Source organism: Pseudarthrobacter sp. MDT1-40-2 (assembly GCF_059383595.1).
In genome coordinates this window covers 115,344-172,052 of sequence record NZ_JBWZCL010000005.1, presented here as the reverse complement: position 1 = coordinate 172,052, position 56,709 = coordinate 115,344, and the positions used below count along the sequence as shown (strand labels likewise).

Sequence of the window (56,709 nt, the reverse complement as noted above, 5' to 3'; positions counted from 1 at the left end):
TTCGATGGCGTGGTCCATCGTCCAGATCGTGCTGTTGCCTGTGCTGCTGGGGCTGGTGTTCCGGTTCTTCCTGCCACGCCTGGTCACCCGGGCGCTGCCTGCCCTTCCCTGGATTTCGGTCATCGCCATCACCGTAGTGGTGGTCGCTGTGGTTGCCGGAAGTGCAGCCGCCATCTTCTCTGCCGGGCTGCTGGTCCTCCTGGCTGTCATTCTGCACAACGGCCTGGGCTATGCCCTCGGGTACGCCGCGGCCCGCCTGTTCCGGCTGCCGATCCCGTCCCGGCGTACTACAGCAATTGAGGTCGGCATGCAGAACTCAGGGCTTGCGGCAGGCCTGGCCCGCCAGTACCTGACGCCCGAAGCGGCCCTGCCCGGCGCCATCTTCTCGGTCTGGCACAACGTTTCCGGTGCGGTCCTGGCCGCATACTGGCGTCGCCGCAGCACTCCTGACGTGCGCAGCGGTGACGCGGTGCCAGCGGCCGTTACCGAGTAAAGCGGCACGTCGCGCCAGGGGGTCCTCCACTGTCCGTCAGGGATGATGGGGGAATGTTTGAGGATTTCATCGTTGAGGAAGTTGAAGTCGGAGACGCGGTGTTGCACGTCCGGCATGGAGGCAATGGGCCCGCGGTTTTGTTGCTGCACGGACACCCGCGCACTGGAGCGACGTGGCATCAGGTAGCCCCGCAGCTGGTCAAGGCTGGTTTCACTGTGGTGTGCCCGGACCTGCGCGGATACGGTCTGTCAACGGGACCGGCGCCCACGCCGGACCACAGCGCTCATTCGAAGCGAGCCATGGCCGGGGACATGGCCCAACTGATGACCGCGCTCGGGCACGAACGCTTCCACCTCGTCGGGCACGATCGAGGGAGCTACGTCGCGCTGCGCCTTGCGCTCGATCACGAGCACCGCATCGACCACCTCGCCTTGCTGGACTGCATCCCGATCAGCGAACACCTGGGCCGCGCAGATGCCCGTTTCGCGACAATGTGGTGGCACTGGTTCTTCTACGCACAACCCGAGATCCCCGAGCGAGTCATCAACGCAGACCCCGACAGCTGGTACCAGGGCGACCCCCAATCGATGGGTGCCGTGAACTACGCCGAGTGGCGCAACGCCATTCGCAAACCGCAGGTTGTGCGCGCCATGCTGGAGGACTATCGTGCCGGACTCACCATCGACCGAGACCATGAGGAAGCCGATAGAGCTGCAGGGCGGCGGCTTACCGTGCCCCTGCTGGTCCTGTGGTCTCTGCGGGACGACCTCGAACAGCTTTACGGCAATCCACTGACCATCTGGCGGGCATGGGCCCATGACGTCCGAGGACACGGCATTGATTCCGGACACCACGTCGCCGAGGAAGCACCCGATGCACTAAGCCGGGCTCTGGCTGATTTCCTACCTGACTAGACGAACACGTCCGGCTTTTCGACAAGCTCAACCACCGGGCAGGACTACGTTCACCGGTTCCTTGCCTTCCAGCATCAGCCCGATCTGTTTCTTGACCAACCGGACCATCCGCGGGAACATCGCCGAACTCGCGCCGCCAACGTGCGGAGTGATGAGCACCCCGGGCACCGTCCACAGCGGGTGGTCGGCCGGCAGCGGTTCGGGGTCAGTCACGTCCAAGGCGGCGCGGAGCCTTCCTGATGACGTCTCCTTCAGCAGCGCCTCAGTATCGGCCACCTGCCCGCGCCCAACATTCACCAGCAACGCATCGTCCGGCATCGCGGCCAGGAACCTGGCGTCCACCAGCTGGCGGGTCTGCTCACCCAGGGGTACGCTGACCACCACAATCTCGTGCTGGGGCAAATGCTCAAACAAGGAGTCGATCCCGTAAATCCGGCCCCGTTCATCCTCGCGGGCGCGGCTGGCCAACCGGGTGACCTGCGTTTCGAACGGCAGCAGCCTTGCCTCAATCGCCTTGCCCACTCCGCCATACCCCACCAGCAGGACGCGCCGGTCCGCCAGGCTGGGCCGCTGCCGGTTGTCCCAGGTCCCGTCCAGCTGGTTGCGGGCAAAATCGGCCAACCCCCGCTGGCTGGCGATCATCATGCCCACCGCGAGTTCCGCCGTCGACGTTTCATGGACCCCGGCTGCGTTGGCGAAAACGAAGCCGCTGGGCAGAACATCCGCGACGCCGTCGTACCCGATTGATTGCCCCTGCACCAGTCCCACGTCCACGCCGTCCAGCGCCGACAGCACATCGGGTTTGCCCATGTAGGGCGGCACCAGCAGATCGAACTGTTCTGCGGGCGGCGCGCCGGTCAGGTCCCAGAGGAAATATTCGACGCCGGCATCCGGCTCCATCGCGTCCAGCAGTTCCTGGCTGGGCAGGCTTACCCTCAGCCGGGTTTGCGCATTATTGATCGTCACCGCACGAGTTTGCCACGGGTCACATCGGGGCGGCAACGGCGTCTCATCCGCAGTTCCAGCCCGCCCGCCGGCCTGAACGTTACACCCGGACTTCCGCACTCAGGTGGGTGCCGGCGTCGTACTCCTCATTCCCCCGCTTATCCGGTAGATTTAACCGAGGAATTATAGGCAATGAGCGCCCGGTTCCATACCCCTCCTCCTTGAATGGAACTTCCCCATGTCCTCCGCGAAGTCCGCGATTTCCGCGCCGACGGTCCAGCGATTCCCGCTGGCCGCCATGATGGTCCTGGCCACCATCGCCTTCACTGCCATCACCACCGAACTGCTGCCCTCCGGCCTCCTCCCCCAGATGAGTGAGGGCCTCAACGTGTCCGAGCCGGTAGCCGGCTATCTCGCCGCAGCGTATGCCGCCGTCATTGTGGTCACCGTGGTGCCGGCAGCGCGGCTGCTTGCCAACGTACCGAAGCGGCCCCTGCTCGTGGCGTTGGTCCTGACTTTCGCGGTCAGCAACGCCATGGTGGGCCTGGCGCCGGACTTCACCGCCGCCATGATTGCCCGACTGGTGGGCGGGCTGGCGCACGGCCTGCTCTGGACCACCATGGCACCGTACGTCAGCCGCGTGGTCCCGGCTGACAAGGTGGGCAAGGCCCTGGCCATCGTCTTCAGCGGAAACAGCCTGGGCCTGGCCATCGGCGCTCCGGTGGGCACCGCGCTGGGCGGCCTGATGGGTTGGCGTGCGGCGTTTATGCTGCTCGCGGGCTTCGGGCTGCTGCTCGCCGTCCTTGGCTTCTTCCTCCTCCCGTCCGTCCGGCGCGCCGCCGGCGAGAGCCGGCCCTCGCTGCGCGCGGCCATTGTCCAGCCGGGCGTGAAGTCCATCGCCATCGCCTGGCCGCTGCTGATCCTGGCCCACTTCGCACTGTTCACCTACATCGCCCCGTATATCCACGGCGCCGGCCTGCCGGACTACGCCATCAGTCTCTCCCTCACCGTGCTCGGCGTGGCCGGCCTCCTTGGCATCTGGATCGCGGGACTCACCGTCGATTCCCACCCCCGGCGTTCATTGTTGATCACGACGGCGGCAATCGCCGTCTCGATGCTCCTGTTGCCTTTCGTGAACGGCAGCCTCGTGTTCGCCCTGGCGCTGATGACCGTGTGGGGGGCGGGCCTCGGAGCGGTGGGCATTTACAACCAGTCAGCGATCCTCCGCGCCGGCCGGGAAAACAAGGACGCCGCGAACGGAATCACGGTCCTCACCATCCAGGTGGGCATTACCATCGGTGCCCTCTACGGCTCGGCTGCCCTGGTGCTTGCCGGCCCGGTGCTGGTGCCCGCAGCCGCCGCCCTTCCGGTGGTCGCGGCACTCGTTATTGCCTTCGCCGGTCGGAAGGCGGCGTATCCGCCGGGTCCTGGCGAGGTGCGACGGGAAACGTCCGCGCCTCCGCTGCAGGCGCAGCCCCCGGCCTGACCCAGTCGCTTTCCTCAACTGCTTTTGTAGACTGCTGGAGTACGTGTCACTCCACCTATTGAGGAGAAGTCCATGAACTACAGCGGAAGTGCTTCCGAGAAGCCAGTAGCAGCCGGCGATCTTGACCGGAGCCATATCGGCCAGACGGTGAGCTTCCAGTCGAACGACTTCACGGTCGTCTTCGGAACGCTCGCCGGCATCGCCCGCACGGACGCTCAGGTGTACCTGTCCCTCCAAGGCGTAGGTGGCGGCACTCATCTGAAAGACGAATACGACCTCCCCGTCACCCAGGACGTCTACTTGCAACTGGATCCCCTGAGCACGGCCGGGAAGACCCTCTCCGAGGCAGAACGGGTCATCAAGGAGAAGTTCGACGAGATCAAGAAGAACCTCATAGACCGTGAACAGAAATCCGGTGCTGAGTAGCCCTCCGCCTGGTAGCCAAGGACCCCGCAACGCTCAGCGCTGCGGGGTTCTTGGCTTGATACGAATCGTCTTGTCATAGTGTTCGGGCACATCTATGGCGCAGCCCTGGATTCACCCGGGAATGGTGGAACGCCTCACCCGGGGTATGCAAGTATTTGCTTATGAATGCAGATAAGCGGACATGCGCATTGACACCGGACAGTGAATATGTCGAGTTGGCCGTTGAAGTCTTTGCCATGCTGGCCGATGCGACCAGGGTCCGGCTGATTCTTGCCCTGCGGGACGGGGAGTTACCAGTGAATGCGCTGGCGGAGAAAGCAGGAAAGTCTGCTGCCGCAGTGTCCCAGCATCTGGCGAAGATGCGCCTGGCTCGGATGGTCACCACCAGGCAGGAAGGGACAAAGGTCTACTACCGTCTGCAGGATGGGCACGCCTGGGAACTCGTCGCCGATGCGATCCATCAGGCTGAGCACGCCTTGGGCACCGCACCCCACCACAGACTTCACCCGCACCACGGCTCAGAGACAGCAGGGCAATGAACGGCCGGGCTGGTTCCGGCCACGGTGCTAACCCGCACCAGGATGAACACCACGGCCACGGGAGACACTCCCATCCCCACGACGATCACGGGCACTCCCATGGAACGGGGTTCGTCGGTTGGATCAGGCAACAGGTCGTGCCGCATTCCCACGACTCTGCTGATTCCATGGATTCTGCACTGGAAAGCAGCGCCCAGGGGATCCGGGCGGTAAAAATCTCATTGGCCGTACTTGGGGTGACGGCGGCGTTCCAACTGGTCATCGTCCTGATTAGCGGCTCGGTGGCGCTGCTGGCCGACACCGTCCATAATTTTTCCGACGCCCTGACAGCTGTGCCGCTCTGGGTCGCTTTCCTTCTCGGCCGCCGGGCTGCGACCAGGACCTATACCTACGGCTTTGGCCGAGCCGAAGACCTGGCCGGGCTCTTCATCGTCGCGATGATCGCCCTGTCGGCTGTGGTGGCAGCAGTCGAATCCATCCGCCGCTTCTTCGAACCCCAACCCGTGGAGAACCTGGGCTGGGTCCTTGCCGCCGGCATCGTTGGCTTCGCCGGTAATGAGCTCGTCGCGGTCTACCGGATCCCCGTCGGACGGAAAATCGGTTCAGCAGCCCTCGTCGCAGACGGAATTCACGCCCGCACCGACGGCTTCACGTCTTTGGCCGTCGTCGCCGGCGTGATTGGCATCTGGCTCGGATTCCCCCTCGCCGATCCAATCATCGGGATGCTGATCTCTGCAGCGATTGCGGTGCTGCTCTGGGGAACCGTCCGGGACATCGGCCGCCGGCTCATGGACGGTGTCGACCCCGCTCTCACCGACAAACTCGCAGCAGCAGTGCAAAGCCACTGCCCACAAGGGACAGCCTCACGCTTGCGCTGGTCAGGACACCGCCTCCTGGCAGAAGTGACGATTCCTGTGGTTGAGACAACCGTCAGCATGACAGGGCTGGCCCGGCAATCCGCTCGCATCGACCGTGCCGTCCGCACTGCTTTGCCCAACATCGGCTCGGTCACCATTGTTCCCCGGTACATCAACAGCAGCGAGCATGAAAGTCTGCCGAACCCGGAAGGATGAGACCGGCCGGGACTTCGAGCACCCGGAACCTATCCGGGGTATGCTCCAGCGTGGGCAGCTGAAGGCAGGCCCGGGCGTGAACTGCCCGGAAAACGGGGTACGTATCCACATGGGGGCGGCAAGCCATCCATGGTGGAACTTAAATGGTGACGAAATACCGGGAGGTAGCGGTGACGGCAGGTAACGGGCCCAAGGCCCGGCTTTACGCGGCCTGGGCAACCGGTCCCCTAGCTGTTGCCCTCGGCGCCGCTGCGCACGCCGTAAGCGGCGAAGCTGTTCCGGTTCCATCGATCCTGCTGGCGCTGGCTGCTCTGTTGAGTATGGCCGCGTCCATGCTGGCGGGCCGACGAATCCGGACGTGGATGCTGCTCATCGGGTCAGGAGTAGTTCAGCAGCTTCTGCACCTTGCGTTCGCGGCCTTTCCGGTCAGCGGCGGGGGCACATCGCGCGGGCATCCACACGATGCACCTATTGATCTGCCCGAACCGCAGGCTGTACCGGCGGCAGGCGGCCACCACGCCATCGAACTGATGCTTGACACACACGTAGCCGCAGCGCTGTTGACTGTTGTGATCCTGACCCAGTCACCCCGTCTGGTCGCCAAGTTCGCCCAGCCGGCAGCCATGGCTGCCAAGGCGTTGTCCCGGCGCTCCTGAACCCCTAGAGTGTGCCCAGGGAGAGCCGGCGTGCGTCATCGGCCGGGCAACGGCGGGGAAGGATTCCCATGGTGGACAAGTCGGTCCTGCTGGAACGAATGCTGTTCTTCAGCGACGCAGTTTTCGCCATCGCGCTGACGCTGTTGGCCCTGGACCTCAAGCTGCCTGTCGGGATTCCGCCGGAACGCTTCAATGCTGAACTTGTCGGCGGCATTCCAGAGCTGGTTGCCTTCGCCTTGTCCTTCCTGATCATTGCCCGCGTGTGGATGTCCCATCACAATGACTTCTTCCGGATCCGCGAATTCAATGCCCCGCTGGCTTGGCTGAACATGTTGCTGTTGTTTTTCATTGTGATGCTGCCCGCCAGCACCGCTGTGCTCAGTGACTATGGAGGGTACAACACTCCATGGCCGAGCGTCCTTTACGCCGCCACCATTTCCGGCGTTTACATCACCCTCAGCGGCATGTGGACGTATGCCTGGCGCAAGGGGCTCACCGACCACACGGTGGACGCCGCCGAGCACTGGCGGGTGTTCTGGGGCCGGTTGGCGGCGCCGGCGGTGTTCCTCCTGAGCATTCCCGCAGCGTTTTTCCTGCTGAGCAACACGCCCTACCTGTGGTTCCTGATCGTGCCCGCAGCGCTTCTGTCCCGCAAGCTGTCCCGTAAGCGGGCACCAGTAACTGAGCCTCCCGACGGCGGCAGCATCACGCCGTCCCTGCGACCCCCGGAATCTTGACTTCCTGGCGGCGGGTCTTCCCTTAGGTGGCCTCCGGCGCCAGGCCCAACACGAACGCGGCCTGGCCCACGTGTTGCAGGCAGTCAGCAAGGGTGCTGACGAGCCGGACGCCCACGGTGACCGGCGGGTCCCAGTTGGTATCGACGATGCGGTCCAGGTCCGCGTCAGTCAGGCCCTGCAGGAACTCCATTGTCTGCCGGTGAACGGCGTCGTAGTACTCCAGCAACAGCTCCGGCCGGGCCTGGACCACATCCACCTCCCGGGAGGAATGGCCGTAGCCGGTGTCCTCGGCGGGCAGTGGCAGCGCGAAGCGGCCCGCGAACTCGTGCAGCGTCCACGCCTGTTCCAGGCCGGCGATCTCGGCCACCTGCACATCCTCGACCCGGCTGAGGTGCCAGATCAGCCAGGCGATGGAGTTGCCATTGCCTGATGGCCGGCGGGCCAGTGACCTGCTGTCCACTGCATCAAGGGTCTCTTCCACCGTTTCGCGGATCCTGCCAAAAGCGTCCAGCAGTAGTTCGTTGGATTTCATCGAGTCGCCTTTCTCTAATCCTTCAGGTTCCTACTATGCCTTCCCGGGGGCCGCCGTCGAGCCCCGAATGACCAGTTCGGTGCCCAGCTCAATGCGCTGCGGCAGTTCCTCGTCCCCCTCGAGGTGGCGGAGCAGCGTGCGGGTGCCGGTCTCCGCCATCTGCACCACGGGTTGACGGAAAGTTCCCACGCTCAATCCGGACGCACACGCCTCAGATCCTGCGGGTTTTCCGTTCCCCAAGCCTAGTAGCAGCACCACGCACTACGAAAGTTTCGTTGGATGGCGGAAAGGGAAGACTTTACACCGGAGATGGCGGCAGCACCGACGTCGTAAGGTACTGGCCTGCCGCCGCTACCGGACCGTCTGGACCTGGTTGACGGTGATTCGGTCCAGCCACTCGCCAAGCATGGAAGTGACCAGTCCGGGCTGATCCAGGTGCGCGTTGTGGCCTGCACCGTCCAAAACGGAGATCGTGGCCCGCGGATAGTCTTCGAGGAGCTTGAAGGCATCCGGTAGCCGACCACGTGATCCTGGCGCCCCGTGATTATGACCGTCGGACCGTTAAACTCCCCGGTTTCCGGACGCCGGGCCAGTGAATAACGACCCGCAATTCGAGCCACAGCACGGGGGTCGAAAGCCCTGAGTCCGGGAAGGGCGTGGTCCCGGAACAGCTCCCAGTTCTGCTGTGATTCAATGACCGCCATGTCCGTGTATCCGGCGGCATCATCTGCGCTTAGGTTTTCCGTAACTGCCGGCTCCCTGCGCAGCACGGTCCGCGGCGGCACCTCACGCTCAGAGTGCTCCGAGAAGATGACGGGGCAAAGGAGCGCCAGTCCCAATACCTGCTCACCGAACTCGTTGGCGATGCGGCGGGCGATCAGTCCGCCGAATGAATTGCCCAGCACAGCAAATGGTCGGTCACCGAAGGCGCTGCGGGCGAAGGCGGCAACCTTGGCGGCCACAGCCTCGGCACCATCAATGTCAGGTCCTGCAGGAGTTTTACCCATCCCGGGAAGGTCCACGTAAACACGTTGCCATCCGGACCGCCCATTGAACATCGGCTCCAAGCTCAACAGGAACCTGTGGTCCATGCAGAATCCGTGGATCATGAGCAGCGGCGTGCCCTGGCCATGCGTTACTGAATGCATGCCCTGACGGTACCAGCAGTCCTGGCGGTGATCCTCCGTCAGTGCCTTGGAGCTGGCGGAATGTCCTCGTCGCGGCCGATGTTCTGGATTCCCACCGGTTCGCCCGGCCCACCGTTGGACCGGCGGGTGATCAGCCAGGTCACGAACCACAGCACCACGCCAATGGCCATGAGTCCTGCGGCTACCTGGTACTGGATGGGATTGCGGCCCACCCATGGTCCGGCCAGAAAGGCGCACAACAGGGCGGCCAGCAGCGGCAGCTGGCCAGGAGAAGTGAAGAAGACTTTACGGTTCGGATCGCGCTTACGCCGGAGGACGACGCAGGCCACATTGACCACTGTGAAGACACACAGCAGCAGGAAAGCGGTGGTGCCGGACAGGTTGGCCACGATGTTGCTCTCCGGATCGCTGCTGACGTACCAGATGAGACCCAACGCCAGGACGGTGGAGAAGAGGATGCCGGCCCACGGGGTGCGGCGAACCGGGAGCACCTTGCCCAGCGCCCGCGGCAGGACCTGCTGCCGCGCCATACCGTAGATTAGCCGACTGGCCATCAGCATGTTGATCAGCGCTGTGTTGGCTACAGCGAAGACAGCCAGGAACGGGAAGATCCTGTCGATGGGGAAGTCGGGCGAGCCCTTATGGACTACCTCGAGCAGCGCCGCACCTTCGGCTTCCCGGATGTCTGCCAGCTCCGTGGGCGTCAGCACGCTCACCACGGAGATCGCCACCAGCATGTAGAGGATCACCGCGATACCAAGCCCCGTCAGCATGGTGCGCGGGAAGATCTTTTCCGGCTCCTTCGTTTCCTCCACCATGTTCACGGAGTCCTCAAAACCCACCATGGCAAAGAACGCGATGGAGGTGGCCGCCGTAACAGCGAGGAACATTCCCTTGTCCTGGGAATCGTTGAAGACGAAGATCTCGCCAGGGTTTCCGGTGCCCTGCGCCATGACATAGAAGCCGACGCCGATGACGATGGACAGCGCGACCACCTCCACCGCGGTCAACACCACATTGAACTTCACGCTCTCGCCCACGCCGCGCAGGTTGATCGCCGCCAGCAGGATCATGAAGCACATGGCGACGGCGGTTATGACTCCTGGATCCGCTGCCCCCATCCAGCCGTTGATTTCCATTCCGCCGAAGAAGTTCTGCGCCAGCACATTCGCTGAGGTGGAGGCACTGGTGATGCCGGAACAGACCACGGCGAACGCCACCAGGAAGGTGACGAAGTGGATGCCGAACGCTTTGTGCGTATACAACGCCGCGCCTGCCGCTTGCGGATACTGGGTCACCAATTCCAGGTAGGAGAACGCCGTCAACGTCGCGACCACGAACGCCAGCAGGAACGGCAACCAGACGATGCCGCCTACCGTCCCCGCCATGGTGCCGGTGACCGCGTAGACGCCGGCGCCCAGGATGTCGCCCACAATAAACAGGAGCAAAAGCTTGGGCCCGAGGACGCGTTTGAGCGCTGGCTCGTGATTGTCGGGGGTGACGTCGGAAACCTGATCGGACGCGGTACTCATAGTGACCTCCACAGCGGACTCACGGCTACCTGAGGAACCGTGCCCGGGCTGCGGCCACGGCGTGATCCCTATCACTGTGGACCCCTTGCGTCACTTTGGCAACACCTGTGTCGAGGCGACGAGTGTGCGGGTGCTGCCATCGGGACGCCTCCGGCCTGGCCGTCTCGATGGTTCCCTGCCCAGTCGATGCCCGGGGACGTCGAGCGGGCAGGGAACCGTCGAATCGGCGACGGCGGCAGGCTGCGGCAGGTGCCCGCTACCGCTCCGGCGGCAGGCCGGCGTCGTCCATTACTGCCTCCTGGCCGTCCGGCACCCAGCGCAACAGGTCTCCGGGCTGACACTCCAGGACCTCACACAGCGCCTCAAGGGTGGTAAAGCGGACGGCCTTGGCGCGGCCGTTCTTCAGTACGGCCAAATTTGCCGGCGTGATCCCGACGCGCTCGGCGAGAACCCCGACAGGCATCTTCCGCTTGGCCAACAGCACGTCGATATCCACGATAATGGGCACTCAGATCACCTCGCCCAACTCGTTACGCAGGTGCTGCGCCTCGGCGTCTACGGCCACCGCCTGGGCCAGCAGTGTCCGGAGGACCAGCACCAGCAGCGCCACGCCGGCGATCATCAGGGACACGCCACAGATCAGCCCCACGATCCCGGGCGCAACGTCCCCCGGCGCGAGCATCACGGCCAGCGCGAAGACCAGGACCGAAGCGACAGCGACTGCGCCGAAAATGATGTCGACGTAGCGGAACGCGGCATGGGAGAACACGGTGCCCCGGCGCACCATGGTGAGCAGGCGCCACACGCAGACCGCGCTGACCTGCACCGTGACGATGCCCAGGACCACGATCAGCAGGAACGGAATACGGACTTCCGTTGGCGCGCCCGCTTCTTCCATGTCGATGGACACTAACGGCACCATCCATACCTGCACAAACAACGAGCCGGACAGTACCAGCGCGAGCACAATGCGCAACGCGAGGATGGTGAGCTTTCCCATGAGGTCTCCTTGGAGTATCGATTAACAATTAGATTCTATCGATATTCGAGAAGTATGGGCAAGCAGGCTCCCAACCGGGCAGAGCCATGGAAGGGGTCTATCCGGTTGGGTGGCGTTACCTCAGGTGGCGGACCGCCTAGCTGAGGTATCCGTTCGGGTTCAGGACGTACTTGGTGGCCGCACCGGCGTCGAACTCTGCGTACCCCTGCGGCGCCTCTTCCAGGGTGATGGCCTTCGCGTTGACGTTCTTGGCGATGTGCACGCGGTCGTTCAGGATGGCCATCATCAGCTGCCTGTTGTACTTCATGACCGGACACTGCCCTGTGGTGAAGCTGAGCGACTTGGCCCAGCCGGTACCGAGGCTGAGGCTCAGCGCACCCTTCTTCGCGGCCTCATCAATGCCACCCGGGTCCCCCGTGACATACAGCCCCGGAATACCCAATGCGCCGCCGGCCGCCGTGATGTCCATCAGTGAGTTAAGCACCGTAGCCGGCGCTTCCTTCGCATCATGCCCATGGCCCCTGGCCTCGAAACCTACCGCGTCCACCCCGCAATCCACCTCGGGAACGCCCAGGATCTGTTCGATCTGCTCGGCCGGGCCACCCTTGGTCAGGTCTACGGTCTCGCATCCGAAGGCGCGGGCTGCTTCCAGCCTGTCGGCGTTCAAATCCCCCACAATCACGACGGCGGCACCCAGCAGGTGCGCACTGGTGGCCGCGGCGAGGCCAACAGGTCCGGCACCCGCTACGTACACAGTGGAGCCCACGCCGACGCCAGCCGAAACTGCCCCGTGGAAACCGGTGGGGAAAATGTCCGAAAGCATGGCCAGGTCCAGGATCTTCTCCATGGCCCTGTCCTTGTCCGGGAACTTCAGCAGGTTCCAGTCGGCGTAGGGAACCAGGACGTAGTTCGCCTGGCCACCCACCCAGCCACCCATGTCCACATAGCCGTAAGCGCTTCCGGGGCGGTCCGGGTTCACATTCAGGCAAATGCCGGTCTTGCGCTCCTTGCAGTTCCGGCACCGCCCGCAGGCGATATTGAAGGGCACAGAGCAGAGGTCCCCTACCTTGATGAATTCGACGTCGGACCCAACTTCCACCACTTCGCCGGTGATCTCGTGCCCCAGCACCAGGTCCGGCGGGGCGGTGGTGCGGCCCCGGACCATGTGCTGGTCCGAGCCGCAGATGTTGGTGGCCACCGTCTTGATGATTGCGCCGTGCTGAACCTTCCGGCCGATGTTCGCCGGATTTACTCCGGGGCCGTCTTTGAGTTCGAACGCGGGGTAGTCGATATCGATCAGTTCAACTTTGCCAGGCGCCTTGTAGGCGACTGCCTTATTCCCTGCCATCTGTCTCTCCTTCTTGTCCTGCCGGCCCACAACACTGAGAGCCGGATGAAGCATGAAGCAATTTCTGATGCACCCTCCAAGGGCAGATGCTGCCCTGCTGGATAAGCCGCGGGCAGCTACCTGGAGTTGGGGGTTTGGTCAGTCTAGGCAGGGACGGGCCTGAGGTCTACGGCTGCTGGAACTCCGGCGGCGGGGCGGTGGATTCCCGGACCACCAGGTGGGTGGCCAGCTCAACCCGGCGGGAGTCCAGGACCTCACCGCGCATCTGGCGCAGGATGAAACGCAGGGCTGCACGGCCCATCTCTGGCAGCGGCTGGGCCACGGACGTCAGTGAGGGTACGGATTCCTCCGCTTGGTAGGTGCCGTCAAAACCGACCAGGCTCATCTCCTCCGGTACACGCACGTTCTGCCGCCGGGCCTCGGCGAGCGCACCGAGGGCCACGGTGTCGTTGGCTGCAAAGACGGCGGTGGGGCGCTCCTCGAGCAGCAGAAGTTTCCGCATGCCCTGGACGCCGGCGTCGGACCTGAAGCTGCCTTGGAGGATGTAGCAATCAAGTACAGGGACGTTCCTGGCCCGCAGGGCGGCGAGGTAGCCATGGAGGCGGGCCTGGTTGCATTCGGCGCCGTCAGGCCCTCCGAGGTAGGCAATCCTGCGGTGGCCAAGATCCAGAAGATGAGAGGTGGCATCCTTGCCGCCAGCCCAGTTGGTGGCTCCGATGCTGACCACGTTCCCGGTGGGTGGATTGAGCGGATCGATGACCACTGTTGGGACGCCTCGGCGGTGGAAGGCTTCCAGTTGGTCCTCGTTGAAGGCGGACGTCACCACGATCATGCCGCAACGGCCCTCATCAACTATCCGGCGGGCACGCTGCTCCGGGGTTAACCGAGAAGGGCCCTGCCTGCTGGTGACGTTCAAAAGCACTTCAATGTCCGCTGCTCCGGCCGACTCCAGGATGCCGTTGAGCACCTCTATTGAGTAAGCGGAATCGAGGGAATCGAAAACCACCTCCACGGCCTGGCGCCCGGCAAGGTTGCGGCGCAGCTGGACCGGGGACTTGTAGCCGGTGCGGGCCAGGACGGCCATCACCCTGGAGCGGGTATCCGCAGCAACATCGTCACGGCCGTTGATGACCTTGGAAACGGTGGGCACGGAAACGCCTGCCTCCTGGGCTATTGCTGCCAGCGTAAGTTTTCCCTGTTCCACGGTAGTCATTCAGGCTCCTCGATTTCGAAACATTTCGCTCCCCCAGTCTCTAGTACCCCTTGGTTGACGTCAACGGCCCTCAACGGATCCTGACGGCGGTGTCTTGACGCAAGGTGTGATGGTGGTTACTTTTGATTCATTCGCCGAAAGCCTTATCGAAATTTTTCTGCACTACTGGTTCCGCCTCCTCTTGTGTGAATTCCGCACTCGCATCGGGGCGCGCATTTACCATGTCCGGCAGAACCCTGAAAGGACAGCAATGACTCCCGCACAGCCAGTGCAGCCCCTGCGCGTCGGCATGGTGGGCTACGCCTTCATGGGCGCTGCCCACTCCCATGCCTGGCGGACGGCCCCCCGGTTCTTTGACCTCCCCTTGCAACCCGAGCTCACCGCCGTCGCCGGCCGGGACGCCGACGGCGTGCAGGCAGCTGCCCGCAAGCTCGGCTGGGCCTCCACCGAGATGGACTGGCGGCAACTGATCGACCGGGACGACATCGACCTGATCGACATCTGCACGCCCGGCAACACCCACGCCGAGATCGCCATCGCGGCCCTGGAGGCTGGGAAGCACGTCTTGTGTGAGAAGCCGCTGGCCAACTCGGTGGCAGAGGCGGAACGCATGACGGACGCCGCGGAAGCCGCAGCGGAGCGCGGAGTATTTGCCATGTGCGGGTTCAGCTACCGCCGCACCCCGGCACTGGCGTTGGCCAAACGCCTGGTCCAGGAGGGCAGGGTGGGAACAATCCGCCACGTCCGGGCCCAATACCTCCAGGACTGGCTCAGCGACGAAAATGCGCCCATGACCTGGCGCCTGGACAGGTCCAAGTCCGGATCGGGCTCCCTCGGCGACATCGGCGCACACAGCATCGACGCCGCCCAGTGGATCACGGGCCAGAAGATTACCGGCGTTTCAGCCCTGTTGGAAACCTTCGTCAAGGAACGGCCGCTGGCCGGTGACAGGGTAGGTCTGGGTGGTCACGGCGACCTCAGTGATGCAACACCGCGTGGTGCCGTGACCGTAGACGATGCCGCAATCTTCAGTGCCCGCTTTGAAGGTGGCCCCATCGGCGTCTTCGAAGCCACCCGCTACGCCCTGGGCCGCAAGAACGCCATGCGGCTGGAAATCAACGGCACCAAGGGATCACTGGCGTTCGATTTTGAGGACATGAACGTCCTTTCCATTTACGACGCCGAGGACTCACCTGATGCCGGGTTCCGGCGGGTTTTCGTCACCGAACCCGAGCATCCATACGTAGGGAACTGGTGGCCCACCGGCCACGGCCTCGGATACGAGCATGGCTTCACCCACCAGGTGGTGGACCTGGTGAACGCCCTCGCGGAGAACCGGCAGCCGGAGCCCTCGTTCGCCGAGGCCCTGCAGGTACAGCGGGTGCTGACCGCCGTCGAATCCAGCGCCGCCGATTCCAGCCGCTGGCAGGTGGTCTGACATGGCTCGGCCCATCACGCTGTTCACCGGACAGTGGGCAGATCTACCGTTCGAAGAAGTTGCCCGACTTGCCGGGGAGTGGGGATTCGATGGCCTCGAAATCGCCTGCTGGGGTGACCATCTGGATCCCCGCCGGGCCGCTGAAGACGACGAATATGTCAAAGGCCGGCTGGAGATCCTGGAAAAGCACAACCTCCAGGTCTTTGCCATCGCCAATCACCTCACCGGCCAGGCTGTGTGCGATGACCCCATCGACGAACGCCACCAGGGCATCCTGTCCCCCGAGGTATGGGGCGACGGCGACCCGGAGGGAGTGCGCGGCCGCGCCGCCGAGGTCATGAAGGACACGGCCAGGGCTGCCGCTCGGCTGGGCGTCACAACCGTCACGGGGTTTACCGGGTCCTCGATCTGGAAGGCCGTGGCAATGTTCCCGCCGGCCTCCCCCGCAATGATCGAACGCGGCTACCAGGACTTCGCGGACCGCTGGAGCCCCATCATGGACACCTTTGACGAGGAGGGCGTTCGCTTTGCCCTGGAAGTCCACCCTTCCGAGATCGCCTACGACTACTGGACTACCAAGCGGACATTGGAAGCGATGGGTCACAGGGAAAGCTTCGGCCTGAACTTCGATCCCTCCCATTTCATTTGGCAGGACCTGGACCCGGTGATGTTCCTCCAGGACTTCGCGTCCAAAATCTTCCATGTCCACGTCAAGGAATCAGTCCGGCAATTGGACGGGCGCAACGGCAGGCTCGGCTCACATCTGCCGTGGGCGGACCCACGCCGCGGCTGGGACTTTGTCACTGCCGGACATGGCGACGTGAAGTGGGAGCCCATCTTCCGCACCCTCAATGCGATCGGTTATTCGGGGCCCACCAGCGTGGAATGGGAAGACGCCGGCATGGACCGGATGGTCGGCGCTCCCCAGGCCCTGGCCATGGTCCGGGAACTCGCGGCCATCGCCCCGCCTGCCGCCGCATTTGATGCAGCATTTTCAAGCCACTGAAATAAAGGAAAACCATGACAGAGAACAAGGCAGCGCTCGTGGTCCGCGGCGGATGGGACGGACATCAGCCGGTGGAAGCAACCGACTCGTTCATTCCGTTCCTCAAGAACAACGGCTACGACGTCCGGGTAGAGGAATCCCCCAAGATCTACGCCGACGCCGGATACATGGCGGACGTAAACCTCATTATGCAATGCATGACCATGTCAACCATCGAAAAGGACGAGTTCGAGGGGCTCCGCACCGCCGTCGAACATGGCACGGGGCTGGCTGGCTGGCATGGCGGGATCGCGGATTCCTACCGGAACACTGCCGATTATCTCCACCTGATCGGCGGGCAGTTTGCCTGCCACCCCGGCAAGCACCCGGACGAGCGCACCGGCGGGCAGCCGGATAACTACGTTCCCTACACAGTCAACATGCTTCCCGCCGCTGAGAAGCACCCCATCACCCAGGGCATCGGCGACTTCGATCTGGTCACCGAGCAGTACTGGGTGCTGGCTGACGACTACATCGATGTGCTGGCCACTACAACCCAAAAAGTCCGTGAATGGGACCCCTGGAACCGTGAAGTTACCTCGCCGGCCATCTGGACCCGGCAGTGGGGCAAGGGCCGGATCTTCGTTTCAACGCCAGGCCATAACATGGACGTGCTCGAGGACAGCAACGTCCGCACCATCATCGAAAGGGGCCTGCTGTGGGCAAGCCGTTGAAAGTTGGAATCGTCGGATGCGGCGCCATCATTGCCCAGTACCTGGCCAACTTCCGGCGTCTGGACGCTTTGGAACTGGTGGCCGTGGCGGACCTGGATCCGGCGCGCGCGCAGGCTGTTGCTGATGACTACGACGGCGTCCGGGCACTGGGCGTTGACGAACTCATCGCCGATCCCGAGGTGGAGCTAGTCCTGAACCTGACCATCCCGGCCGCGCATGCGGAGGTGGCGCGCAAAGCAATTGCCGCGGGCAAGAGCGTCTACGGGGAAAAGCCACTGGCGGCCACCACGGCTGAAGCGCGCGAGGTGCTTTCCGCGGCGGCCGCTGCGGGCGTGCAGGTCGGCTGCGCTCCGGACACGGTTCTTGGCACGGGCATCCAGACCGCGCGCAAGGCCATCGACGACGGTCTGATAGGGTCGCCGATCTCCGCGACCGCCACCATGGTCACGCCCGGGCACGAACGCTGGCATCCCAACCCTGACTTCTACTACCAGCCCGGCGGCGGTCCGTTGCTGGACATGGGCCCCTACTACGTGAGCGCCCTGGTCACCCTGCTGGGCCCGGTAGTCTCGGTCACCGGAATGGCCAGCCACACCCGCAGCGAGCGCATCATCGGGTCCGGGCCGCGCCAGGGAGAGGTCATCCCGGTGCAGTTCGACTCCCACGTCACCGGGATCCTGGCCCATGCCGACGGTGCCCTGTCAACGCTGGTGATGAGCTTCGACGCCGTCAACACTAAAGCCTCCAACATTGAAATCCACGGCGAGCTCGGTTCGCTGGTTGTCCCGGATCCGAACCGCTTCGATGGCTCTGTTGAGCTGTTTGCCCTCGGCGCCGACGACTGGGAAACCCTTCCGGTCTCTGCCGGCTACGTGGATTCGGGCCGGGGCTTCGGCATAGCGGACCTCGCGGCAACCCCCGCGGGCTCCGAGCCGCGCGCGGGCGGCGAGCTCGCGTTCCACGTGCTGGACGTGATGGAGTCGGTGCTTGAGTCGGCCCGTACCGGAACTGTACTGCGAATCGGGAGCACGGCGGCCAGGCCGGAACCGGTGCGGCTCAAACCGGCACCGGACACGGCTCTGGCACAGGCTTAGCAAGGTTCGGCTGCCAGCCCTGCGGGCAGCCGAACCACCAGGCGGGCACGACTAGCGCCTGTTCCCCTAGTCAGCGGTGTCATCGCCGGTGTCAGCTGTGTCATCGCCGAGGAACAGGTTGTATCGGAGGGTGTAAACTTTGGGCTCCGGCGAGAACCAGCGCTATCAGGATGCACACCACCGGCGGTAGCGGAGTCGCATAGGCGAGAATGAAGGCCAGTGAGGCGGCGAAGACAGCGACAGCTACGCCTATAAGCAGGCGCAGCCGTAAGCGCAGCAATCTGGGCCTCCGTCCCCGCGGGCCGCCCGAATCCGGATACTTGTTCGCAGTCATGACACCCCGGTCATTCTTCCAGTGCTGAGCGCATCACAAGCAGCCCGTTCCACATGATGCGGCAGGCGAACACCAGGATGTCGCCGCCGTCGTTCTCCTTCTCCTTCAGCAGCCACTCCTCCACGCATCCCTTGCTCCATGGTGGGCTCTGCAGGCGGAAGTAATCCGCCCTGATCCGAGACTATCCACACCCGCCCATCCGGGTACAGGCTTCCGTCATTGCCAGCACCTTCCGGCCGCGAGATACTGCACGGATGCCGTCCCCTTCAGCACCACTGCCTGCACACCTGCCCGCAGTCCCAGTTGACGACGTCATTCACGACCCCATCCGCGCCCAGTTCGAGGCGTTCCTCGGCCAGCACCGCAGCATGCTCAACAGCTGCCTGGACGGGCTGACCGAGGAGCAGGCCCGCCGCTCCCTGGTGCCGTCCCGGACCACCCTGCTGGGCCTGGTCAAGCACGCCGCGTTTGTGGAGAGGGTGTGGTTCGACGAAGCGATCACTTCCCGGACACGAGCTGAAATCGGGATCCCTGCATCACCGGATGAATCGTTCATTCTTGACGACGGCGACACCATCGCCAGCGTTCAACAGGCCCACCGGGAAGCCTGCTCGGCTTCGCTCGCTGCCGCGTCTTCGCTGGGGTTGGACGACGCCGTTCAGGGCAACCGTCGCGGCCCGCTCCCGCTGCGTTGGGTGTATCTTCACGTCCTGCGCGAACTGGCGCAGCACTGCGGCCACGCGGACATCCTGCGCGAACAGATCCTGGCCGCCGATGCCGCCACCTGAACTTTCGGCGCCCGCTCGTCCCGGGACTCCGCCGTCGGACAGTTCATCCGCTGTCCACCCGCAGGACCGGTGCTGATCACCGTCGAAGGAAAGACTCACAGGGTTAGTTTCACCAACCGTGCGATCTGCACAGCCTGGAGGCATCCCCATGACCAGTTCCGTTTCCCGTCGAGGCTTTTTGGGTGGCACCGCGGCCACTGGCCTGGGTTTTGCCTTCGCCGGTGCCGGCGCGCTTGACGCCTTTGTCCGCCCCGCCTCCGCCGCAACTCCCACCGCCACCGGTTACGGCCCCTTGGTTTCAGACCCCAAGGGTCTCCTCGCCCTGCCCGAAGGCTTCTCCTACACGCTGATCGCCCGTTCCGGGCAGACCCCCACCGAAGACGGCATGCACCCCAGCGACCCGGACGGCATGGGTGTCTTCGACGGCGGCAATGGCACCTCGATCCTGGTGGCCAACCACGAAAACAGTGGCAGCGAGCCTTTCAAGGTTCCCGCCATCGAGGGCCTCACGTACGATCCCGGAGCCATCGGCGGAACCTCAACAATCGTCGTGGACAAGGCCGGCAACCGCCTGCGTCAGTACACTTCGCTGGCCGGAACGGACAACAACTGCGCCGGCGGCATCACCCCCTGGGGCACCTGGCTTACCTGCGAGGAGACCGAACGCCGCGCCGGCCAGGGCCGCAACACCAAGGACCACGGCTACGTTTTCGAAGTTGACCCGGTGAGCCGCGAAGCCAACATCGGCAAGAGCGCCGTGCCCCTGAAGTACATGGGCCGTTACTCCCACGAGGCAGTGGCCGTGGACCCCGCCACCAACGCCGTGTACCTCACAGAAGATGCCGGAAACCCCAACGGCCTGTACCTCCGCTGGACGCCGCCGCAGGGCTTTGTGGCCGGCAAGGGCAAACTGCGCGAACTGGCCCTGTCCACCGGTGGCGACACTGCCGGTCACTTGCAGGCAATGACCTGCTTCCGCGGCAGCCAGCACATCGCCGACCTCTCCGAAGCCACCCAGGTGGGAACCCGGCTGAAGGTCCAGTGGGTCGATGTTCCGGACCGCGATGCCCGCGAAGTTTCTGTCCGCAAGCAGTTCACCAACGATCAGGTGACCCGCGGCCGCAAGCTTGAAGGCCAGTGGTGGGCCGACGGCGGCGTGTTCTTCGTGAGCAGCTTTGCCCGCCTCACCGACGGCAGCGTCAACGAGCATGACGGCCAGGTGTGGTTCTATGATCCCGCCACCGAAAGCATCACGCTCAAGACCATCTTTGGGGTCAACCCGGATCCGTCCGTTGACACCAACAACTTTGACGGTCCTGACAACATCACGGTCTCAACCCACGGCGGCCTGATCCTGGCTGAAGACGGCAGCGGCATCAGCCACCTGGTGGGCGTCACCTCCCAGGGCAAGGCCTACCCGCTGGCCCGCAACGAATACAACAACAGCGAATTCTGCGGCCCCGCCTTCAGCGCCGACGGCAACACGCTGTTCGTCAACATCCAGTCCCCCGGCTTCACCCTGGCCATCACCGGTCCCTGGGGGCGTCCGAGCAACGCCGCCATCTAGCCCGCATCGCACGGAAACCCCACCTTGGCAACTCCCGGGTGGGGTTTCTGCTTGGTCCTGGTGTCAGGATGCCGCTACGCCTCGCGGCCCCGCCAGAACAGCGCCAGCACAAATACCACGCAACTCAGCCCCAGCATGACCAATACCATGAGCCCCCAGTTGGGCTGACTTACGCCCGAGCCAAAGAGCACGCCCACCAGCACCGTGGCCCCGATCGCGCCAACATAGCGGCAGGTCTGGAAAATTCCGGCGGCCACTCCCCTGTCCTCAGGCCGGGCCGACACAAAGAGCCCCTGGTTCGATGCAGCGCTCACCACCCCATACGGGATGCCGGTGAGGGCAGTGAGGAGCAGCACCAACGGGGGCCAGAAGGAAACAGTCAGCAGGGCCAGCGCAGCGGATGCCAGCCCCAGCCCCAACACACCGGTCAGCAGCACGGGCCGCACGCCAAAGCGGTCGATCATGCGCACCGCCAGCGGCGTGACCACCACAGATGCCGCGGCCAGCGGAAGCATAAAGAAACCCACGACGGCGGGATCGAAACCGCCTGCCTCCTGCAGCAGTTGCGGCAGGCCAAAAAAGGCAAAGTAGTAGACCCCGCTGAACACGGCGAACAGGACATACACCAGCAGCAGCGGGCGGTTCCTGCCCAGCAAGCGCAGGTCCAGGAACGGCGGACTGAACGCCAGCTCACGCCAGGCGAACAGGGCGGCCAGCACCACCGACCCCGCCAGCAGCCCCCAGCGGTAGCCGGGAAGGACATCCAGCATTGCCATCATGGCCAGCAGCAGCGAGCCCACAAACCCGAGGATCCCCGGAATATCCGAGTCCCGCACCAATGCAGACAGCTTCCCGGTCTCCCTTTGCGCGTCGGGTGGCGCCACCCGCCTGACCAGTATCAAGGCGATGATCGCCAGCGGAACGTTGATGGCGAACAGCGCCTGCCAGCCCACCAGGCTGACCAAAATGCCGCCGACGACAGGACCCACCGCAGCTGCCGACGTGTTTGCCATCTGGATCCGGCCCAGCGGACGGGTGGAGCGGGAGCCTGCCAGCCGGCTCAGCTCGGCTACCATCACCACCGCACTGGGAAACGCCGTCGCCGTTCCGAGTGCCATCACCACACGGGCCGTGCAGAGCAGGAAAAAGTTTGGCGAGAAGGGCGCCACGGCACAACTCAGTATGACCAGGACGATGCAGCTGAAGAGGCGCTGCGGGCCGAACCTGTCCGCAAGGCGGCCCATCAGCGGTTGGCCCGCAGCGGAAGCGAGGTAGAAGGCGGTGATCACCCAGGTGACGGCGGCGACGTCGAGCCCGAAATCCGCCCGCAGCACCACCAGTGCCACCGCGAACATCGACGAGTTCAACGGGTTCAGCGCGGTGCCAAGGCTGAGCGCCAGGACAGCCAGGCCGGGACGGGGTCGTGTGCTCACGGGTCCAGTCTGTCGCATTCGGGCCAGAAGGCCGGGAAACCGCCAGCCTTTCCAGGGCATTTTCACAGCGCTAAGTAATCGCACCGCAGGCCGCAGTGAAGTCCCTCAGCGCGCTGCGTTGAGAAGCATCAGCTTCTCGGGGTCTGGGAACGGCACAAAGCCGACCTGCTCGTAAAGACCATGAGCGTCAGGTGTCGATAGCATGACACGCTTGAGGCCTAGCGGCGCCAAGACGTCGACGACGCCGCGAGACAGGAGAAGTCCTATTCCCTTGCCGCGGTACTCCCGATCGACGTATACGTCGCATATCCACGCGAACGTCGCACGATCCGTCACAACTCGTGCGTAACCACACAAGGTGCCTTCGGAATCGAATACGCCGAAGTTGAGCGACCCTTCCGCTGCCTGTTGTACCGTCTGACGGTCACGTCCGTGTGCCCAGTGGGCATCCGACGACAGCCAGTGGTGCACTATGTCGAGATCGATCCGGGACAGGTCCGCGTCGAGCACGACTCTAAAATTGGAATTCATTACAACAGTCTAGAAACGTGTCGAGCTAAGCCCGACTACCGTTCCTCCCACGTACACCCTGTTTTCCGATATTGGCCCTATCCGCTCCCGTCTAGGCCTTCCCCGTCCGCTCGACGTCGGGCTGGCACACTTGGAGACGTGACCGTGCCCTCTAGCGATAACCCACTGCTTCCGGCGTCCTCTGGTGTTATTGAGGTCGCCCGGGCATATGTCGAAGAGCACCATCCTGCTGCCTCAGCGTCCATTCTCGGCGGAAGCGCTGCAGCGGGCACCGCCACATCGACTTCAGATCTCGACATCGCACTTCTATACCCCAGCGGATATTCGAACTATGCCGCCACAACCCGTTTCAGGGAGTGGCTCGTTGAGGCATTTGTGCACACGCCCGAGAGTCTTGAGTTCTGGTATCGCCAGGAAGCGACAGAAAGACGGCCAGTTATCGCTGATCTGTGCGCTCAGGGTGGTTGGGCCCCCGTTAGCAGTCCAGCGCCTATGCGATAGCCAATTGGTTTTCTTGCGTCCAGGTTTCCCAGTAGCGTTTCGGCGTCATGCCGTCCAGGGATCCGTGGGGCCGTTCATGATTGTAGATAGCTTTCCATTCCTCGGCCAAATACTTAGCTTCGGCCATAGTGTCCATGATTTCTCCGGAGAGTTGCTCCCTTCTGAACTGGGCGTTAAAGGATTCGATGAAGCCGTTCTGCCAGGGCGAGCCGGGGTCGATGAACGCAGTGTCCACGCCTGCGGTGTTGCACCACTTGATGAGGGCCGTGGCGGTGAATTCTGGCCCGTTGTCACAACGGAGATAGGTCGGAGCGGTGCCGGTTTCGGCGATAATGTTCTCCAGCACCGCGACTACGTACGAGGCCTTGAACGACCGCCTCGGGATGATGGCCAGCGCTGTTCGGGTGTATTCGTCGATGACGTTGAAGAACCGGATGTGCCGGCCACAGGAGGTCACGTCGGATTGGAAGTCGAAGCTGACCACGTGCATCGGGTACTCGGCTGTGAGGCGTTTCTGTTCCCCGGCGCCGGGCCCTGTGCGTCGCTTCTTCCGCTCCCTGGGTTTACAGACCAGGCCCTCCTCGCGCCAGAGCCGGCACACCCGCTTCCTGTTCAGCGCCTTCGCGATGACCTGCTCGGGGTGTGTCTGCGTGCCATGATTCGTGGATTTCCTCCTGTGTCCATTCTCGGACACGAAACTCACACAAACACTGGACTTCTACCCGCGGACCCAACCAGGCCGACGGGACACGCCGCCTCGACGTGCCCGTCCTATCCCGGCATTGGAATTCGATAGCATCGACATCAAGGAACTGAACGAGAACTTCAATGGGGGACGATGCGTGGTCAATTGATCGGTGCTACTCCAGTTGAAGTACCAATGCCCTATCAGCTTCCTGGCTATGCGGACTACATTAAGGCAACCGCCTCGGACCCCAAGTGCGCCGAGCGACAACGAGTGACACGGTTCCATGCGCGCTGGGCATTTGCACGGGATTTTGAGAGCCTGACCCTTAGCGGGAAGCGTGATTCGCGGACCACCGCTGGCTACGAAGCTCTCCTTCGGGTTACTCTCTCGTACTCCGCGGTGGACCAACTAATCCACATAATTCCAGCCCTGCGAGGCAAGCCACTTCAAGATATGGATTTGGCCGAGAGTCTCAGGGAAGTTCTTGACCTGGATTCCATTAGCTCCGACGAGAACACCTCACGGACTAGCTTTTCCGGAATGCACTCAACGGATGACATTCTCTTCTTTGGGAGAGTGCTTCGTCACATGTTTGCGCATGGCTCAGCTACCCCATGGGGCGTGAAAGTGCAGACTGCTCGGGGAGTGCGGGTCCTTAATGAATTGAGTACTCGAATGCTCGAAGAAGCCGACAGGCAGTTCGAAGACTGGGCCATGCAGCGATGTGCCGATCTAGGTAAGCAGACGGCATGAGCACAGATTCAGGAGTAGAGAACCCTTCCGAGAAGGGACTGCTCGGACCAAGCTGGTTCCCAGGCTTAGGGAGCGGCTGGTCAACCGTTTTCCTGGTAGGTGCGGTCGCAACTGCCAGTCAACTCGCTGCAGTATCGATGGCCGGACTCGAGCTAGCACCTGGGACTCAAACTTGGTCTAGCGGTGGGCTTGTAGCTCTAATTGGCGGCCTGCTTATGTGGAAGTTCGCAAAGACATGGCACGACTTTAGGAAGTGGATCTGGTTACCACTCGTAGTGGTTGCGACCCTGTCATTCCTGGTCGTTGGAGCAACAAATAGTTACGATGTCGAAATTGTCGATCAAGAGGCTCGCGCCGCTACACAGAGTATGCAGCCAACGGGCGCATTCAACGTATTTGAAACAGCCGAACGGATCTGTGAGCCCGGGGACGACTACCTCTATTGCCTCAACGCTCACGTGGCGAGCTACAACTCAGTTTGCGCGAATCAGACACTCTCAATCTTCGGATCCGCAACATGTTCGTCAATGTCCGCATTTATTGAGCAGATGCGAAGCAGCTCCGAAGGGTGCGGCTACGGGTGGTGCACGGTCGATGGAGAAGTGGGCAATTGGGGTTGGCCACACCTTAGGCTCGAAGCAGCGACAGCGATGAAGTCAAATAACGATGCTCAGCCTCGTCGCACCCACACTGAGCACTGCTCATTCGATCTTGGCATCATTCAGGTCGGGACATGCGCTGAGCGTGGTCAGTAGTTCGTATTGGCAAGCCCAGAATCTAACCAAATCAATGAGGCCCTATTGGTTGGCCCCCGTTAGCAGTCCAGTGTCTATGCGATAGCTAATTGGTTTTGCTCGGTCCAGTTGTCCCAGTAGCGTTTCGGCGTCATGCCGTCCAGGGATCCGTGGGGCCGTTCATGATTGTAGATAGCTTTCCATTCGTCGGCCAAATACTTCGCTTCGGCCATGGTGTCCATGATTTCTCCGGCGAGTTGCTCCCTTCTGAATTGGGCGTTAAAGGATTCGATGAAGCCGTTCTGCCAGGGTGATCCGGGGTCGATGAATGCGGTATCGACGCCGGCGGTGTTGCACCACTTGATAAGCGCCGTGGCGGTGAATTCCGGCCCGTTGTCGCAGCGGATGTAGGTCGGTGCGGTGCCGGTTTCGGCGATGATGTTCTCCAGCACCGCGACCACGTCTGTGGCCTTGAACGACCTCCGCGGGATAACCGCCAGCGCTGTTCGGGTGTATTCGTCGATGACGTTGAAAAACCGGATATGCCGGCCGCAGGAGGTCACGTCGGACTGGAAGTCGAAGCTGACCACATGCATCGGATACTCGGCCGTCAGGCGTTTCTGTTCTCCGGCACCGGGGCCGGTGCGGCGCTTCTTCCGGGCCCGCGGCTTGCAGGTCAGACCTTCGTCGCGCCAGAGCCTGCGGATGCGCTTCCGGTTCAGCGCCGCCCCGTCCCACGCCGGCTGGGCCAGCAAGTGCCAGCGGGCCTTCCGCCAGCCCCACGCCGGGTGCTTCACTGCGGTGGCACGCAGCTCCGAGCGGAGCTGCGCCTCTTCGAAGCCCATGTCGGGCTTCTTTTTGCGGAACGCCGACCGGTTCTGCCCCAAGACCTTGCAGGCGAAGCGTTCGGATGCCCCGAACTTCTCCACCGCCATGCGCACGGCACGGCGGCGGGGTTCGGGGCTCAGAATTTTCCCTTCGCCACCTCGTTCAGGATGTCGATGGCCAGTTCCTTCTCCGCCAACAGCCGCTTAAGCCGGGCGTTCTCCTTCTCCAACTCCTTGGTCCGCTTGGACGCCTCGGCGTTCTTCTCCGACCCGTACTGGTTCAGCCATCGGTACCAGGTCGCCTCGGTGACCTGGAGCTCCTTGATAACCTCGACCATCGGGCGGCCCTCCTTGAGCATCTTCTGGCCCTACCGGACCTTGGCGATGACCTGCTCAGGGGTGTGTCTGCGTGCCATGATTCGTGAATTTCCTCCTGTGCCCATTCTCGGACACAAAACTCACACAAACACTGGACTCCTTACCGGGAACCCAACCAAGGGGATCCTCCTCACCGACAACGGCGTCGGGGAGCAATGGCAACTGCGGGCACAAGAACACATGGCCCAGGGCCCAAGGCCCTTGACCGATGACGAACGTGATCTTCGCCGTTACAACCTGAGTGCCCTTATTGACGACGTAGTAGGTAGCCGGAACGGCGCCGAAACCTTCGCCCTGGCATCAGACCTTTTCCGCGACGCGGCCGATCTGCTCCTGCTCGAGGGCGGCAGTTGGCTTGGCGGCGGTAAGTGGAGAATCCGTCGCCTCCTTTTCAACGACAGTGGCCTCGCGACCCGTATACGCACCTGGGCTGAGGGTCCGGCTTGGGAGACCGCGTCTCTCGTTTCACTTGCACGAGAGGTGCTCGACTTGTCCGGTGGCTAAGTTCAGGATGGATTCGTCCGCGGCAAACGCTGAGAGGTGGCGTAGTACCGTGCCTCGTATGATCAAGCCCGAAATTACGATCACAGCGGACCTGGTCCATACCCTGCTGCAGGAGCAGCATCCGGACCTTGCTGGGCTGGCCATCCGTGAAGTAACGGGTGGGTGGGATAACCAGCAGTGGCGCCTTGGGGGCAAGTTGGCTGTGCGTATGCCACGTTCGGAACGTGCCCCGGACCTCCAAGTCAAAGAGCGCCGATGGCTGCCCATTCTGGCTCCGCGCCTGCCGCTTCCGGTTCCGGTTCCTGTACGGCTCGGCGTACCGTCCGCGCTCTTCCCGCAGCCCTGGACTGTCATGACGTGGGTTCCCGGTGAGCCGCTGGATTACACCAGGATCAACCGCGGGAACCACTCGGCCGAGAACCTTGCAGGCTTCCTCAGAGCGCTCCATGTCGAAGCGCCCGTAGAAGCGCCGACCAGTTCGGACCGCGGTGCTCACCCGAAGAGGTGCACCGAGAGCTTTAACCACTTCCTTCGAGCCGTTGCTCCCAGCGGTATCGCCGATGACGTCCGGGCCGTCTGGGCGGATGCCGTTACGGCGCCAGAGTGGGAGGGCCCGTCCGTGTGGGTGCATGGTGATCTTCATCCCGCGAACGTCGTCGTCACGGACGGCACTCTTTCGGGTGTTATCGACTTTGGTGACCTGTTCGCCGGTGATCCTGCATGGGACCTGGCAGCGGCGTGGGTGGTCCTTCCTGCCGGTGCCGCCTCACGGTTTTTTGACGTGTACGCGAATGCAGACGAGGCGACAATCCGGCGGGCCCGCGGACTGGCTGCGCTGAAGAGCCTGTTCCTCATGCTGATGGGTCAGAACGGTGACCGGGGCCTTCCGGGTGGCAAGCCGACATGGGGACCCGCAGGACGGGAAGCCCTCGATCGTGTCCTGGATAGTGCATCAAGCAGTGCTGCCGTGCAACCGCCAGCAATTGCTGGGGCCGCCCAGCAACGCAGGACGTAGCGCACAAAAATCGGGTTACCCCCGGGTCTTCAAGCAGTCGGATGGGCGAGCCGTTTTGTTGCTTTCCGCGACGTACCTTGACTCTGCGCTACCGCCTGTTAAGCATTCGCTACGTCCTGTGAACGCCTGCTACCGGATCGGTTGTGGCGCCCCTTGGGCCTCCGTAATCTCGTCTCAACATCCGCCCGGCAAAGGAAATCCTCATGTCAGAACCCTCGAACAAGAGTCAAGAAAACACGCAGGGGTCCACCCGCATAGTCGCCGGCCAGTCCGCTACTCCAAAACGCCCCTTCGGCCTGAAGATCGGCATTGCAGCGGCAGTCATCGCTCTGGTAGGCGGCGGCGCTGCAGTGGCCTACGCCGTCAACAGCGGTGGCACCCCGGCTACAGCCCAGGACGCCGCGCCCGCCAGGAATACGGCAACGGAACTGAGGCTTGGCTACTTTGGCAACATCACCCACGCCCCCGCCCTGGTGGGCGTCAGCCAAGGCTACATCGCTGAGGAGTTGAGCGGCACCAAGCTCACCACCCAAGTGTTCAACGCCGGCCCAGCCGCCATCGAGGCGCTTAACGCCGGGGCGATCGACGCCACGTACATCGGCCCCAACCCGGCAATCAACTCATTCGTTAAAAGCGGCGGCGAGTCCTTGAACATCATCGCCGGTGCTGCCGCCGGCGGGGCACAGCTGGTGGTGAAGCCGGAGATCAACTCCGCCGCCGACCTCAAAGGCAAGACCCTTGCCTCCCCGCAGCTGGGCGGCACGCAGGACGTTGCCCTCCGCGCCTGGCTGGCATCCCAGGGCTACAAAACCAACGTGAACGGCAGCGGCGATGTCGCCATCAACCCCACCGAAAACGCACAAACGCTGAAGCTGTTCCAGGACGGAAAACTGGACGGAGCATGGTTGCCTGAGCCGTGGGCCTCCCGACTGGTGTTGACCGCCGGGGCGAAGGTGCTGGTGGATGAGAAGGACCTGTGGGACGGCTCACTGTCCGGCAAGCCAGGTGAGTTCCCCACCACCATCCTGATCGTGAGCAAGAAATTCGCCACAGACCATCCGGACACCGTGAAGGCACTGCTGAAGGGCCATGTGAAGTCGGTGGAGTGGCTGAACAAGACAGCCAACGACGAAAAGGCTTCTGTCCTTAACGCTGCCCTGAAGGAAGCTGCGGGGGCAGAGCTGAAGGCGGACGTGATCGACCGCTCCCTGAAGAACATCGTGTTCACCGTGGATCCGCTGGCCGGAACCTACCAGAAGCTTCTGGATGACGGCGTGGCGGCGGGTACCACCAAGCAGGCCGACATCAACGGCATCTTCGATCTTGCCGCGCTCAACGGCATAACCGGCGACAAGATCTCAACGGCTGGGCTCGGCAGGGAGTAGCCACGGTCCAGCCGCACCTTCCGCTGAAGGACTGGAAAGGTGCGGCTGCGCCATGGGGTGGGTCAGGCGCTGTGCAGGGCGGACTCCAGGAACTGCAGGTGGTCCGGGGTCACGGCAGCCAAAGAGGCGGCGTACTCATGGTGCCTGCCCACGAACTTCTTGATGAACGGGCACACCGGAACAATCCCGACGCCGTCACTCACTGTTGCGTCAAGCGCTCCCCTGGCGAGGGTGACGCCAAGGCCCTGCCCGCCGTATTCGTCGTTGACCACGGTGTGGTAAAAAATCCGCTGCGGCGAGCCGTTGTGTGCGTACTCCCGGTAAGCGGCCTTCCCGATGACCTTGCCGCCGTCGAGCAGTTCAAAACGCTGGCGTGCTGGATTGTGGCTAACAGTGATCTCGCCCATAGCTCTCCTTCGGTAGGTGTTCCCTGCCAGTTTGCCTCATCCCTTCCTCCGGGTGCGGTAGGCGGACAGGACCCGCCCCGCGCTAGGCTGGTCATCACGGCTGAAGCCACCGGCCGCCAGAACGATCCTTGCGGAGCCGTAACAATGTCCCAGAACCAGGCCCTTGCCGCCCTCGCCGCTTCCTTTTTCAAACTCCCCGAGCTACGCGACGGCCAGCTCGCCGGCATGGCGGCGCTGGCTGACGGACGCGACGTGCTGGCCGTCATGCCCACCGGCTACGGCAAATCCGCGATCTACCAGGTGGCCGCGCTGCGCCTCCACCAGCAAACGCAACGCCCCGCCGTCGTGGTTTCACCCCTCATCTCCCTGCAGGAGGACCAGCTGGACTGGTTGGCGCAGGACCTTGGCCAAGATGCCGCCGTCGCCGTCAATTCCTCCCGCAGCGATTCGGAGGTGGCGGCGGCGTGGAAGGCCGTGGAGGACGGGGTGGCTGCCTTTCTGTTCCTGGCGCCGGAGCAGTTGGCCAAACCGGAAACAGTGGAGCGTCTATCCGGCTTGGATATTGCACTGCTCGTGGTGGATGAGGCCCATTGCGTCTCCTCGTGGGGCCACGATTTCCGTCCGGACTACCTCACACTGGGCAACGTCCGCGAGCGGTTGGGCAACCCTCCCGTGGCCGCGCTCACCGCAACAGCCTCACCTCCGGTCCGGGAGGAAATCGCGGGACGGCTTGGCATGCGGGACCCGCTGGTACTGGTCAAGGGCTTCGACCGGCCAAACATCCGGCTGGAAGTGGTCCGCCATGAAGCCGACAAGGCGAAGATCCGGGCAGTGGTGGAACACGTGACGGAACTGGCCCAGGGCGGAACGGCTGGAAAGAAGGCCGGCAGCGGCTTGCTATACGCCGCCACCCGCAAGGACACAGAGCAGTATGCGGCCAGCCTCGCGGACAAAGGACTGCGCACGGACGCCTACCATGCAGGCCGGAAGGCGGCTGACCGCGAGCGCATCCACGGCGACTTCATGGACGGTGCGCTGGACGTTGTGGTTGCCACCACGGCATTCGGCATGGGGATCGACAAGCCGGACGTGCGCTTCGTAGTCCACGCGGATATCCCGGAGTCGCTGGATGCCTACTACCAGGAGGTCGGGCGGTCCGGCCGCGACAGCAGCCCTGCCTCCGCGGTACTCCACTACCGCCCGGAGGACCTGGGCCTGCGGAAGTTTTTCGGCACCCACAAGCCGAACGAAAAATCGCTGCTGGCCGTGCTGGAGGTGCTCCACCACGCTGATGGCCCGGTCTCCAAGGCTTCGCTGGCCACCACCACCGGTTTTCCGGCCCGTCGCATCACGGGGCTGCTGAACCAGCTTTCGGAGATCGGCGCGCTCAAGAGCGGGAAGCGCGGAGTCAAGCTCATCTCCAAGGCAAAGCTGCCCGCCCTGGTAAGTGCCGCCGTCGAACTTGCCGAAGCCAGGCAGCGGGTGGACCAGTCCCGGATCACCATGATGCGCGGGTACGCGGAGACGGACGGCTGCCGCCGGCAGTTCCTGCTGGGCTACTTCGGCGAGGACCTGCCGGAGCCGTGCGGCAACTGCGATTCCTGCGAGGAGGAAGCTGCCCGCCGCTCGCTGGAGGCGGATAACAACGACGGCGGCGCTTCCGCTGGCGCGCAGGGTTCTCCTGAGGGAGCAGAACAGTTCCCGCTGCAGTCCGGCGTGGTCCATAAGGAGTGGGGCCCGGGGCTGGTGATGCGGCACGAGGACGGTGTCATCACAGTCCTTTTCGAGCAGGAGGGCTACAAGACGCTATCGCTGACGTCTGTAGTGGACGGCGGCCTGCTCAAGCCAGCTTAGGTAGGCTGGAGGAAGTCTCCGAAGAAAGGCTGCAGCATGGAAGTATCTCCTCTTGTCTGGACCCTGACAATTATTGGAATCGTCGGCCTGCTGGCCTTCGATTTCTTTTTCCACGTACGCAAGGCACACACGCCTACGCTCAAGGAATCCACCATCTGGTCGGCCATTTACGTCGGCATTGCGCTGCTCTTCGGCGTCGGCGTGCTGGTATTTGGCGGGCCCACCATGGGCACCGAATACTTTGCCGGTTACGTCACGGAGAAGGCGTTGTCCGTGGACAACCTCTTTGTGTTCCTGATCATCATGTCCAGCTTCCGGGTGCCGCGCGCGGACCAGCAGAAAGTGCTGCTTTTCGGCATTGTGTTCTCCCTGATAGCGCGCACGGCTTTCATCTTCCTGGGCGCCGCCCTGATCAACAGCTTCTCCTGGATCTTCTATCTTTTCGGCCTGATCCTGCTGCTGACCGCCGGGAACCTGCTCAAACCGGACGACCACGACAAAGACGCCGAAGGCCTCATGGTGCGCCTGGCCAAGAAGTTCCTGCCGGCGTCGGATCACTTCGACGGCGACAAGCTGTTCACAGTAGTGGACGGCAAGAAGGTCCTCACCCCGATGCTCCTGGTGATGGTCGCGATCGGCGGCACGGACATCCTCTTTGCGCTGGATTCCATTCCCGCCATCTTCGGGCTGACGCAGAACGTGTTCATCGTGTTCACCGCCACGGCCTTCTCCCTGATGGGCCTTCGTCAGCTGTTTTTCCTGATTGACGGCCTGCTGGACCGCCTCATCTTCCTCTCCTACGGACTGGCCGTCATTCTGGGCTTCATCGGCGTCAAGCTGATCCTGCACGCCCTGCATGAGAACACCCTGCCTTTCATCAACGACGGCGAGCACGTCAACGTGGTGGAAGTCAGCACCGAAATGTCCTTGAGCGTCATCCTTGGCGTCCTCCTGGTTACCGTCCTGGCGTCCCTCTTCAGCAACAAGGGCAAGGCCAAGAACGCCGTTTCCGCTGCCAGGATGCACGCCATCGACTACCTGGACCTGAACTACGAAACGGACATGGCCGAGCGGGACAAGATCTTCGCCAAGATGTGCCGCGAGGAAGCACAGATCCGGGCACTGCCGGAAAAGTACCGGCGGCTGATCCGCAACGAGCAGGAGTTCCTGGACCTGCTCCGCCGAGCACACGCGGAGCACGACCGGGCTCAGGTGCGAGCAGCCGGACACGGCTGACGCTGCATCTTGCACCTGCGGCCGCCACACATTGTCAGAGCTGCTTGCTAGATTCTTTGGAGTAGCTGCATGACGCCTTTATGGCGCATCCGGCATCAGGCTCTTGATGGGGAGGCCCTGTGTTTTTGCTCGAATCCGCCGTCGCCGGCGGGCCGGAAGATCTGGTGTTTTCCGCCAGCGATCTGGTGGCCGCGGCGGATTGTGAGTACCGCGCGCTCCGCATCCTCGACGAGAAGCTCGGCCGCGCCCCCAAGGCCGAATTCCCCGTGGACCCCATGCAGGAACGCGCCGGGCGGCTCGGGGACAAGCATGAGAACACGGTGCTCGATTCCCTGATTGAACGCTACGGGCGCTGGGATCCGTCGCGTTCGGGAGGCGTCTACCTTATTGACCGGGACGCCAACACCCGCGAGTCCCTGCTGGCAAAGCACGCGGAAACGGAGCAGGCACTGCGTTCCGGAGCGGACGTCGTCTTCCAGGCTACGTTCTTTGACGGCGAGTTTCTGGGCTACGCCGATTTTCTGGTCAATGAGCACGCAGGCACCCCGGAAGCGGGCCGGTACGAAGTGTGGGACACCAAACTGGCCCGGCACGCCAAGGTAGGGGCACTGCTGCAGCTGGCCGCTTACGGAGACCAACTGCTGGCCATGGGGCTGGAACCATCACCCGTGGTCACCCTGGTGCTGGGCACCCGGGTGGGTACTGATTGGCTCCGCAGCCACCACTCCCTTCCGGACCTGTTGCCCGTATTCCGCGAACGACGCCGGCGCTTCCGCCAGCTGACCAGCGTCCACCGGGACACGGGTGCCGTCGTGCAATGGCAGCAGCCTGGGCTGGTTCACTGCGGCAGGTGCGATTACTGCGCGGAACAGGTCCGGCTTCACCGGGACCTGCTGATGGTGGCCGGCATGTCCCTGGTGCAGCGCAAGAAACTCCTGGCCGCAGGCATCGGCACTATTGATGCGCTGGCCGAACTGCCGTCTTCAGAAGCCACGGGTCCGCTCACCAAATTTCGGGATCAGGCCCGCATGCAGCTGGGGCTGGATCAGCCGCATGGTTCCCGGACCTTCACCCGGGACGGCGAGGAGCACCAGGTGGCCTTCAAGGTGCTGGAGGAGAACACCTTGGACCAGATCCCGCCGCCCAGCCCGGGAGACATCTTCTTCGACTTCGAAGGAGATCCGCTCTGGCAGGATCCAGCCACCGGCAAGTGGGGCATCGAGTACCTGTTCGGCGTAATCGAGGCTCCTACGCCCGGCAGCACCGCTCCCCCGGTTTTCAAGCCGTTCTGGGCGCACTCCCTGTCCGGCGAGCGCCAGACGTTCCTGGACTTCCTGGCGTACGTGGAAGAACGCCGCGCCCGCTTCCCGGACATGCACGTTTATCACTACGCCGCCTATGAAAAATCCGCCCTGCGCAAGCTCTCCCTGGCCCATCTGGCGGGCGAGGAAACAGTCGATACGTGGCTGCGTCAAGGCCTGCTGGTTGATCTTTACGCCGTGGTCCGGCAATCCCTGCGCATCTCCGAGGCCTCGTACTCCATCAAAAAACTCGAGCCGCTGTATATGGGCAGCAACCTGCGCTCCGGGGACGTCAAAGACGCCGGCGCCTCCGTCGTGGCCTACGCCGCCTACTGCGCAGCACGCGATTCCGGGGATACCGCCGAAGCACATCGAATCCTCGAATCGATCTCCGACTACAACGAATACGACTGTCTCTCCACGCTTCGGCTCCGCGGCTGGTTGCTGGGGTTGCGGAACCTGGAGGTAAAGCACGACGGCGGTGCCTTCGTGGGGAGCGCTATAGAAGTTGGGAGCGAAGAGGCGGCGTCCGGGCAGGTTCCTCCTGTCACAGTGGCGCCTCCGGCGGGAATCCTACAGGTGGACCCCGACGCCACTGCCGAGGAGATCAGGTTGCGGGAGTACCTGGCCAGGCTTCCGGATGACCGTCCGTGGTGCGATGATGAACGCGCCATTGCCATGGTGGCCGCCGCTACCGGGTACCACCGTCGCGAACGCAAGCAGTTCTGGTGGGAGCACTTCGACAGGACTGGGGCGGAGCTGGACAGGTGGTCCGATCACCGGAACGTGTTTGTCGTGGAATCCGCGGAGGTTGCCCGGGACTGGGCGTTGGCCAAACCCGGCGAGCGGATGAGAACCCGTACCCTGCGCCTGCTGGGCAGCATGACCGAGGGCTCGGACTTTAAGGCAGGGTCCACCTGGTGCCGGCTCTACGACCCGCCGGGGCCTGTTGGAATGTCTGCATCCGACTCGGACCCACTGGCGCGTTCCTACAGTTTCGGCACGGCCATCACGGCCCTGGAAGCTTCCACAGACCAGGCGGGCAAATGGCTGGTCACCATTGCCGAGCGGGAGAGCAAAAAAGTCCCGGCCTACCATCACGTTCCCATGGCCCTCACTGACGACCAACCGCTGGCAACGGCCAGCATCGAGGCCGCCCTGAAGGAACTGGCACAACTGGTGGGTTCCATGGTGCCGTCGCTGCCGGAACATCCCGGCCTCGACATCCTGCGTAAGGTTCCGCCCCGTTTCCACACCTTCTCCGGCCCGGCACCAGTACCAGTTACCAACAGCGGAGCCGACTACGCGTCCGCGATCGCCGCATCCCTGCAGGACCTTGACCGCTCCTACCTCGCCGTTCAAGGCCCGCCAGGCACCGGCAAGACGTTCGTTGGCGCTCATGTCATTGGCAACCTGGTGGCTTTGGGCTGGAAAATCGGCGTGGTGGGCCAGTCGCACAACGTAGTGGAGAACCTGATGTGCCGTGCCATCGATACCGGTGGCGTGGATCCGGATGTGGTGGCGAAGAGGCCCGGCATTGAGCACAAGGTGCCCTGGCAGAGGACTGCGGACGCCGACGTCGCTGCCTTGATCGATTCCCCAGGAGGTTGCCTGGTTGGCGGAACAGCGTGGACCATGACGGGCCGCCATGTTCCGGCCGGTTCCCTGGATCTCCTGGTGATCGACGAAGCCGGGCAGTTCTCCCTGGCCAACACGCTGGCAGTATCCCGGGCGGCCAAACGCCTGCTCCTCTTGGGCGATCCGCAGCAGCTCCCGCAGGTGACCCAGGGCTCACATCCGGAGCCGGTGGATGAATCAGCCCTGGGCTGGCTCGCGGCCGGCCACGCTACCCTGCCCTCAGAGCTGGGCTATTTCCTGGCCGACAGCTGGCGGATGCATCCTGATCTATGCCGCGCCGTGTCAGTCCTCAGCTATGAAGGGCGGCTAAGTTCTGCGCCCGCGGCCTCCCGGCGCAGCCTCGAGGAGCTGCCGCCCGGCGTCGAAACCGTTTTTGTCCAGCACTTTGGCAACACCACGCACTCGGAAGAGGAGGCTGTGGAGGTGCTCCATCAGGCCAAACGGCACTTGGGGCTGAAGTGGAATCCGGGGGACGGTGAGTCCCTGCGCGCTTTGTCCGGGCAGGACATTCTGGTAGTGGCCGCTTACAACGCGCAGGTCCAGCTGATACGCCGTGCGCTGGACAAAGCAGGCTTGAGCGAAATCCGGGTGGGCACCGTAGACAAGTTCCAGGGCCAGGAGGCCCCGGTGGTCCTGGTGTCCATGGCGTGTTCGGCCGTTGCCGAGGCACCCCGCGGCGCCGCATTCCTGTTGAACCGCAACCGGATTAACGTGGCCGTCTCCCGGGGGCAGTGGCGGGCAGTCGTGATCCGCTCCCCCGAATTGACGAACTACATGCCGCACCGGCCAGAGGCCCTGGAAGAACTGGGAGCCTTCCTGGGCCTCAGCCCCAGCACCTAGCGGGCGACGGTGCTGCGGGCTCAGCGGGAGCCGAAACCCTGGAAGCCACCCAGGGCTGCCGACAGATGGTCTTCAACACGCTCCACCCGGCCCGGCGCATCGCCGGATCGGAGCCAGGCCAAAAGTTCGAGCACCCGATCTTCCGATCCTTCCGCCGTGATAGCCACCGAACCGTCGTCAAGGTTTTCCGCAAGCCCGGCCAGGCCCAGCTTCTCAGCAGTGCGTGCTGTCTGGTAGCGGAAGCCCACGCCTTGAACCATGCCGAACACGCGGGCAGTCAGCCGGACGCTGTCTGCTGGCTCCATGGAAGCCACCCCTCAACTGTTGATGGTGATGTCCCGCGTGCGGTGGTCGTACCTGATGGTCAGCGGGCCGCCGGAATGGTGAATCTCGTGGTTGGGGCCGTCGAACGTGCCGAACGCGCCGTAGTTCTCATCCCAGGACCGGTTCAACGCGATCTTGAAGCTGTAGAAGCCCGCAGGGAGCTCGGCCGTCATCTTCCACAGCTGGTCCAGGGCATCGAAGCTGAGCTGGGTTTCGTCGTATTGCGGTGCCCAATTCTCCCGGGCGCCCAGCAGGGTGTTGAAGTCCCCGGCCACTGCCACGGCCTCGGGCTGCGGGAAACTTTCGACGGCGGAGGCCACCGTTGCCGCCGGCTGCTCCATTTCGGGCGTGCTGCCGTTCGTTGCTGCTGCCGACTCAGCGGCCTTGGCCTTCCGGGAACGAACAGCCTTGACCACGGGCTTGACCGCATCTTCGATCAGCTGGGCGGCCTTCTGGCCCACGGTGGCATGATCCGTCGCAGGGGCCGCGTCCTTCACCTGGGCCTTGCCTGCTGTCTTCTGCGCAGTTTTTCCTGCGGCTTTTCCTTTTCCTGCTGTTCCTGCCGGAGCCTCCGGGACGGGAGTGCCGGCCGGAACGGGAGTGCCGGCGTCGAGCGCTTCCGCAAAAGAGTCAGCATCGGGGAAGGCTACGGTGGCGCGCATTCCATCTTCGGTGATGGACCAGCCGGAACGGCTCTTGACCAGCCAGCCGGCCTTCACCAGTTTGGCAGTCGCGGCGGTGAGGGTCTTGTGCCCGCGCGGAATGCCGCCGCTGAGCAGTTCGGCCTCGTGCGTGCTAAACGGTACCCGGGCGGTGGCTTCGGCCAGCACCTGGCCGGCGTTCAGCGGGGTTCCTGACCAAACACTTTCGGTCAGGACGTCCAGGACGGACTTCAGGCGGAGGCTGGAATTTTCAACGGTGATCTTGGCCATGGTTCCCCTTGGTTAATGCGGACGGACTCTAAGCAGTTTGCCTGCAGCCCGTTAATTCGTGCGACGCGAACTGATGAACTTTGTGTGTCGTGAACGTCGAGCTGCCGACGCCGGGACGCTCCGGACGGGTGTGCGGAAGGGCCGTTGGCTCGACCCGTGCGTTGCCGTGAAGTATGCCAACGCGCGCATATTCCAAGATTTTACCCAAACCGATGCCACCGAAGTACAAAGCGGGGGGTTTGTGACAGAGGTGTGGCGAGGTCAGGCGTTGAGCTCTGCCAGAAGCTCGGCCTTGCGCTCTTCGGAGGCGAACGAGGAGTGGATGGAGTTCGCGGCCAGCCGGGCCCTGTCGAAGGCCGACAGTCCCAGCACGGCGTCCAGCTGCGTGAAGTTGTCGTCCACATAGCCGCCAAAGTAGGCGGGGTCGTCCGAGTTGACTGAGACATTCAAGCCCGCCGCGATCATGGCCGGCAACGGATGATCAGCCAGCGTGTCCACGGCGCGCAGCCGCACGTTGGAGAGCGGGCAGACCGTGAGCGGGACGCGGGCATCAACCAGCCGTTCCACCAGTTCAGCGTCTTCCATGCAACGGATGCCGTGATCAATCCGATCCACGCCCAGCAGGTCCAGTGCCTCCACGATGTAAGATGCAGGACCCTCTTCGCCGGCATGGGCAGTAAGTCGGAGACCGGCCTGCCGCGCGCGGTCATAGAGGCGGACAAACTTCGACGGCGGATTTCCCACCTCAGCGGAATCAAGGCCGATTGCACCGATGGGGGCGCCCATGGCAAGCAGCGACTCCAGGACCTCGAGCGCTGATTCCTCCGGGAGATCCCGCAGGAAGGCTGCGATCAGCAGGGTGGAAATGCCGAATTCCTCCTCCGAGCGGGCCAGAACCGAAGCTACGCCGTTGATGCACGTTTCCAGGGAAACACCCCGGGACAGGTGTGCCTGTGGATCCATCATGATCTCAGCGTGCCGGACACCGGCAGCTGCTGCACGGGTGAGATAGGCCCTGGTCATGTCAGCGAAGTCCTGCTCGGTCTGCAGGACGGACATATTCGCGTAGTAGAGGTCCAGGAAGGACTGCAGGTCAGTGAATTCATAGCGCTCACGCAAGTGGTCGAGATCCCTGTAGGGCAGCTCCATGCCGTTGCGTCCAGCCAGCTCGAAGATCAGTTCCGGCTCCAGTGTGCCCTCAATGTGCAGGTGCAGTTCGGCGACGGTGAGGGCTGACTGGCTGTGCTCCGTGTTCGTTTCCATCCCCTAAGACTATGCACTCCAGCCAACAAGGTATTTCCCAGCAATCCTTCAGGAATTATCTCGATTTGATAACGGCCATGACATCGCCTATTTTGGTGGGATGCCCGCTCCGGCGGGCGCCTTGAATGCCCGGTGCTGCCACCACCGCAACTGCCCGCCGGCAGCCACCGCACGATGACCTCTATTTACGTCAGAGGGTGGGCGGTTGCGCGAAAACGCCCGGGGACGGGCCGAGCGCTGGTGGCCCTCAGGAGCATCTGAACAGCATGAAAAACACTTCATTCCGTACTGTCGCGCGCCGCGGACTCTCCGTGGCCGCTGTCTCAGCGTTCTCCGTTACAGGTCTTGCACTCTCCGCAACTGCGGCCAACGCCGCCGACGGAGCTACCTGGGACGCCCTTGCGCAGTGTGAAAGCGGTGGCAATTGGGCTACCAACACGGGCAACGGATACTCCGGTGGCCTGCAGTTCAGTCCCACCACCTGGGCTGCCTACGGCGGCACCGGCAGTGCCGCTGAGGCCAGCCGTGAGCAGCAGATCGCCGTGGCTGAAAACGTATTGGCCGGCCAGGGCTGGGGTGCATGGCCCGCGTGCTCGGCATCGCTTGGCCTGAGCGGCGGCGCCACCGGCGTCACCACCCAGTCAGTGCAGGTCCAGCAGGCGCCGGTCCAGCAGGCACCCGCCCAGCAGGCACCCCTTCAGGCCGCGCCTGTCCAGGGCCCGGCTGCCGGGACCGCGGCGCGCCACGTGGCAGAGGTTGCCCTGAGCGGAGAAACCTACACGCTGCAGGCGGGCGACACGCTCAGCACCGTCGCCGAGAAGCTGGGCATCGAAGGCGGCTGGCAACTGCTGGCCGATGTCAACGCAGGCACCATCGCAGATCCCAACCTGGTGTTTGCCGGCCAGGTGCTGCACCTCCCGGCCTAGTCCCCCACAAACCCGACTGGCTCGCAGTTAACGTCGTCAACATCTGTTGTGACGACATCTACTGCGAGCCAGTTTTGGTTTAGACGGCTACTTGGTGTGCATCGGGACTAATGGCGGCGGGCCGCAGCGTGGGAATTTCGCGCACAATGCGGACCTTCCACGCAGAGTCGTCGGTAGTGTCCAGGAGCGCCACCGTCCCGTGTGCCAGGTTCAAGGCAACACGCTTGACGGCCAGAAGCTCCAGGTACAAGTGCTCGTTCATCCGGGCAGGGGTGTCGATCACGTACTTGACGGCGTCACGCACCTGCCGGTAATTGCTGCTGCTCTCACGGTGCATGTGAAGCTGAAGCTGGCTCTTCTGGCGCAGCCGCGGCTCGTGCCTGTTAAGCAGGGACACCGCGACGTGAACGCCGATGACCAGTGCGAGCGACACCGCGTAGATCCACCAACCGCTGGACAGCAGGAACAACGGCAGGTTGGCGATGGCAACAATGGCTATGACGATCCGCAAGGCGATAATCCGCCGCACGGTCAGGGCCGCGGCCGCCAAGGTGGAACGGAAGCCATGCTGTTCCTTGCGGGCAGCGGAGGAATCGAGCACAAACTCGTCCAGGACCAGGATCCCGTTGGCTTCCGGCGGCAGCATTTGGCCGTACCGGGGAAGCCTGGCTGCATCAGGAGCGGGCGTGGGCTGCTGCGAGGAGGAACTGTGTGACATGGCCGGGCTCCAAAAAACTGGGTACTGGAAGGCTGGAACGTTGCCGGTCATCTTAGTCCCTGCTCCAGGGGAAAGTATGCATGGGTCCAACATGTGAACACTGGCCGAATTGGCGCACAGCCGAACAGCCGTCAGACTGAAAGGATGCAGACTTTCCTCCCCTACCCTGACTTCAGGCAAAGTGCCGCCGCTTTGGACACTGCCCGGCTGGGTAAACAGCGTGTTGAGGCGCTGCAAGTCCTGCGCGCCCTGGTCATTCCGGCCTACGGCTGGCAGACACATCCGGCCGTTCGAATGTGGATGGGCCATGTTCCGGCCATGACCATGTACAGCCTGGCCATGGTGGATGAATGGACCCGGCGCGGCCATGCTGATAACACCCGCCAGAACATCACCGAATTCGCGCCCCAGGCGGCCCACCCCGACTACGCAGCAAAGATCCCCCTGCCTTACTGGCTCGGCGATCCTGCGCTCCACCTGAGCCACCGGTCCAAACTGGTGCACAAGGATTCCAAGTTCTACGGCCCCCTCTTTGGCGACATCCCGTCAAATCTTGATTACGTCTGGCCTGAACCCCGCCACGAGTTCATCCCTGAAGACCCGGTAAACGACGTTCTGTGGATCCTGCGTTCCCCGCACCCTGAGGTGGACCCGGAAACCCTGACCCGGGTTGCCCTGCCTCCGGTGCGCGGTAAGGCGGCAGCGCCGGTTCCGGAACCCGACGGTTACAGTCCTGTGTACGTGGAGGAGACCTCGCGCCGGCCAACGCAGCCCCTGCGGAAGTTGCCTCCCGTCAAGGAGAAAAAGCCTACGCGTAAGCGGGTGGCCCAGGAAGAGGCGTTCCGGACGCTGCCGGGCAACACCGATGTGGCTGTGGAGCTCGAAGGCGGCGCCAGGTATGCGCTGGGCAAGGTGCATGGGCGGCCCATCACCCTTGACGACGGACGCTTCGGAAGGAACTTCACCGTCACTGCCATCCTGGACCGCGACGCCTTCGATTACCCGGCACGGCTGCAGGATCCGCGCGTCTTCTTCCCGGTCACGGCCCCCTGAGCGCAGCGGGACCAACGGATATGCAGGTTCTGATTGCCGGTTGCGGCGACCTGGGCACCGAGGCAGCCCTCCGTTTCATTGCTGCGGGCCACCGGGTGACGGGGTGGCGGCGCTCCCCCGCCAAGCTTCCGCCCGCTATTGAAGGTGCAGCGGCTGACCTGGGCAGTGCAAGCCTGCCGCGGATCCCGGCGGCGACTGCCGCCGTCGTAATCTCAGTTGCTGCTGATTCCCCCACCGAGAGCGCCTATCGGACTGCCTACGTCGACGGCGTCCGCAACGTCCTGGCCGCGCTGGACCGCGACGGCGTGGTGCCGCGGCGCATCCTGTTCGTCTCCTCGACTGCGGTGTACGGCGACGCGGGCGGCGGTTGGATCGATGAAAGCACGACGCCGGAACCGGGCGGATTCTCAGGCCGCATCTTGTTGGAGGCGGAGGAGCTGCTGCAGGACTGGGTGTCCGGCAGGGCGACGGAGGCCATCGCGCTCCGGCTGGGCGGTATATACGGTCCGGGCCGCACCAGGCTGATCGACCAGGTAGCAACAGGCAAAGCAGTCATCCCGGAGGATCCACGGTTCACCAACCGCATCCACCGCGACGACGCCGCGGCCGCTATAGTGCGGCTGTGCACCATGGACGGCCCTGCCGCGCCCGTTTATATCGGCGTGGACAACGACCCCGCAGAGCTGGGTGATGTTTTACGCTTCCTGGCCGTGGAGCTGGGACGCGAGGCGCCGCCGTCGGGCCCTGGAGCAGAGGCCCGCGGCGGCAACAAGCGGTGCAACAACGCGAAGCTGCGGTCCACCGGACTGGAGTTAGCCTTCCCGACGTTCCGGGAAGGCTACCGCAGCATCCTGGCCGGCGAAGGCACGCGGCACCCGTAAGATTTCTTCAGCAGATCAGTCTTCTGGAAGGCGCGCGGGCTCGCCGCTGGAACTATCGACGTCGGTCCAACCTTCGCCCTCGTTGAACCTCGCAACAAGCTTGCCGACGCCGGCGTCGAGTGAGGCGGATGGATCGTCGTACAGCCGCCCGGACGTGGCCCGGCTGTGAAGCAGCAACTGCTCTGCCTCGATCTTGGCCTCGGCCGTGGTGGCTCCGACAATTGCTGACCGTGCCGGCAGTTCGGTGATGTGGATGACCTCCGCGCCGGTTTCGGTGAGCGGGATGGTCACGCCGGAATTGATCTCATCATGCGGGATCTCGAACTCGGCGTCATCTTCCGATGCTGGCACTGTGTACTCAAGAAAATACGTCATGCCCTCCACCCTGTCAGAAATGTTCCGCCCTGTCAGAAATGTTCCGCGGACGTGAAGTCCAGTGACATGGCCGCGCGCCGGGCCCCTTCCAGGCGCGCGCGAAAGCCTGCCGGCACCTGAGCTGGCAATTCGTTGATCGGGAACCAGCGAACGTCCTCGCTTTCATCACTCACGGAGATTTCGACATCCGGAGCGATAGCCGCAGCGAACCCCACATCCCAGTGCACGGCGCATGAGAATCCCCCCTGCAGATCGTGCCGGTCAAGATCCACGACCGCGGAAGAAAGCAGGACGAGCCCGCCAATTCCGGACTCCTCGCGAGCCTCCCTCTGCGCGGCTTCCGCCACCGAGGCGTCCTGCAGCTCGATATGCCCGCCGAACTGCACCCAGAACTGCCCCTTGCGATGGAAACACAGGAGAACCTGATCGAATTCAGGCGAAAACACGAAACAGGACCCCGTGACGTGCTCCGGACCGCCGTTCCGACGTAACGCGGCGTCCCCCGCTTCCTTCAGGAACCGCAGATACGCCTCCCGCGGTCCTGATTCAGGAAGTGCGCCGAGGCTGGTCAGCAAATTGTTCAGAGGCATCCTGCTAGTTTGCAGCACGAACGCGAACGGACAACACGTTCCGGATGATGGAATTGCTTTTCCATCGAGCGGGTATAAACTGCACCAAAGGACAGCAGTATGGCGTGCATCACACCCCTTCGCCGCTGAATCAACCCTTCGGCACTGAAGTGGCGTGCGGTAAGCAATCACTATTAGGTGTTGTCCCTCGCAGGGGCACTGAGGAGACGCGGACATGGACCCTATCCGAATTACAGTTAACGGCGACCTGCACGAGTGTGACGGGGAGAACCCGCATACACGGCTGCTTGACTGGTTGAGAGCAGAGGGTCTGACCGGAGCCAAAGAAGGCTGTGCAGAAGGCGAGTGCGGCGCCTGCGCCGTCATGGTCGCGCGTCCGGACGGGCCCGAACGGAGCCGGTGGACATCAGTGAATGCCTGCCTGCCACCCGTCTTGGCGTTCGACGGCCAGGAAATCATCACCGCAGAGGGTTTGGGCAGAGCACAGGGACCTCGTGCTGTTGAAGACCTGCACCCTGTCCAACGGGAGATGGCCGACCGCGGCGGCTCCCAGTGCGGCTATTGCACTCCAGGTTTCGTCTGTTCCATGGCCGCTGAGTACTACCGCCCTGAGCGGACCGCCTCCACCTTAGATGCTTCGGTGCAGAGCGGCACCGCAGTAGTGGGCGAGGAGCACGCGACCGATCACCAATGCGGTCCGAACGGCTTTGATCTGCATGCCCTGAGCGGCAACCTCTGCCGCTGCACGGGCTACCGGCCTATCCGGGATGCGGCGTACTCACTGGATACCCCGGCCGAGACCGACCCCTTATTGCTCCGGCAGGGCCGGCCGGCCCCCGCCGCTCGATCAACCCGTACTGCCGCCGGTGGTGCACGTTTTATCAGGCCACAGACCATGGAGGAAATCTTGGAACTTCTCCAGCAGAATCCGGCAGCCAAGCTGGTAGCGGGTTCCACCGACCTTGGAGTGGAGGTCAATCTCAGGCACACCCGACCTCAGCTGACCTTGGCCATTGACCGGCTGGAGCCGCTGCGGGTCCTCGAAGTCACAACCGACCGGATAGAGATCGGCTCTGCTCTGACGCTCACTGAAGTCGAACGCGGACTCGCCGGACGGATCCCGCTATTGACCCAGCTCTTCCCCCAGTTTGCCTCCCGGCTGATCCGCAATGCGGCAACCTTCGGCGGCAACCTCGCGACGGGGTCACCTATCGGCGACTCAGCTCCCGCGCTGCTTGCCCTCAACGCGTCTGTCGTACTGATCTCCGCCAGCGGGGAGCGCGAAATTTCTCTTGCCTCCTACTTCACCGGGTACCGCCAGAGCGTCAAGGAACCTGACGAGCTGCTCCGCGCAGTGCGCATCCCGTTGCCCCTGTCGAACCGGACCGCCTTTTACAAGATTTCCAAACGGCGTTTCGATGACATCTCAAGCGCTGCCATCGCCTTCGCCATGCAGCTGGACGGAGGCACAATCTCCTCCATACGGATCGGTCTCGGCGGAGTGGCCGCCACCCCGATCCGTGCCTCGCGAACCGAGCAGGCCCTGGAGGGACAACCATGGACACCTGACGTAGCCCAGGCAGCCGCAACCATCATGTCCACTGAAGGCACCCCCATCGACGACTTGAGGGCCAGCGCCAGGTATCGTTCAGCGATGCTGGAACAGGCAGTTCTCAAGTTTCACGCAGAAACATCCCCCGCCGGGGCTATGGAGGTAACCCGATGAAATCCTTGGCTGATCGCCCCCTCAACTCCGTTGTCGGACTGCCCGTCTCGCACGAGAGCTCTGCCCTGCACGTGACAGGAACCGCGCTCTACACAGACGATCTCATTGTCCGCAGCCAGAACGTGCTCCACGCCTGGCCGGTCCAGGCTCCACATGCCCACGCACTCGTAACATCCCTGAGAACCCAGCGTGCCCTGGAGATTCCCGGGGTGGTCCGGGTGTTAACCGCGGCGGATGTGCCGGGCATTAATGATGCAGGCATCAAGCATGACGAGCCGCTGTTTCCTACTGAGGTGATGTTTTATGGCCATGCCGTCTGCTGGGTACTGGGAGAGACGCTTGAGGCCGCCCGGTTGGGAGCCGAGGCAGTTGAAGTCGATTACGACCCGTTGCCATCGCTTTTGACGCTCACGGAGGCCATCAGGGCGGAGAGCTTCCAGGGCCACCACCCAACAGTCAGCAGAGGTGATGCGGACTCTGCCCTGCAGGACGCCGTCCACCGGTTCAGCGGGGAGATCGAATTCGGCGGGCAGGAACACTTCTACCTGGAGACCCATGCTTCGTTCGTCTATGTCGATGAGAGCGGGCAGGTGTTCGTCCACAGCAGCACCCAGCACCCCTCCGAAACGCAGGAGATCGTGGCTCATGTCCTTGGCCTGAACAGCAACGACGTCACCGTCCAATGCCTCCGCATGGGAGGTGCCTTCGGCGGAAAGGAGATGCAGCCGCATGGTTTCGCTGCCATCGCCGCCCTCGGCGCGACTCTCACCGGCCGGCCCGTTCGCCTTCGACTCAACCGCACCCAGGACATCACGTTGTCAGGCAAACGCCACCCCTTCCACGCCCAATGGGAGGCAGGATTTGACCAGGACGGTCATCTCCAGGCCCTGAAAGCGACGCTTACCAGCGATGGCGGGTGGAGTCTGGACCTTTCCGAACCGGTACTCGCACGTGCGCTCTGCCACATCGACAATTCGTATTGGATCCCCAACGTGCACGTTGAGGGCCGGATCGCGAAGACCAACAAGACATCGCAAACGGCTTTCCGTGGGTTCGGCGGCCCGCAGGGGATGCTGGTCATCGAGGACCTCCTCGGAAGATGCGCACCGCTGTTAGGCCTGGACCCTGCCGAACTACGACGCCGCAACCTCTACCTTCCGGGTCAAAGCACACCCTACGGCCAGCCGGTCCGACATGCTGAGCGGCTGCACTCTATTTGGGCGACGTTGCTCGAACGTGCCGACTTCAGTCGACGGCAGGAACAGGTTCACCGTTTCAACGCCTCGCACCCACACACCCGCCGCGGCCTCGCTATTACTCCCGTGAAGTTCGGCATCTCATTCAACCTCACGGCATTCAACCAGGCCGGCGCCCTCGTCCATGTCTACAAGGACGGCTCCGTCCTGATCAATCACGGCGGCACAGAGATGGGCCAGGGTCTGCACACCAAGATGCGCCAGGTGGCTGCCACTGCCCTGGGGGTGCCCTTGGATGTCGTGCGTCTGGCTCCGACGCGTACGGACAAGGTACCCAACACCTCAGCGACGGCGGCAAGTTCGGGTGCTGACCTGAACGGCGGTGCGGTCAAGAACGCATGCGAGCAAATAAGCGAGAACCTAGCGCAGGTGGCGGCGCGCAAACTGAATATCCACCCCGATGATGTCAGGTTCGTGAACGGTAAGGTGACCGGGATCGGCTTCCACGACAGGGACCTAACTTTCGCTGAACTGGTCCACGATGCCTACTTCCAGCGCGTCCCGCTGTGGGCTGCCGGCTACTACCGCACCGAGGGCCTGCACTGGGACAGCGCCCGCATGCAGGGCGAACCGTTCAAGTATTTCTCCTTTGGGGCTGCCGTTTCCGAAGTTGAAGTGGACGCCTTTACCGGCGCTTACCGCCTGCTGCGGACCGACATCGTCCACGATGTCGGCGACAGCCTTTCCCCGCTCATCGACCTCGGGCAGGTTGAGGGTGGCTTCGTCCAAGGTGCCGGCTGGCTGACCCTGGAACAACTGCACTGGGACGAGTCCGACGGAGAACACCGGGGACGGCTGGCGACGCAGTCAGCCAGCACCTATAAATTGCCGAGCTTCTCTGAGATGCCTGAGGAGTTCAATGTCCACCTCTTCGAGCAAGCCACTGAGAGCGGTGTGGTCTATGGGTCCAAAGCTGTCGGCGAACCACCCTTTATGCTCGCTTTCAGTGTCAGGGAGGCGCTCCGGCAGGCTGTGGCCACGTTCGGTTCCGGCGATCGGCCCGTCGAACTGGACAGCCCCGCAACCCCCGAGGCGGTTTTTTGGGCGATCCAGGCGGCCCGTGAGGCTGCCACGGCCCCTTCCGGCTCCGCACTGATGACGGATGGGTCCGCGGCCTCGCGGGTTCCTACCTCCGCCCACTGATATGGACTGGCTGCGGGCGCTTCAAAGCCTACGTTCGGCGGGCTCACCAGGGGTTTTGGCAACGGTCACCGAGGTAAGAGGCCATGCCCCGCGGGATGCCGGAGCTAAGATGGTCGTCAGCGCCGAAGCATCCTGGGGCAGCATCGGCGGCGGGAACCTCGAAGCAACGGTGATAGACCGGGCACGGGAGATGCTCATGGCGGGCACTACCGTCCCTGAAAGCTTGACCTTCCCGCTCAACGAACATGCAGTCACGCAACACGGGAGGCAGTGCTGCGGAGGCGTCGCCAGCGTCCTCCTCGAACCTGTCCTCCCGCGTCCCACCGTCGCCGTCTTTGGAGCGGGACATGTGGGACACGAGCTGGCCAGGATTCTTTCCCGGCTGCCGATCCGCCTGCTTCTCGTGGACAGCAGATCCGAACAACTTGACCCCGCGCAGCTCGCTCACGTCATGGAGGGGACGGCAGACGTCCACCTTCTGCACACTGCTGTTCCGGACTCCGCTCTGGCAACACTGCCCGCAGGATCGCATGTGTTCATCATGACCCACGACCACGCCGAGGACTTCCTGCTCTGCGACGCCGCTCTGCGCCGGGGCGACCTCACATCAATCGCCTTGATCGGGTCTCGAGCGAAATGGTCCAGATTTCGCCAGAAACTGCAGGCTGAAGGACATGACGATCCGCTCATCGACACTATCCAGTGCCCGATTGGGCTTCCGGGTATCAGCGGCAAAGACCCCGCGGTCATCGCCATCAGCGCCGCCGGGAACCTGCTTCAGCAGCTAACCACGGAGATTTCCACTTCTGGATGAGCGCCGGCCCACTCCCCTGATCCAGGCCCAAACGACGTCCGACGCGTGCTCGTCGGGTCATGCCGAAACCGCGCCTGTCCCTACTTTCCGAGGCCTGCCCTGCGCAGCGCCTCTGCCATTGCGGTGTTGGCGTTGCTGCCCGCCGGCGCCTTCCGTGCATCGCCACGCGGTGTTTTGGAGGGGTTCCGCTGATTGTCGGTGGGCTTTTTGCTGCCCTGGTTCTGGGCCTGGCGGGGCCGTTCCTGCCTGGCGGAGGAAGCCGGCTGACCGGAACCCGCGCGGCCGGCTCCGGTGCCCGGATCGTCGTCGAGCCTCAGGGTAAGGGAGATGCGCTTGCGTTCGGGGTCCGCCTCGAGGACCTTGACCCGCACCACCTGTCCGGATTTCACCACTTCCCGGGGATCGGACACAAAGCGGTTGGCCAGCGCGGAGACGTGAACCAGCCCGTCCTGGTGCACGCCCACATCCACAAAAGCCCCGAAGGCGGCGACGTTGGTGACCGTTCCTTCCAGCACCATTCCGGGCAACAGGTCCGAAATCTTTTCGATGCCCTCTGCGAAGGTAGCCGCAGCGAACGCCGGCCGTGGATCCCTGCCGGGCTTCTCCAACTCAGCCATGATGTCCCGGACCGTGGGCACGCCGAAGGTTCCCTCAACAAACTGCTGCGGATCCAGTGACGTCGGTGCCACGCCACGGGACGCGGTCAGAATCCTGCGCGCAACTCCGTACGCTTCCGGGTGCACGCTGGACGCGTCCAACGCTTCAGCGCCTCCGGTAATCCGGAGGAAGCCCGCGCACTGCTCGAACGCCTTCGCTCCCAGCCGCGGCACCTTCTTCAGTTCGCTGCGCTTGGCGAACGGGCCGTGCTCATTCCGGTAGGCCACGATGTTTTCACTCAGCAACGGCCCGACGCCGGCCACCCGGCTCAGCAGCGCGGGCGAGGCCGTGTTGACGTCCACGCCCACAGCATTCACGCAGTCCTCCACCACGGCATCCAGCGAACGGTCCAGTTTCGCGGCCGTCACATCGTGCTGATACTGCCCCACGCCAATGGATTTGGGATCAATCTTGACCAGTTCCGCCAGCGGATCCTGCAAACGCCGGGCAATGGACACGGCGCCACGCAGGGACACGTCCATGCCCGGCAGTTCAGCGGAAGCCAAAGCCGAGGCCGAATACACGGACGCCCCGGCCTCGGACACCACCAGCTTCTGCACCTTCTGCTCTGCATCGGGCAGCCGCTTGATCAGTTCGGCAGCCAGCTTGTCCGTTTCCCGGGACGCCGTGCCGTTGCCGATCGCCACCAGCTCCACCTTGTGCTGTTGAGCCAGGCGCTCCAGAGTGGCCAGCGCCTCGTCCCATTTCCGTACCGGGGCGTGCGGGTACACGGTGTCGGTTGCAAGCACCTTACCCGTGCCGTCCACAACGGCCACCTTGACGCCCGTCCTCAGCCCCGGGTCCAGGCCCAGGGTGGCACGGTTTCCGGCGGGTGCGGCCAGCAGGACATCGCGCAGGTTCGCCGCGAAAACCCGGACAGCCTCGTCCTCCGCGGCCGCGAACATCCTGCTCCGAAGGTCGGCCGTGAGCCGCGCCAGCAGCCGCGAGCGCCACGCCAGCTGCGCGGTTTGCAGCAGCCAGCCATCTGCCGGGCGGCCACGGTCCGCTACTCCCAGCCGGCGGGCCACAGCGGCTTCGAAGCGGGCACGGGCAGCTGCGAAAGCATCGGCGTCGGCCGGGTCTGCCTCCGCGAGATCCAGCTCCAGGACACCGTCCTTCTCCCCCCGGAGCAGCGCCAGGACGCGGTGTGACGGCATCCCGGCGGGCGCCTGGGCAAACTCAAAGTAGTCGGCAAACTTTTGGCCATCTGCCACTTTGCCCTTCTTCACCTTGGACACCAGCCGGCCCTGCGTCCAGAGCCGCTCGCGCAACGGCTCCCCGAGCTCGGGATCCTGGGCCACCCGTTCCACCAGGATGGACCGGGCACCGGCGAGCGCCGCTGCGGCGTCGTCGATGGCGTGTTCGGCGTTCAGGTATTTGGCGGCTTCACGCTCGGGATCAAGCTCAGGCCTTTGCAACAGAGCCTCCGCCAACGGTTCCAGCCCGGCCTCGCGGGCAATCTGCGCCCTGGTCCGCCGCTTGGACTTGAACGGCAGGTAGATGTCTTCCAGCCGGGATTTGGTATCGGCGGCCACGACGGCGGCCTGCAGCTCCGACGTCAGCTGCCCCTGCGCGGCAATCGCCTCAAGGACGGTGCGACGGCGGTCCTCCAGTTCGCGGAGGTAGCGGAGCCGTTCGTCCAGCTCCCGGAGCTGGGCGTCGTCCAGCGTTCCCGTAACTTCTTTGCGGTACCTGGCGATGAAGGGAACGGTGGAACCGCCGTCGAGCAGTTCCACCGCCGCCTTCACCTGCCATGCCTTCACGCCCAGTTCGGTGGCGATCTGCTGGTGAATGGCTGTGTCAGACGGGCTGTTCGGGAGTTGAGTCACCAGAACATTTTGCCCTACTTGGCTGCCGGGCTCAGTTGGCGTAGAACGGGTAGTCCGTGTAGCCCTTGGCATCCGTTGTGTAGAAGGTGCTCGGATCGGTCTCGTTCAGCGGCAGCCCTTCCTTCCAGCGGCGCGCCAGATCCGGGTTGGCGATGGCGGGACGGCCCACCACTACAGCATCGGCGTGGCCTTCTTCCACCAGCGCCGATGCTTCGTCCCGGGTAGTCACAACGCCGAAGCCGGAGTTAACCAGGAACGTGCCGTTGAAGCGGCTGCGCAGATTCTGCACGAGCGCCCCGGCAGGTTCGGCGTGCAGGACGCTGAGGTAGGCGAGGTTCAGCGGAGCGATGCTCTCCACCAATACCTCGTAGGTGGCCCGGACATCATCGGCGTTGTCTTCTATTGCGCCCTGGATGTTGTGTTCCGGTGAGATGCGGATACCAACCCTGTTCGCGCCGATTGCAGCCACCACGGCGTTGATGGTCTCGATGACAAAGCGGGCACGGTTTTCCGGGGATCCGCCATAGCTGTCGGTACGCACGTTGGAGCTGGGGGCGAGGAATTCGTGGAGCAGGTAGCCGTTGGCGCCGTGCAGTTCGACGCCGTCGAAGCCTGCCTCAATGGCATTGCGGGACGCTGTGACAAACTCCTGCATAACGACTGAAAGCCCGTCGATGGTGAGCGCATGCGGCACAGGAAACGGCTGCTTGCCCGTGGGAGTCCGGATAAGACCCTCAATGGCAATGGCGCTTGGCGCCACAATGGTGTTTCCGCCGGCAATGTCCGGGTGCGAGACCCGCCCGCCATGCATCACCTGGGCGAAGATACGGCCGCCCTCTGCGTGGACGGCGTCCGTCACGGCTTTCCAGCCGGCGATCTGCTCTTCCGTGACCAGGCCGGGCTGGCCGATGAAGGCCTGGCCGGCCGGCGTCGGATACGTGCCTTCACTGACGATGAGGCCCAGCGAGGCACGCTGCCGGTAATGCTCAGCCACCATGGGGCCGGGAACGCCGCTGTCCCCGGAACGGGTCCGGGTCAGGGGCGCCATAACGAGGCGGTTGGGCAGTTCGAGTTCACCAAGGGTCAACGGGGAAAACAGCATGCGCGGGTCCTTTCAAAGACGACGTGGTACTGCCCTAACCAACCTCCCGGAAGCACGGGAGTATTCCGAATGCGGCAGGGATCACACGTCCCTAGACTTAAACCGTGGCGGACAAACTGACTCCTGAGCGGCGGAGCTGGAACATGTCCAGGATCAGGGGTAAAAACACCAAGCCGGAGCTCCTGGTCCGCCGCTTCCTCCATGCCAAGGGCTACCGCTACCGGTTGCACGGTCAGGCAAGGGGCTTGCGGTTGCCCGGCCGCCCGGACCTGGTGTTCGCCAGCCGCCGCAAGGTCATCTTCGTCAACGGCTGCTTCTGGCATTTCCACGATTGCCGGGTAGGCCAGCACGCTCCTCAGACCAACGCAGAGTTCTGGGAGACAAAGCGCACCCGCACGCGGATCCGCGATGCGAGCCAGCTGGCGCAGCTGGAAAACTCGGGCTGGCAGGTGCTCACAGTATGGGAGTGCGCGCTGAAAGACACCTCAGCGTTGGAATCCCAGCTGCTGCAGTTCCTCGAGGATACGTAACGGTCAGCCGCTGAGCTCGCCCAGCCGTGCCTGCCGGAGCACTTCGCCCCAGGACTGGCCGGCAAGGTCAGCCACAGCAGCCAGAATTTCCGACGGCGGGCGGGACAGGTCCAGCGGAAATTCCACGATGTCGATGTCAGTGTTCAAGACCCGCCGCAGCTTGATCTCGCCCGCACCCGAATACACCAGCCACGCTGTGGGTACCCGTAGGGCCGTGCAATAGGCCAGCATCCGGTAGTGATCGCCGGACAAGGAGGCGCCGGCGTCGGTTCGGGCCGCGTAGCGGGCATCGTACACCACCACGGGCCGGCCGCCCAGGAAGTGCACAGCGTCCGGGGTCACGCTGAGCCGGTCCGAATCCTCCACGGCCTCGTTCAGCAGCGCGTTGTAACCAAGCCGGGTATCCCCGGGGTAGGCGGACAAGGCGGCCCGCAGGGCGGCGCCCACAAAATCCCGGAAGACCTCGGCCATGTCCACCACGAACGACGCCGCACGCTCACCACCTTCACCGGCTTCCGCGGAGGCGTTCCGCAGGATCAGCCCGGCAAGCCGCAACACCGCGTGGTAGCGGACATTCCTGCGGTTGGGAGACCACGAGGGCACCGGAGCGCCGGACGGAAGCCGGGTGACGCCGTCGAGTTTTCCCTTCAGCTGGCGCAGCCTGCTCAGGACGTCCGGACGGACGCCGGGAACCTGGCCCATCCTTTCCAGGGCGGCGCGCAGGATCCGGTTCTCGGCGATGTCCGGGCTGAATTCGTCGTACGACACTTCCAGCGGGACGAGCATTCCCGGCCGGCGCGAAATCTGGTCCGAAATCCGGATGCGGCCCTTCACGGTGCGCAGCGACTCCTCCACCGTGAGGTAGCCCTGCAGGACGCCACGGCTCAAGGCACGTTCAGCCAGCTGCGCCAGCGAATCGGCCAGCGCGCCCCACAGTTCCGGGGCGGGGGCAGCATGGACGTCGTCATCCCGGAAACCGGGCTCCCCCGAATAGCTGAGCAGGAACAGCAGCCTCTCCAACCCCAGCCTGTCCTTGGGCCGGACATCCAGCTGCAGTTGCCGGGTCCGCACCGAACCCACCTTGCCGCGGGGCTCCACCCGGTACAACCCCATGCCCAGCGGTGAGACCTGGGCCAAGCCGCTGGTGTTGATGAAGGCGGCCGAACCGGCATCGAGCTTTTCCACGATCCCGCCGGACAGCTCATCCAGCACCACGTGCCGGAGCGGCTGTGCTGGTCCGCGCTGCGGCGTGCTGCCAGGCCACGGCGCGTTACCCTGCTGCATCGAGCTACCCGGTTCCAAGGCGTCCCAGCAACTGGTCGAGGCCGAACCTTTCCTCAAGCTGCGCGCGGGTGAGCTGGCCGTGGTAGTGCTCCTCCAGCAGCGGTAGGAGCTCGTATTTCCAGATGCGCTTAAGTCCCGGGAGGGACTGTGCCGCCGGCTTCATAAAGTAGGACGGCCCGATCATCAGGTCCCGGTCCCACTCATCAATGGCCTCGTTCAAAGCATCCAGCAGCCGCGCGGGCGTGGTGTCCAGCCCCCTGGCTTCGAGGAAACGCAGCAGCGATCCCCTGACCGGCTCCGTCTGCGGGTGCAGCTCAATGAACGCGAAGCGCCGGCGGATGGCGGCGTCCATCATGGCGATGGAGCGGTCCGCCGTGTTCATGGTGCCGATGATGTACAGGTTGTCCGGCAAGGTGAACGGTTCGTTGGGGCTGTACTGCAGGTAGATCCGGTCATCCCGATATTCCAGCAGGAAGTACAACTCACCGAACACTTTGGCCAGGTTGGCGCGGTTCATCTCATCGATGATCAGGAAGTAGGGCTTCTTCTCGTTGCCTGGCTTGGCGGCTTCCTCTGCGAGGCGGCGCAGCGGTCCCGCCACCAGCTTGAAGGACACCTGGCCGTCGTCTGTCTTGTCCGGCCGGTAGCCCTCGAAGAAGTCCTCATAGGCGTAGGACGGATGGAACTGCACCAGCTTGACCCGCTCATCGGTGCTGTCCTGGGCGAGCTCCGCAGCGAGGTGCTTGGCCAAATAGGTTTTGCCCGTCCCTGGCGGGCCATACAACACCACTTGGCGGTTTTCTTCGAGGAGCTCGGCGATTTCCTGCAGTGGCTCCAGGTCCATGTGGAGGGATTCCGCGAAGCTGCTGGTCAGTCTGCTGAAGCCTTCCGGAACTACCTCGGCTTCCGCCTCGGTTCCTTCAAGGTCCGGCTCCGCCTCCGGCGGCAGCAGCGTCTCAAGGGCCTGCACTACCCGGGTCACATCCACCACAATCCCGGGCGTTGCCAGCTGGCGCTGTACGTGCCGGGGCAGGTCCGCTGCCGGGTGGCCATCGAACCAGCGCACCTTGCGACGCAACCGCCGGTCCTCGCCGTCGTGATCCGGTTCACCGAGTACGACGCCGGGATGTACAGTTCCGGCGTGCTGGTACAGCACCAGATCTCCCGGCTTCATCACGGTCAGGAAGGCGAAAACCGCGGTTTTGGTGTCCTCACGCTCTACGTAGCCAAGGTGCTTGCAGTCCTCGTCCACAGCATGCTGGACCAACCCGGCGGCAACTCCGGCCTGCAACGGGCGGAGATGATCGACGTCCAGAGTCACCTTCTCTTCGCCGTGCCAGGACTCGAGCAGGGCTGCCTGGTCGCCATGGGTCCGGAGCAGCCATGCACGCCGTCCTGGATCGGTAACCTTGCGCCACTGGCTGACCAACTGGCGTGAATACCAGTCAATCCGCTGCCCGGCCTGCTCGTCCAGGTGCAGCCTGATCCGGTGAATGTCCGCCGTGATGGCTTCCTCGGTATCCCCCTTGGCGCCGCCCACCAGTGAGGCAAAGGCGTCACGGATTTCCTGTCGCTCGACGTCCGCCACCACCGGTTCAAAGTAGCTGGGCCACACCAGGTATTCGATGGCGCGGCGGATGGCGGGTTGGTCTTCCGGAGTTCCCGCGGCCAGCTCGTGGAACTTCAACGGATCCTTCAGCGCCTTCGCGATGGCAGAGGGCTGCCGCCGGTCCACGTGGCGCACAAAGCGGCACAGCCACTTGAGCTGGTCCCGGATGGTCCAGTTGAACTCCGCTGTCCTGTCGCGGATGACGCCGTGGTCGGTGAGGCCCTTGTACAGTTCAGCCGGCAGTTCCAGTGGCGGCTCCAGCCAGGACGCGGCCTCGGACACACGTGCCTGCTTCACCTTGAGGGATTTCACCTCATGTGCCAGGGGCAGGGACTGCAGATACAAGAGTTCGACGGCGAGCAACCGGGCTCCGCGTGACGCTTCGGCCAGGGATTCGCGCAGGTTGGTCATCATGGGCGACTTGGCATCGTCCACTCCGGAGTCCAGCCGCTCCAAAAGCTCAGTGGCGGCCTCCGTGGTCCAGGTCAGGGTCTGGCCATCAAGCGCGGAGGGCCTGCCCTGAAGGCCGGCGCCGAGCACAAACCAGGCGGCATCCTCAATCTCCGGGGACACCCCGGGGGCACGACTGATGGCGGTCTTGGAGGAGGGAGTCATCCGTTAAAGCTACAGGTTGTGACTGGAAGGGCGCTGTACGCAGTCTTCACGGACGCACCCTGCCAGGGGTGGTCG

At 63.7% G+C, this 56,709-nt stretch carries 52 protein-coding genes and 1 pseudogene (2 of these 53 running past the window's edge); 28 read left to right on the top strand and 25 right to left on the bottom strand.

Annotated elements, in window-relative coordinates; translation table 11 throughout:
• Both AC50X5_RS14775 and AC50X5_RS14770 read left to right on the top strand, forming a co-directional pair.
• Positions 1–493: the 3' portion of a bile acid:sodium symporter family protein gene (locus AC50X5_RS14775; protein ID WP_494976824.1), read on the top strand. The gene continues 512 nt to the left of window position 1, outside the view; only the last 493 of its 1,005 coding nucleotides appear in the window; the start codon falls outside the window, past its left edge; it ends in the stop codon at positions 491–493.
• 53 nt (positions 494–546) lie between these two features.
• Positions 547–1,407, top strand: coding sequence for an alpha/beta fold hydrolase (locus AC50X5_RS14770; protein ID WP_494976823.1), 861 nt, complete (start codon positions 547–549; stop codon positions 1,405–1,407).
• Between the two features lie 27 nt (positions 1,408–1,434).
• On the opposite strand, the gene AC50X5_RS14765 is transcribed toward AC50X5_RS14770, so the two are convergent.
• The gene (locus AC50X5_RS14765; RefSeq protein ID WP_494976883.1) at positions 1,435–2,307 is read right to left on the bottom strand and encodes a 2-hydroxyacid dehydrogenase; all 873 of its coding nucleotides are present in this window, start codon (positions 2,305–2,307) and stop codon (positions 1,435–1,437) included.
• A gap of 283 nt (positions 2,308–2,590) precedes the next feature.
• Between AC50X5_RS14765 and AC50X5_RS14760 the strand changes: the two genes are divergently transcribed.
• The 6 genes from AC50X5_RS14760 (at position 2,591) to AC50X5_RS14735 (ending at position 7,269) form a co-directional block, all read left to right on the top strand.
• Positions 2,591–3,838 carry an MFS transporter gene (locus AC50X5_RS14760; RefSeq protein ID WP_494976822.1) on the top strand — a complete coding sequence of 416 codons (1,248 nt, stop codon included), beginning with the start codon at positions 2,591–2,593 and terminating at the stop codon, positions 3,836–3,838.
• A 72-nt stretch (positions 3,839–3,910) separates the two neighbouring features.
• Positions 3,911–4,264, top strand: coding sequence for an MATH domain-containing protein (locus AC50X5_RS14755; protein ID WP_494976821.1), 354 nt, complete (start codon positions 3,911–3,913; stop codon positions 4,262–4,264).
• A gap of 161 nt (positions 4,265–4,425) precedes the next feature.
• On the top strand, positions 4,426–4,803 hold the full coding sequence (locus tag AC50X5_RS14750; RefSeq protein WP_494976820.1) for an ArsR/SmtB family transcription factor: 378 nt from the start codon (positions 4,426–4,428) through the stop codon (positions 4,801–4,803).
• A 167-nt stretch (positions 4,804–4,970) separates the two neighbouring features.
• On the top strand, positions 4,971–5,876 hold the full coding sequence (locus AC50X5_RS14745) for a cation diffusion facilitator family transporter (protein ID WP_494976819.1): 906 nt from the start codon (positions 4,971–4,973) through the stop codon (positions 5,874–5,876).
• A 143-nt stretch (positions 5,877–6,019) separates the two neighbouring features.
• Positions 6,020–6,532, top strand: coding sequence for a hypothetical protein (locus tag AC50X5_RS14740; protein WP_494976818.1), 513 nt, complete (start codon positions 6,020–6,022; stop codon positions 6,530–6,532).
• 68 nt (positions 6,533–6,600) lie between these two features.
• The gene (locus AC50X5_RS14735) at positions 6,601–7,269 is read left to right on the top strand and encodes a TMEM175 family protein (protein ID WP_494976817.1); all 669 of its coding nucleotides are present in this window, start codon (positions 6,601–6,603) and stop codon (positions 7,267–7,269) included.
• Positions 7,270–7,291: 22 nt separating this feature from the next.
• On the opposite strand, the gene AC50X5_RS14730 is transcribed toward AC50X5_RS14735, so the two are convergent.
• The 8 genes from AC50X5_RS14730 to AC50X5_RS14695 form a co-directional block, all read right to left on the bottom strand.
• The gene (locus AC50X5_RS14730; RefSeq protein WP_494976816.1) at positions 7,292–7,801 is read right to left on the bottom strand and encodes a mycothiol transferase; all 510 of its coding nucleotides are present in this window, start codon (positions 7,799–7,801) and stop codon (positions 7,292–7,294) included.
• A gap of 33 nt (positions 7,802–7,834) precedes the next feature.
• Complete coding sequence (locus tag AC50X5_RS14725; protein ID WP_494976882.1) at positions 7,835–8,056, bottom strand: hypothetical protein; 222 nt, start codon at positions 8,054–8,056, stop codon at positions 7,835–7,837.
• Complete coding sequence (locus AC50X5_RS14720; RefSeq protein WP_494976815.1) at positions 8,044–8,949, bottom strand: alpha/beta fold hydrolase; 906 nt, start codon at positions 8,947–8,949, stop codon at positions 8,044–8,046. Before AC50X5_RS14720 ends, AC50X5_RS14725 begins: the two co-directional genes overlap by 13 nt.
• Positions 8,950–8,987: 38 nt before the next feature.
• Positions 8,988–10,481, bottom strand: coding sequence for an APC family permease (locus tag AC50X5_RS14715; RefSeq protein ID WP_494976814.1), 1,494 nt, complete (start codon positions 10,479–10,481; stop codon positions 8,988–8,990).
• 256 nt (positions 10,482–10,737) lie between these two features.
• Positions 10,738–10,989, bottom strand: a complete 252-nt coding sequence (locus AC50X5_RS14710) for a helix-turn-helix domain-containing protein (protein ID WP_494976813.1) — start codon at positions 10,987–10,989, stop codon at positions 10,738–10,740.
• Positions 10,990–11,481 (bottom strand): DUF2975 domain-containing protein, encoded by a 492-nt coding sequence (locus AC50X5_RS14705; protein WP_494976812.1) that lies wholly within the window; start codon positions 11,479–11,481, stop codon positions 10,990–10,992.
• A 136-nt stretch (positions 11,482–11,617) separates the two neighbouring features.
• On the bottom strand, positions 11,618–12,829 hold the full coding sequence (gene fdhA / locus AC50X5_RS14700; protein WP_494976811.1) for a formaldehyde dehydrogenase, glutathione-independent: 1,212 nt from the start codon (positions 12,827–12,829) through the stop codon (positions 11,618–11,620).
• Between the two features lie 166 nt (positions 12,830–12,995).
• The gene (locus tag AC50X5_RS14695; RefSeq protein WP_494976810.1) at positions 12,996–14,042 is read right to left on the bottom strand and encodes a LacI family DNA-binding transcriptional regulator; all 1,047 of its coding nucleotides are present in this window, start codon (positions 14,040–14,042) and stop codon (positions 12,996–12,998) included.
• Between the two features lie 250 nt (positions 14,043–14,292).
• Here AC50X5_RS14695 and AC50X5_RS14690 point away from each other — a divergent pair, with 250 nt between their 5' ends.
• The 6 genes from AC50X5_RS14690 (at position 14,293) to AC50X5_RS14665 (ending at position 20,982) form a co-directional block, all read left to right on the top strand.
• Entirely contained in the window at positions 14,293–15,480 is a 1,188-nt protein-coding gene (locus AC50X5_RS14690) for a Gfo/Idh/MocA family protein (RefSeq protein WP_494976809.1), read from the top strand.
• A gap of 1 nt (position 15,481) precedes the next feature.
• On the top strand, positions 15,482–16,486 hold the full coding sequence (locus AC50X5_RS14685) for a sugar phosphate isomerase/epimerase family protein (protein WP_494976808.1): 1,005 nt from the start codon (positions 15,482–15,484) through the stop codon (positions 16,484–16,486).
• A 14-nt stretch (positions 16,487–16,500) separates the two neighbouring features.
• Positions 16,501–17,199, top strand: coding sequence for a ThuA domain-containing protein (locus AC50X5_RS14680; RefSeq protein WP_494976807.1), 699 nt, complete (start codon positions 16,501–16,503; stop codon positions 17,197–17,199).
• Entirely contained in the window at positions 17,184–18,293 is a 1,110-nt protein-coding gene (locus AC50X5_RS14675; protein WP_494976806.1) for a Gfo/Idh/MocA family protein, read from the top strand. The genes AC50X5_RS14680 and AC50X5_RS14675 overlap by 16 nt, the downstream gene beginning before the upstream one ends.
• A 588-nt stretch (positions 18,294–18,881) precedes the next feature.
• Positions 18,882–19,415: a DinB family protein gene (locus AC50X5_RS14670; protein ID WP_494976805.1), complete on the top strand. Its 534-nt coding sequence runs from the start codon at positions 18,882–18,884 to the stop codon at positions 19,413–19,415.
• Between the two features lie 148 nt (positions 19,416–19,563).
• A complete protein-coding gene (locus AC50X5_RS14665) occupies positions 19,564–20,982 on the top strand; it encodes an alkaline phosphatase PhoX (protein WP_494976804.1) in 1,419 nt (472 codons plus the stop codon).
• Positions 20,983–21,056: 74 nt separating this feature from the next.
• Here the strand turns inward: AC50X5_RS14665 and AC50X5_RS14660 are convergent, their stop codons facing one another.
• Together AC50X5_RS14660 and AC50X5_RS14655 are read right to left on the bottom strand one after the other, a co-directional pair.
• Complete coding sequence (locus AC50X5_RS14660; protein ID WP_494976803.1) at positions 21,057–22,433, bottom strand: MFS transporter; 1,377 nt, start codon at positions 22,431–22,433, stop codon at positions 21,057–21,059.
• Positions 22,434–22,520: 87 nt separating this feature from the next.
• A complete protein-coding gene (locus AC50X5_RS14655) occupies positions 22,521–22,946 on the bottom strand; it encodes a GNAT family N-acetyltransferase (protein WP_494976802.1) in 426 nt (141 codons plus the stop codon).
• Here AC50X5_RS14655 and AC50X5_RS14650 point away from each other — a divergent pair.
• The gene (locus AC50X5_RS14650; protein WP_494976801.1) at positions 22,848–23,447 is read left to right on the top strand and encodes a nucleotidyltransferase domain-containing protein; all 600 of its coding nucleotides are present in this window, start codon (positions 22,848–22,850) and stop codon (positions 23,445–23,447) included. The genes AC50X5_RS14655 and AC50X5_RS14650 overlap by 99 nt on opposite strands.
• Here AC50X5_RS14650 and AC50X5_RS14645 read toward each other — a convergent pair.
• Together AC50X5_RS14645 and AC50X5_RS14640 are read right to left on the bottom strand one after the other, a co-directional pair.
• Positions 23,437–24,063, bottom strand: a pseudogene (locus tag AC50X5_RS14645) (IS3 family transposase); the annotation flags it as partial. The gene AC50X5_RS14650 and the pseudogene AC50X5_RS14645 sit on opposite strands and share 11 nt — an antisense overlap.
• Positions 24,064–25,717: 1,654 nt before the next feature.
• Positions 25,718–26,808 (bottom strand): IS3 family transposase gene (locus tag AC50X5_RS14640; protein WP_494976800.1). Its coding sequence is split into 2 segments (ribosomal slippage): positions 25,718–26,592 and positions 26,592–26,808, totalling 1,092 coding nucleotides; the frame shifts between segments, so codons are not numbered across the junction.
• A 199-nt stretch (positions 26,809–27,007) separates the two neighbouring features.
• On the opposite strand from AC50X5_RS14640, the gene AC50X5_RS14635 reads away from it, so the two are divergent.
• The 3 genes from AC50X5_RS14635 to AC50X5_RS14625 all read left to right on the top strand — a co-directional run bounded on the left by AC50X5_RS14635 (position 27,008) and on the right by AC50X5_RS14625 (position 29,731).
• On the top strand, positions 27,008–27,331 hold the full coding sequence (locus AC50X5_RS14635) for a hypothetical protein (RefSeq protein ID WP_494976799.1): 324 nt from the start codon (positions 27,008–27,010) through the stop codon (positions 27,329–27,331).
• Between the two features lie 58 nt (positions 27,332–27,389).
• Positions 27,390–28,346 carry an aminoglycoside phosphotransferase family protein gene (locus AC50X5_RS14630; RefSeq protein WP_494976798.1) on the top strand — a complete coding sequence of 319 codons (957 nt, stop codon included), beginning with the start codon at positions 27,390–27,392 and terminating at the stop codon, positions 28,344–28,346.
• A 203-nt stretch (positions 28,347–28,549) separates the two neighbouring features.
• Positions 28,550–29,731: an ABC transporter substrate-binding protein gene (locus tag AC50X5_RS14625; protein WP_494976797.1), complete on the top strand. Its 1,182-nt coding sequence runs from the start codon at positions 28,550–28,552 to the stop codon at positions 29,729–29,731.
• Between the two features lie 62 nt (positions 29,732–29,793).
• Here the strand turns inward: AC50X5_RS14625 and AC50X5_RS14620 are convergent, their stop codons facing one another.
• Positions 29,794–30,138, bottom strand: coding sequence for a GNAT family N-acetyltransferase (locus tag AC50X5_RS14620; protein ID WP_494976796.1), 345 nt, complete (start codon positions 30,136–30,138; stop codon positions 29,794–29,796).
• 144 nt (positions 30,139–30,282) lie between these two features.
• Here AC50X5_RS14620 and AC50X5_RS14615 point away from each other — a divergent pair, with 144 nt between their 5' ends.
• The 3 genes from AC50X5_RS14615 to AC50X5_RS14605 all read left to right on the top strand — a co-directional run bounded on the left by AC50X5_RS14615 (position 30,283) and on the right by AC50X5_RS14605 (position 37,007).
• Positions 30,283–31,992: a RecQ family ATP-dependent DNA helicase gene (locus tag AC50X5_RS14615; RefSeq protein WP_494976795.1), complete on the top strand. Its 1,710-nt coding sequence runs from the start codon at positions 30,283–30,285 to the stop codon at positions 31,990–31,992.
• A 36-nt stretch (positions 31,993–32,028) separates the two neighbouring features.
• A complete protein-coding gene (locus AC50X5_RS14610; RefSeq protein WP_494976794.1) occupies positions 32,029–33,228 on the top strand; it encodes a TerC family protein in 1,200 nt (399 codons plus the stop codon).
• A 119-nt stretch (positions 33,229–33,347) separates the two neighbouring features.
• A complete protein-coding gene (locus AC50X5_RS14605; protein WP_494976793.1) occupies positions 33,348–37,007 on the top strand; it encodes a TM0106 family RecB-like putative nuclease in 3,660 nt (1,219 codons plus the stop codon).
• 20 nt (positions 37,008–37,027) lie between these two features.
• Here the strand turns inward: AC50X5_RS14605 and AC50X5_RS14600 are convergent, their stop codons facing one another.
• The 3 genes from AC50X5_RS14600 to AC50X5_RS14590 all read right to left on the bottom strand — a co-directional run bounded on the left by AC50X5_RS14600 (position 37,028) and on the right by AC50X5_RS14590 (position 39,526).
• Positions 37,028–37,312 (bottom strand): acylphosphatase, encoded by a 285-nt coding sequence (locus tag AC50X5_RS14600; protein ID WP_494976881.1) that lies wholly within the window; start codon positions 37,310–37,312, stop codon positions 37,028–37,030.
• A 12-nt stretch (positions 37,313–37,324) separates the two neighbouring features.
• Complete coding sequence (locus AC50X5_RS14595; RefSeq protein WP_494976792.1) at positions 37,325–38,263, bottom strand: pullulanase X25 domain-containing protein; 939 nt, start codon at positions 38,261–38,263, stop codon at positions 37,325–37,327.
• Between the two features lie 261 nt (positions 38,264–38,524).
• Positions 38,525–39,526, bottom strand: coding sequence for an adenosine deaminase (locus tag AC50X5_RS14590; RefSeq protein ID WP_494976791.1), 1,002 nt, complete (start codon positions 39,524–39,526; stop codon positions 38,525–38,527).
• Positions 39,527–39,792: 266 nt separating this feature from the next.
• Here AC50X5_RS14590 and AC50X5_RS14585 point away from each other — a divergent pair, with 266 nt between their 5' ends.
• The gene (locus AC50X5_RS14585; protein WP_494976790.1) at positions 39,793–40,452 is read left to right on the top strand and encodes a transglycosylase family protein; all 660 of its coding nucleotides are present in this window, start codon (positions 39,793–39,795) and stop codon (positions 40,450–40,452) included.
• Positions 40,453–40,531: 79 nt separating this feature from the next.
• Here AC50X5_RS14585 and AC50X5_RS14580 read toward each other — a convergent pair whose 3' ends face one another.
• Positions 40,532–41,098 (bottom strand): hypothetical protein, encoded by a 567-nt coding sequence (locus AC50X5_RS14580; RefSeq protein WP_494976880.1) that lies wholly within the window; start codon positions 41,096–41,098, stop codon positions 40,532–40,534.
• A 216-nt stretch (positions 41,099–41,314) separates the two neighbouring features.
• Here AC50X5_RS14580 and AC50X5_RS14575 point away from each other — a divergent pair, with 216 nt between their 5' ends.
• Both AC50X5_RS14575 and AC50X5_RS14570 read left to right on the top strand, forming a co-directional pair.
• Positions 41,315–42,223, top strand: a complete 909-nt coding sequence (locus AC50X5_RS14575; protein ID WP_494976789.1) for an MSMEG_6728 family protein — start codon at positions 41,315–41,317, stop codon at positions 42,221–42,223.
• Between the two features lie 20 nt (positions 42,224–42,243).
• Positions 42,244–43,104, top strand: coding sequence for an SDR family oxidoreductase (locus AC50X5_RS14570; RefSeq protein WP_494976788.1), 861 nt, complete (start codon positions 42,244–42,246; stop codon positions 43,102–43,104).
• Between the two features lie 15 nt (positions 43,105–43,119).
• Here the strand turns inward: AC50X5_RS14570 and AC50X5_RS14565 are convergent, their stop codons facing one another.
• Positions 43,120–43,479, bottom strand: a complete 360-nt coding sequence (locus AC50X5_RS14565; RefSeq protein ID WP_494976787.1) for a hypothetical protein — start codon at positions 43,477–43,479, stop codon at positions 43,120–43,122.
• A 32-nt stretch (positions 43,480–43,511) separates the two neighbouring features.
• Positions 43,512–44,054, bottom strand: coding sequence for an NUDIX hydrolase (locus AC50X5_RS14560; protein ID WP_494976786.1), 543 nt, complete (start codon positions 44,052–44,054; stop codon positions 43,512–43,514).
• A 229-nt stretch (positions 44,055–44,283) separates the two neighbouring features.
• Between AC50X5_RS14560 and AC50X5_RS14555 the strand changes: the two genes are divergently transcribed.
• The 3 genes from AC50X5_RS14555 to xdhC are packed head-to-tail and all read left to right on the top strand — an operon-like array spanning position 44,284 to position 49,008.
• Entirely contained in the window at positions 44,284–45,795 is a 1,512-nt protein-coding gene (locus AC50X5_RS14555) for a xanthine dehydrogenase small subunit (RefSeq protein WP_494976785.1), read from the top strand.
• Positions 45,792–48,194 (top strand): xanthine dehydrogenase molybdopterin binding subunit, encoded by a 2,403-nt coding sequence (gene xdhB / locus AC50X5_RS14550; protein WP_494976784.1) that lies wholly within the window; start codon positions 45,792–45,794, stop codon positions 48,192–48,194. The genes AC50X5_RS14555 and xdhB overlap by 4 nt, the downstream gene beginning before the upstream one ends.
• Positions 48,154–49,008 (top strand): xanthine dehydrogenase accessory protein XdhC, encoded by an 855-nt coding sequence (xdhC, locus tag AC50X5_RS14545; protein WP_494976783.1) that lies wholly within the window; start codon positions 48,154–48,156, stop codon positions 49,006–49,008. Before xdhB ends, xdhC begins: the two co-directional genes overlap by 41 nt.
• 80 nt (positions 49,009–49,088) lie before the next feature.
• On the opposite strand, the gene AC50X5_RS14540 is transcribed toward xdhC, so the two are convergent.
• Both AC50X5_RS14540 and AC50X5_RS14535 read right to left on the bottom strand, forming a co-directional pair.
• Complete coding sequence (locus tag AC50X5_RS14540) at positions 49,089–51,494, bottom strand: Tex family protein (protein ID WP_494976782.1); 2,406 nt, start codon at positions 51,492–51,494, stop codon at positions 49,089–49,091.
• 31 nt (positions 51,495–51,525) lie between these two features.
• A complete protein-coding gene (locus AC50X5_RS14535) occupies positions 51,526–52,596 on the bottom strand; it encodes an alkene reductase (RefSeq protein ID WP_494976781.1) in 1,071 nt (356 codons plus the stop codon).
• A 104-nt stretch (positions 52,597–52,700) separates the two neighbouring features.
• Between AC50X5_RS14535 and AC50X5_RS14530 the strand changes: the two genes are divergently transcribed.
• Positions 52,701–53,126 carry a very short patch repair endonuclease gene (locus tag AC50X5_RS14530; protein WP_494976780.1) on the top strand — a complete coding sequence of 142 codons (426 nt, stop codon included), beginning with the start codon at positions 52,701–52,703 and terminating at the stop codon, positions 53,124–53,126.
• A 3-nt stretch (positions 53,127–53,129) separates the two neighbouring features.
• On the opposite strand, the gene AC50X5_RS14525 is transcribed toward AC50X5_RS14530, so the two are convergent.
• The 3 genes in view from AC50X5_RS14525 to AC50X5_RS14515 are tightly spaced (at most 46 nt apart) and all read right to left on the bottom strand, a layout consistent with a single transcriptional unit that may run on beyond the window.
• Positions 53,130–54,410 (bottom strand): 5-methylcytosine restriction system specificity protein McrC, encoded by a 1,281-nt coding sequence (locus AC50X5_RS14525; protein ID WP_494976779.1) that lies wholly within the window; start codon positions 54,408–54,410, stop codon positions 53,130–53,132.
• Between the two features lie 4 nt (positions 54,411–54,414).
• Positions 54,415–56,634, bottom strand: coding sequence for an McrB family protein (locus AC50X5_RS14520; RefSeq protein ID WP_494976778.1), 2,220 nt, complete (start codon positions 56,632–56,634; stop codon positions 54,415–54,417).
• Positions 56,635–56,680: 46 nt separating this feature from the next.
• On the bottom strand, positions 56,681–56,709 hold the end of the coding sequence (locus tag AC50X5_RS14515; protein ID WP_494976777.1) for a PLDc N-terminal domain-containing protein. The gene runs 226 nt beyond the window's last position; 29 of the gene's 255 nt are visible here — the last part of the coding sequence; the start codon falls outside the window, past its right edge — the gene reads right to left on this strand; its stop codon occupies positions 56,681–56,683.

Coding starts and splice junctions, on each gene's coding strand:
- fdhA (WP_494976811.1), bottom strand. CDS start 12,829: ATGGCAGGGAATAAGGCAGTCGCCTACAAGGCGCCTGGCAAAGTTGAA.
- AC50X5_RS14715 (WP_494976814.1), bottom strand. CDS start 10,481: ATGAGTACCGCGTCCGATCAGGTTTCCGACGTCACCCCCGACAATCAC.
- AC50X5_RS14750 (WP_494976820.1), top strand. CDS start 4,426: ATGAATGCAGATAAGCGGACATGCGCATTGACACCGGACAGTGAATAT.
- AC50X5_RS14745 (WP_494976819.1), top strand. CDS start 4,971: ATGGATTCTGCACTGGAAAGCAGCGCCCAGGGGATCCGGGCGGTAAAA.
- AC50X5_RS14770 (WP_494976823.1), top strand. CDS start 547: ATGTTTGAGGATTTCATCGTTGAGGAAGTTGAAGTCGGAGACGCGGTG.
- AC50X5_RS14740 (WP_494976818.1), top strand. CDS start 6,020: ATGGTGACGAAATACCGGGAGGTAGCGGTGACGGCAGGTAACGGGCCC.
- AC50X5_RS14660 (WP_494976803.1), bottom strand. CDS start 22,433: ATGCGACAGACTGGACCCGTGAGCACACGACCCCGTCCCGGCCTGGCT.
- AC50X5_RS14625 (WP_494976797.1), top strand. CDS start 28,550: ATGTCAGAACCCTCGAACAAGAGTCAAGAAAACACGCAGGGGTCCACC.
- xdhC (WP_494976783.1), top strand. CDS start 48,154: ATGGGTCCGCGGCCTCGCGGGTTCCTACCTCCGCCCACTGATATGGAC.
- AC50X5_RS14555 (WP_494976785.1), top strand. CDS start 44,284: ATGGACCCTATCCGAATTACAGTTAACGGCGACCTGCACGAGTGTGAC.
- AC50X5_RS14610 (WP_494976794.1), top strand. CDS start 32,029: ATGGAAGTATCTCCTCTTGTCTGGACCCTGACAATTATTGGAATCGTC.
- AC50X5_RS14570 (WP_494976788.1), top strand. CDS start 42,244: ATGCAGGTTCTGATTGCCGGTTGCGGCGACCTGGGCACCGAGGCAGCC.
- AC50X5_RS14730 (WP_494976816.1), bottom strand. CDS start 7,801: ATGAAATCCAACGAACTACTGCTGGACGCTTTTGGCAGGATCCGCGAA.
- AC50X5_RS14575 (WP_494976789.1), top strand. CDS start 41,315: ATGCAGACTTTCCTCCCCTACCCTGACTTCAGGCAAAGTGCCGCCGCT.
- AC50X5_RS14580 (WP_494976880.1), bottom strand. CDS start 41,098: ATGCTGCCGCCGGAAGCCAACGGGATCCTGGTCCTGGACGAGTTTGTG.
- AC50X5_RS14525 (WP_494976779.1), bottom strand. CDS start 54,410: ATGCAGCAGGGTAACGCGCCGTGGCCTGGCAGCACGCCGCAGCGCGGA.
- AC50X5_RS14600 (WP_494976881.1), bottom strand. CDS start 37,312: ATGGAGCCAGCAGACAGCGTCCGGCTGACTGCCCGCGTGTTCGGCATG.
- AC50X5_RS14655 (WP_494976802.1), bottom strand. CDS start 22,946: ATGAATTCCAATTTTAGAGTCGTGCTCGACGCGGACCTGTCCCGGATC.
- AC50X5_RS14760 (WP_494976822.1), top strand. CDS start 2,591: ATGTCCTCCGCGAAGTCCGCGATTTCCGCGCCGACGGTCCAGCGATTC.
- AC50X5_RS14765 (WP_494976883.1), bottom strand. CDS start 2,307: ATGGAGCCGGATGCCGGCGTCGAATATTTCCTCTGGGACCTGACCGGC.
- AC50X5_RS14720 (WP_494976815.1), bottom strand. CDS start 8,949: ATGCATTCAGTAACGCATGGCCAGGGCACGCCGCTGCTCATGATCCAC.
- AC50X5_RS14705 (WP_494976812.1), bottom strand. CDS start 11,481: ATGGGAAAGCTCACCATCCTCGCGTTGCGCATTGTGCTCGCGCTGGTA.
- AC50X5_RS14635 (WP_494976799.1), top strand. CDS start 27,008: ATGGCCCAGGGCCCAAGGCCCTTGACCGATGACGAACGTGATCTTCGC.
- AC50X5_RS14680 (WP_494976807.1), top strand. CDS start 16,501: ATGACAGAGAACAAGGCAGCGCTCGTGGTCCGCGGCGGATGGGACGGA.
- AC50X5_RS14585 (WP_494976790.1), top strand. CDS start 39,793: ATGAAAAACACTTCATTCCGTACTGTCGCGCGCCGCGGACTCTCCGTG.
- AC50X5_RS14630 (WP_494976798.1), top strand. CDS start 27,390: ATGATCAAGCCCGAAATTACGATCACAGCGGACCTGGTCCATACCCTG.
- AC50X5_RS14695 (WP_494976810.1), bottom strand. CDS start 14,042: ATGACTACCGTGGAACAGGGAAAACTTACGCTGGCAGCAATAGCCCAG.
- AC50X5_RS14685 (WP_494976808.1), top strand. CDS start 15,482: ATGGCTCGGCCCATCACGCTGTTCACCGGACAGTGGGCAGATCTACCG.
- AC50X5_RS14590 (WP_494976791.1), bottom strand. CDS start 39,526: ATGGAAACGAACACGGAGCACAGCCAGTCAGCCCTCACCGTCGCCGAA.
- AC50X5_RS14615 (WP_494976795.1), top strand. CDS start 30,283: ATGTCCCAGAACCAGGCCCTTGCCGCCCTCGCCGCTTCCTTTTTCAAA.
- AC50X5_RS14755 (WP_494976821.1), top strand. CDS start 3,911: ATGAACTACAGCGGAAGTGCTTCCGAGAAGCCAGTAGCAGCCGGCGAT.
- AC50X5_RS14690 (WP_494976809.1), top strand. CDS start 14,293: ATGACTCCCGCACAGCCAGTGCAGCCCCTGCGCGTCGGCATGGTGGGC.
- AC50X5_RS14520 (WP_494976778.1), bottom strand. CDS start 56,634: ATGACTCCCTCCTCCAAGACCGCCATCAGTCGTGCCCCCGGGGTGTCC.
- xdhB (WP_494976784.1), top strand. CDS start 45,792: ATGAAATCCTTGGCTGATCGCCCCCTCAACTCCGTTGTCGGACTGCCC.
- AC50X5_RS14665 (WP_494976804.1), top strand. CDS start 19,564: ATGACCAGTTCCGTTTCCCGTCGAGGCTTTTTGGGTGGCACCGCGGCC.
- AC50X5_RS14670 (WP_494976805.1), top strand. CDS start 18,882: ATGCCGTCCCCTTCAGCACCACTGCCTGCACACCTGCCCGCAGTCCCA.
- AC50X5_RS14595 (WP_494976792.1), bottom strand. CDS start 38,263: ATGGCCAAGATCACCGTTGAAAATTCCAGCCTCCGCCTGAAGTCCGTC.
- AC50X5_RS14620 (WP_494976796.1), bottom strand. CDS start 30,138: ATGGGCGAGATCACTGTTAGCCACAATCCAGCACGCCAGCGTTTTGAA.
- AC50X5_RS14735 (WP_494976817.1), top strand. CDS start 6,601: ATGGTGGACAAGTCGGTCCTGCTGGAACGAATGCTGTTCTTCAGCGAC.
- AC50X5_RS14535 (WP_494976781.1), bottom strand. CDS start 52,596: ATGCTGTTTTCCCCGTTGACCCTTGGTGAACTCGAACTGCCCAACCGC.
- AC50X5_RS14565 (WP_494976787.1), bottom strand. CDS start 43,479: ATGACGTATTTTCTTGAGTACACAGTGCCAGCATCGGAAGATGACGCC.